This window comes from Nonomuraea sp. NBC_00507, assembly GCF_036013525.1.
GTDB lineage: Bacteria > Actinomycetota > Actinomycetes > Streptosporangiales > Streptosporangiaceae > Nonomuraea.
Window position 1 is genome coordinate 7641202 of sequence record NZ_CP107853.1, and the last position, 53468, is coordinate 7694669.

Consider the following 53468-nt stretch of genomic DNA (forward strand, 5'->3'; position numbering starts at 1 on the left):
GTCCAGTGCGGCGGCGAACGGTTCGGGATCGGAATCGAGCAGGTCGCCGATCTCGGCCAGCGGCACGCCGGCCTCGGCCAGCGTCCGGACCTGAATCAGCCGCAGCAGGTCGGCCGACCGATAACGCCGGTAGCCCGAACCGTCACGTTTCGGCTCGGCGACCAGGCCGAGCCGGTGATAGTGCCGCACGGTCTTGACCGTGACGCCGACGAACGCCGCCGCCTGACCGATGGTGAGCCCGTCTGCCATCGGCTCAGCGCACCTCCAGATCGCGGGTGGCTGCGGTCTCGCACACCGCATCGGCGACGGCCCGGAAGTCCTTGCGCGGGATCGAGCCGTGGTAGCCGGCGACCTTCGCATTCACCTTGGGGTACTGGTGGCGGGCGATCACAGGGCCAGGGTAGCGCGCATCTGTTCCAGTCCATCACCGCGCCGGACCGCGCGGACCGCTGCCCAATCTCTGGCCCAGGCCCCGGGGACGCGTGAGGTCGGCGCAGGTCAGCCCATGATCGCGACAGGTGTTGACCTTGACCTTAGGTCAGGGTGCACGCTCATCGTATGGCCGCCTCGAGGGGGCCGGTGGCCACCAGGGCCGCCGTGAGATCGAACACTGTGGACAAGGAGATTCATGATGGGACAAAGCAACAGCGGCTTCTCCGAGGTGGGGCTGCGCCGGCTGCGCGAGGTGCTGGCACGCCATGTCGAGTCCGGAAAGATTCCCGGGCTGGTCGCCCTGGTCAGCCGGGGAGGCCAAACGCACGTCGAAGCGATCGGGACGATGCGCGCCGAGGGTGGCGCGCCGATGCGCCGGGACACGATCTTCCGGATGGCGTCGGTGTCCAAGCCGGTCACGACGGCGGCGGCGATGGTCCTGCTCGATGAGTGCAGGCTGCGGCTGGACGAGCCGGTCGATCCGTGGCTGCCCGAACTCGCCGACAGGCGTGTGCTGACGCGGCCCGACGGCCCGCTAGAGGACACGGTCCCGGCGCGGCGGCCGATCACCGTACGGGACCTGCTGACCTCCACGTTCGGGCTCGGAGTCGATTTCGAGTTGATGGATTCCCCGATCAGGGCCGCGACCTTCAAGGCAACCGACTACAGCGTGGCATCCGGTCCGGTGCCCCACCCGGACGAGTGGATGCGCCGCCTCGGCGAGCTGCCGCTGTCGTACCAGCCCGGACAGCGGTGGCTGTACGACCTCAGCTACGAGGTGCTCGGCGTGCTGGTCGCCCGGGTCACCGGCCGGTCGTTGGAGACGTTCCTGCGCGAGCGGATCTTCGACCCGCTGGGCATGACCGACACCGGGTTCCACGTGCCCGCCGGAAAGATCGACCGGCTGCCGCCCCTGTACGGGCCCGACCCGCAGACCGGCGAGTTCACCGTGTGGGACGAGGCGGAAGGCGGACGGGCCAGCCAGCCTCCGGCGTTCCAGGGCGCCAGCGCGCTGGTCTCCAGCGTCGACGACTACCGCGCCTACTTCCAGATGCTGCTCAATGGCGGGATGCACGAAGGCCGGCGGATCTTGTCCCGAGCCGCAGTGGAGCTGATGACCACCAACCGCCTCACCCCCGAGCAAGAGGCTGCCCGGGACGCCATGTACCGGAACATCGCCCACCTGACATCTGGCCAGGCGTTGCACGGCGGCTGGGGCTTCGGGATGGGGGTGCGCACCTACCGCGGCGACTACGCCCCCATCGGCCAGTTCGGCTGGGATGGCGGCACCGGCACCACCGTCTACGCCGACCCGACCAACCGGCTCACCGGAATCCTCTTCACCCAGGTCGGGATGTCCACCCTGGATTCAATGCGGCTCATCAACGACTTCTGGACCACCACCTACCAGGCACTTGATGACTGACTCCGAGCGCGGACGCCGGGCCGAGCAGGCACAACCGGTCGACGATCCCGTCGGGGACGAGGTCGGCCAGGGCACTCTGCTCGGCGGTGGCCCGCATGGTCGGGTGTTCGTCTCACGAGCGTTAGACGAACGCAACCAAGGACACCCGGCCGCCGACAAGCAGAAGACCCAGCGGCAGCACGACGCCCCTTGATCCGATCTCCCTGAAGGTCATCGAGGCGAAGGCCAGCGGCAAGCTCGCCACCAGCGACCGGCCCGACCTCCTCACCGCGCTGTCCTGCATCCGCGAAGGCGACCTGCTGACCGTCCAGGAGGTCGACAGGCTCGGCCGCAACCTCCTGGAAGGACTCGTCACCAGCAGGACGGCACTCCGGACCGGGCACGTGGTCCGGTTACCGCTCATAGCAGTCGTCTTTGCACGACATCGGCGATGACGGCGTTCACGACCTTGCCGACTTCCTCAGGCTCCGGCGGGACCCCCTCCCGGCCGGCGAACAGCATGTGCCCGGCCCCGATCAGGGAAAGCGCCAGCGCATCCACATCGGCGTCCGCCGCGATGCGGCCCAGCTCGCACTCCTCGTTCAGATAGGCGGCGATCATGGCCGCGGCATCCGTCAGAACCGGGACACCGGGAGCCGGCCGGGCCTGACGCAGCCGGGCACGCAACTCGTCCCGGAAGATGACGAGACCGACGATCGCCACGGCGACCGCGTCGAACAGGTCACTAAGCGCCCCGGTCAGGTTGCCGGCGACGGTGCCGGTCCCGGCGGAGCCGCGAAGGGCGTCGGCCTGGCCCTCGAGCCGGGCGATGCGGTCCCGCACGAGCTCGGCGAGGAAGGCGTCGAAGTCCTCGAAGTGCCGGTGCAGGACACCCTTGGCGACGGCCGCCTCCGCCGTGACCGCCCGGCTGGTCAGGGCGTTCGCCCCGTCCCGGAGCAGGACGCGCTCGGCGGCGTCGAACAACTGCTGCCGCACATCCCGGAGGGCCACTCCAGTCGGCATCCCCGTTCCTCCTTCTTCGCCCACCGCGAACCGCTGCCCGGGTGGCAGAGTGGGCATCTGCCCACTATGGTGGGCGCATGCCCACTATAGTGCAGGAGCAACCAGAGCCTCCGCGGAACGAGCCCCACAAAGCCAGGCAGATGGCGGAGTCGTTCGGGGTCCACGCCGAACGCTACGACCGGGCCCGGCCCGACTATCCCGACGCCCTGGTACAGCAGATCATCACCGCCAGCCCCGGCCCCGACATCGTCGACGTCGGCTGCGGCACCGGCATAGAAGCCCGTCAGTTCCTGGCGGCCGGGTGCAAGGTTCTGGGTGTCGAGCCGGACGTCCGGATGGCCGAGTTCGCCCGCCGCACCGGGGTCGAGGTCGAGGTGGCGACGTTCGAGGACTGGGACGCCGCCGGTCGTACCTTCGACGCGGTCGTCGCCGGGCAGTCCTGGCACTGGGTGGACCCCGTCGCGGGCCCGGCCAAGGCGGCGCAGGTGCTGCGTCCCGGCGGCCTGCTGGCGGTGTTCGCGCACGCCTACGACCCGCCGCCCTTCGTCGCGGAGGCTTTCGCCACCGTCTTCCGGAAGGTGGCTCCCAACTCGCCGCTCAGCGCCGGACCGCCGAAGCCGGCCCAGGACATCTACCAGGCGATGTTCGCCACGTTCGCCGACGGCATCCGGAAGACGGCCGGGTTCGGCGAGCCGGAGCAGTGGCGATTCGACTGGGAGCAGTACTACAGCCGCGACGATTGGCTCGACCTGCTGCCCACCACCGGCGCGCTCACCCAACTCCCACCAGACAAACTGGCCGAGGTGCTGGAGAGCGTCGGGGCCGCCATCGATGCGATCGGAGGCGGCTTCACCATGGCCTACACCACGATGGCGATCGTCGCGTCACTGAACACCTGAGTCGCCCACCACTCCGAGGGCGCGGGTGCGCGCCCATTCGGGAGTAGAGGGGGCGAGCACGGCGTCTGTGGCGCGGTCGATGTCGGGGGTCTGGTTGCCCCGGGCCTGTTCCCGTTCGAGTATGGCTTCACGCTCTTGTTGGCGTTCCCCGCGGCATACGCCGGCGCCTTCTCCGCCTGTCCCGACAATGGCGCGTACCAGGGCGAGGGTGTCCGGGTCGCAGAGGTTCCCTGGCGAGGTCGGATGCGTAGCGTTCCAGGTCCTCGCGGAGACTTCCGGTGTCCGGCACCACGATGTCGCCGGAGAAGCGGCTGGTCGCGACGTCGGCGAGCAACTCAAGGGGGGAACCCCAACGGCGGTAGACCGTGGTGGCGTGCACGGCTGCGCGGGCGGCGACGACCAGGACCGTCAGCAGGTCGCCACCAACCAGGCCTAGACCGCCGCGACTTGGCGGCGGTACCGGCCGGGCGCCACGCCGAACTCCCGCTTGAAGGCGTTGCCGAAGGCGAACTCCGACCCGTATCCCACCCGCTCGGCCACCTCCGCCACCGACGCGTCGGACTCGCGCAGCATGCGGGCCCCGCTCATCAGCCGCCACCAGGTCAGGTAGGCCAGCGGCGGTTGCCCGACCAGCCCCGTGAAGCGGCGGGCGAAGCCGGCGCGTGACATGCCCGCGTGGGCGCCGAGCGACTCGACCGTCCAGCGGCGGGTCGGGTCGCGGTGGATGGCGTCGAGCGCGCGGCCGACACCGGGGTCGGCCAGCGCGGCGGCCCAGCCGGACAGGGTGCAGGGCTCGTCCTGGGTCTCGATGTAGGCCCGCAGGACGTACAGCTGCAACATCTCCAGGAGGGACGACACGACGGTGTCCGTGCCGGGGCGTGGGTTGTCGATCTCGGCGGCCAGCAGCTCGACCGCGGCCCGCAGCTCCGGATGGCTGCCGAGCGTCGAGGGAAGGTGGATCACGCCGGGCAGCGAGCCCAGGATCGGGTGCGTCCTGTCGAGGTCGAGCCGGTAGCCGCAGGAAAGGATCACCGTCTCGGCCCCGGCGCCGCCGAAAGCTGCCGAGGCGAACAGCTCGGAATGCGGATCGCAGTCCGACTCGGCCAGCGGCCGCGCGGGATCGTCGGCCAGCCCGAACGGCTCGCCGTGCGGCAGGAACACCACATCGCCCACGCTCAGCGGAACGGGCTCGCCATCCGGGCGAAGGAGCCAGCAGGACCCGCGCAGCACCACCTGGAAACCGGCGGACCCGGGCGCCGCGCGGAACGACACGCCCCACGGCGCCCGCCGGGAGATGCGGGCGGAGGTAGGGCGCCCGCACCGCATGAAGGCCACCACGTCGCTCAGCATGTCCATGGGTGGAGTCTAGCGCCTGAGACGCTGGCGTATAAATGTTGGACAGTAGCGCATTCAGTATCTCAGCAAGTCTCTCTACGGTGGTTCGAGTAACCGATTGAGGGAGCATTGACATGCTGAAGGTAGGCATCATCCTGGGCAGCACCCGTCCCGGCCGCAACGGCGAGGCGGTGGCGCACTGGGTCCGCGATCTGGCGGTCAAACGAGGCGACGCCGAGTACGAGCTCGTCGATCTGAAGGACTACAACTTGGGCAACCTGGACGAGCCCGAGCATCCCTCCACGGGCAACTACCAGCACGAGCACACCAAGCGCTGGGCGGCCAAGGTCTCGTCCCTGGACGCGTTCCTGATCGTGACTCCCGAATACAACAACTCGTACCCCGGCGCGCTCAAGAACGCCCTCGACTTCCTGTACACGGAATGGACCAACAAGGCGGCCGGGTTCGTCGGCTACGGCGTGGATGGTGCGCCCCGGGCGATCTCGCACCTGCGGCACGTCCTGGGCCTGCTCAGCGTGGCCACCGTCTCTAACCAGGTCGGGCTGTCGATCCACACCGACTTCGCGGACGGCTTCCGGCCCGCCGCCGCCCACGAGGACCGGCTGAACCTCGTCCTCGACCAAGTCCTCGCCTGGGGTTCCGCCCTGCGTCCGCTCAGGGGGTGAGCCCCTTCGACCGGGCCATGGTCCCATCGGTGTTGACTGCGGCGGCGCCTGATGTCGTTCCTGTCCGGGCAACGACAGCGACCGCGTGCGGGTCGTCACGCCTTCCGCTGAGCGAGACCGGTGGGAGATGTTCGAGCCGACTACGCGGGCGACAGTGTTGTCTTCGCGCTCGTCGCGGCAGAGGACGGCCATCAGTCCAACCTGCTGACGCCCCGGGTGCCGTCGCCGCCCCAGAGCTCAGGAAGGTGCCCGCCCGCGGGGTGTGACATACCCAGGGCGGCTACGAGGAGCGCTGATTCGGCTCGCCCCGGTCGTCCGGGGCGAGCCGCGCCCAGACGTCGGCGAGGCTGCGCAGGTGCTCGTCGTCGAGCCGGTCGAAGAAGAGCCTGCGCAGGTCGCCGTACTGCTGGCGCCAGGCCTTGCGCATGAGTGCCCTCCCGTCCTTGGTCAGGACCACCGTGAAGCCACGGCCGTCGTCGGCCGACCGATGCCTCTCGATCAGGCCGCGACGCTCGAGCCGGTCGGCGAGCCGGGTGAACCCACCGCTGGACATCAAGCGCTGCTGGGCGAGCTCTGACATCCGCAGGCCGTTGCGACCGGCCTCGCCCAGCAGTGCCAGCACGCTGTATTCGGCCATGCTCACGTTGAGCGGAGCGAGCCCGGCCTCGATCTCACGCCAGATCCGATCGTGAGTGAGCAGGAATCCCCGCCACGCCTGGTCTTCAAGCTCTCGCAGCTTGTCGGTCGCCATGAGCAGCACGGTATCGGCAGGTCAGCTCGAGAACCAACCGATGTGTCTGCCTGCACAGCAAACCTTGTTCGCGGCGAGGACATCGTGTTGGCAAGCCGGTGCGTGACCTGCTCGCCCCGACGTCGCGCGGCTTGCCGCTGTCCGGCACGCAGGCGGGACGGCTCCGCGTCAGGCCCGACCGAGGACGCAGAATTCGTTGCCCTCCGGGTCGGCGAGGACGATCCACGGGACGTCGCCCTGGCCGACGTCGGCGGGCGTCGCGCCGAGGGTCTGCAGCCGGGCCACCTCCGCCTCTTGATCGTCAATGGGGTGCGGCAGCAGGTCGAGATGGACGCGGTTCCACACGGTCTTCGCGCCGGGCGTTGTGCGGCGGAACTCAAGATACGGCCCGACACCCTTGGCCGAGCGCAGCAGCGCGTGATCGTCGGTCACCTCGTGCACGGTCCAGTCCACTGCCTCGCCCCAGAACCGGGCCATGGCCTGCGGGTCCGCGCAGTCGACCACCACCGCGGCGATCGGCCCGGCATCCCGGTAGATCTCCCGGGGCTCCAGCACGCAGAACACGTTGCCCTCCGGATCGGCCAGAACCGTCCATGGGACGTCGCCCTGGCCCACGTCGGCGGGCGTCGCACCGAGCTCCTTCAGACGCGCGACCAACTCGGCCTGATGGGCCGCAGAGGTGGTGGCGAGCTCGAGGTGCACGCGGTACTTCACCGTCTCGGGGTCCGGGACGGTGACGATATCGATGTAGAAAGCGGCGGGGTCCGGCCAGGCGAAGCCCTCGGGCTCGAGGTTGGTCACGCCGGGTCCCTCGCTGGAGACACCCCATCCGAGCACCTCCGCCCAGAACCGGCCGAGCGCCGAGTCATCCCGAGCTTTGAAATTCGCCTGAATAAGTCGCAGCGCCATGCCGCCCACCCTATGCCCAAGGGATCAACCGGGATGAACCACTTCGGCTGGTAGACGGCTTCCTTCCGGCGGGCACGGCTCGCCCTGGAAGTCTCACAGGGCCGCCGGGCCGCGAGCGAAGCACGTCGCGCAGGAGCCGGGCCGCATCCGGAATAATTGCTTGTGCAGACAGGTTGAGGGATGCGGATCAGCGGTCGGAGGCGCGCGGCGCCGCCGGCCGCAGAAAGGAAACGACATGCCATTCGAGATCGGCATCATGACGTTCGGGGAGCTCACGGAGGACCCGGCCACGGGGAGCCTGCCGTCCCCGCGGCAGCGCGTCCGCGAGACGATCGAGCAGGCGCAGGTCGCCGACCAGGCGGGCCTGGACGTTTTCGGCGTGGGGGAGCACCACCGCACCGACTTCGTCGGATCAGCGCCGACCATCCTGCTGGCCGCCGCCGCGGAGAAGACCGAGAACATCAAGCTGACGAGCTCGGTCACCGTGCTCAGCTCGGAGGACCCCGTACGCGTCTGGGAACAGTTCGCCACGATCGACCTGCTGTCCGCAGGCCGCGCCGAGATCATCGCCGGCCGCGGCTCCTACACCGAGTCCTTCCCGCTGTTCGGATACGACCTGAAGGACTATGCGGACCTGTTCCGCGAGAAGCTCGACCTGCTGCTCAAGATCCGCGACCAGAACCCGCTCACCTGGAGGGGTCGCTTCCGCGCGCCCCTGGTCGACGCCGACATCGCGCCCCGCGCCGACGGCGAGACCATCCCGATCTGGGTAGGGGTCGGCGGATCGCCCGCCTCGGCCATCAGCGTCGGCCGCCTCGGCCTGCCCATGGCACTGGCCCTGCTGCTCGGCCCGATGACCTTCCACGAGGAGACCGTCCAGCTCTACCGAGCGGCCGCAGCGAAGGCCGGGCACGACGCGGACGCTCTGCCGATCAGCATGAACTCGCACGGGTTCGTCGGGCGGACCAGCCAGGGCGCGCGGGACACCATGTATCCCTACTTCGCCAGAGGCATGATGGAGAACAATCACCAGCGCGGCGTCGGCCTCCGGCTTCCCCGGGCCGCATTCGACGCGCAGGCCTCGCCCGCGGCCGGACTGCTGGTCGGCAGCCCGCAGGAGCTCATCGACAAGCTGCTCACCTACCACGAGCTGTACGGCATCAACCGCGCCATCATGCAGATGGGCTTCGGCGGCATGCCGCAGAAGGAGCACCTCGAGGCGATCGAACTGCTCGGCACAGAGGTGGCACCCGTCGTGCGCCGCGAGGTCGCACTGCGCGAGAAGAGCGTGGCATGACTGTCGTCCCGCAAGCAGGCAACGCAGATCCGGTCACGTCCATGCGGGGCCCGACCCTGCGAGTCGTCGTCGTCAACGGAAGCCCCAGCGAGCCGTCCAAGACGATGGGACTCGTCGATGTCGTCCTCGACACCCTGAAGGACATGCTCCCCATCGAGGTGTCCCGGGTCGACGTGTACCGCTTGGGCGCGGGGTTCACCGGAGCGATCGAGCGCGACGGCGTCGCCCCCGAGGTCGAAGACTCGCTCCGGCTCGCCGAGGATGCCGATCTCCTCATCGCCGCCGCACCCGTGTTCCGAGGTACGTACCCCGGCATGTTCAAGCACTTCTTCGACCTCGTCGACCAGTACGCGCTCGCGAACAAGCCCGTCCTCCTTGCCGCGACGGGCGGAGGCGACCACCATGCGCTCGTCCTGGAGCACGCGATGCGGCCGCTGTTCGCCTTCTTCCAGGCGATGACGATCCCGGTCGCGTTCTTCGCATCCGCCGGAGACTTCGACGGCACGACACTGCTCAATCCCCGCATCTACGGACGCATCGAGGTCGGTCTCACTGACGTTGTGGACCTTCTCAGAGCTCGCGCGACGGGCCCTGGGGCAACACAGGACCACGGACCAGCGAACAGCCGGCCCACGCACAAGCCGCTTGCCCTCTCGCCGAGCGCATCCAGCAGGCAGAAGCCCGAATCCGCGGGCTCCCCGCGCGGCGACCTGCTCCTGCCACGTGGCGTCCTCCGGCAGCGGGTCGGCGCAGCCGGCGACCATCTCCTCGGCCATGGCGGCGAGCAGCCGGCCAGCTAGACCATGGCGTCAAGGAAGGAGTCGACGTCGCCGGGCCAGGTGGTGATGTCGAGCATCCAGTCGCGGGCCGATGATCGAATCGCTTCCATGGTCTGCGCTCACCGCTCGCTGGGCATTGTTGCGCTACTCTGTGATACTGTGTAGTGGTACTCGGTACTACAAAGTACCAGGAGAACCGAAGAGGACCACGATGGACGACCTGACGGAGATGCTGAAGGGCACGCTTGAGGGCTGCGTGCTGGAAATCATCGGCAGCGAGGAGACCTACGGGTACGCCATCACGCGTCGGCTGAACGAACTCGGCTTCGCCGACGTCGTCGAGGGGACGGTTTACACCATCCTGCTGCGGCTGGAGAAGAACGGGCTCGTCCAGGTGACGAAACGACCGTCCGGGCTGGGCCCGCCGCGCAAGTTCTACGCGCTAAACGACGCGGGGCGCGAAGAACTCGCGACGTTCTGGGCTAAATGGGCGTACATCACGTCTCGGATCGACAAGCTGAAGGAGGGCGGGAGATGAACTTCTGGGAGAGCATGACAGGCAGCGATCTCACCAGGGAATGGAAGGCGTTCGAAGCTCGGGCCGAGGCATTGCCGGCCGACTACCGGGCGGCGTGGGGAGAGATCAAGGGTCATCTTTTTCCCTATGGGGACTTCACCGGTCGAAACCTGATGCCGATTCTCGACGGTGCTCTGGGGCTGCTCGAAGAGACAGCGTCCGATGGGCAGAGCATTCACGAGGTGCTGGGTGACGACATCAAGGGCTTCTGCGCGGCGCTGGCCGGCGGAGAAGGGGCTCGGAGCTATCGCGACCGGTGGCGCGAGCAGTTGAACAGGAACGTCGCAAGGAAATTGGGCCGGCTAGGAGGCTGACGTGGGCATCCAAGACATCATCGAGGGCAAGAAGCAGTGGCGGGCGCACATGGCGCGGGTCAAGGCGCTCCCGCCGGACTATCGGATCGTCTACAAGGAGATTCAGAGGTACTACTTCAAGGTCGGGCCGGTCGGACTGGCTGACGGCTCCCTGCTCACGGGGATCCTCGAGTTCTTCGAGGAGGGCGTGGCGGCCGGCAAGGGGGTCCTGGAGCTGATCGGCAACGATGTGGCTGCCTTCTGCGACGACCTGATCAAGGACTCGCGCACCTACGCGGACATTTATCAGGAGTCCATCAGCGGGAAACCCGGCACGGCCGATAAGTAACACCCGTCGACCGGTCGGCTCGCGCGTGGCCATCGACCGGTTGATTGCCCGCGGGGAGGTGCATCTTCGGGAGAAGACCCTGCGGCGCATGCTCGAGAGGTACGAGAACGCCGGGCGGTCGGAAGAGATTTTGGGCGTGAATATCGAGGATCTGGACTTCGCGGGGCGCAGATGTCCGGTCAAGGCCAAAAGCGCGGGAACCAAGGCCGCTGGCGGGCCAGGTGCGTGGGACGCGGGGCCGCGCTTGTGAAACCCAGGGGGTCGAGAAGACATCTAGAAGTCGCCCAGGTTGCGGCTGAAGCGGCGGTCCGGGTCGTAGGCCTGCTTGACCGCCGTCAGTCGCTCGCGTACGTCGGCCGGGTAGACGGCCGCGATGTCCTCGGCTGAGGGGGCGCTGAGGAAGTTCACGTAGGCGCCGCTGGTGTGGGGCTGCAGCGAGCGCCACATGGCCTCGTAGGCGGGCAGCCGTATCGATCGCCCGCACCTCGCGGAACATCATCGGGACGTCCACAGAGGTGAAACCAGACGCCGTACCTGGACCGACACCACCACCCGCCGCCCATCGACCGGAACATCCGTGACCGTCCGGTCCCTCTATGACCAGGGCAGACAGCCCCGCAGACACCACACCCACAAGATCGCCGATCTTCCAGCACGGCCCAGCCTGGCAGGGATCACTCAGTGCCACCACCGATTACGGGCCAGAGCCGTTTCTGGACAGGCCCCTCCAGCTTGGCCGGCTTGAGAGTGGTGTGGTGGATGACGGCCATGCCGAGGTTTCTCTGCCGTTGAGAGCCACAACTTTTGGAGGAACGGGAGTTGATGAGCACCAATGAGGCGCGCCAGCCGAGCGCCTGGGCGTGCTCAGGACGGGGGACCCGGAGAGCAGCCGCCGACATTTCACTCCTCAGCCGGATGCTTGCTTGATGTGCCGCCAAGTTCGTGATCGTGCGAGGTGGACGGGGCGGCTGGCCTGACGGGTGGTGTTCAGGGCGGTGGACAGGCTGTCCGGCGCTTGACCTCAACTGTGGTTGAGGTCACAGAATCGCTGACGGCGGGCGGCTCGGCCGGATGGGGCTGGTCGGAACGCGCCCGCATGTCCTGGCTATTTCCCATCCCAACCATGGAGATGTTTGTCATGACCAAAGTCGTCGTCATTGGCGCCACCGGCAAGCAGGGCGGCGCGGTTGCCGACCTGCTTCTGGAGCGCGGTCACGAGGTGGTGGCGTACGTGCGCTCGGGGGAGTCGCCGGCCGCGAAGGCGCTGTCGGCTCAGGGGGCGCGGCTTGCCACCGGCGACCTCGCCGATCCCGGCGCGCTCCAGCAGGCCTGCGCGGGCGCCGATGCGATTTTCGGCCTGTCGGTGCCGTTCGGCGAAGGCGGTAAGAACGAAGAGGTCGCGCAGGGACGCCTGCTCGTCGACACCGCCACTCGCTTCGACGTCCACCTGGTGTACTCCTCTGTGCGGGGCGGCGACCGGCTGGTGGCCACCAGCGTCGGTCACGCCGACAGCAAACAGCTCGTCGAGGCGTATGTGCGTGAGCGGCCGGTGCGCGCGACCGTGCTCGGCCCGGTGTACTTCATGGAGAATGTGCTCAACCTCGGCTTCAGCCGGCTCGGTGACGGCCTGCTCGCCAATCCGCTGACTCCCGGCAAGCCGCTCGACCAGGTGAGCGTCCTGGACATTGCAGGCATGGCCGTACATGCCATGGAGAACCCCGGCGAGCTCATCGGCGAGCGGATCGATATCGCGTCCGATCGTGTCACCGGGCAGGAGGCGGCCCGGATTCTGAGCGAGGTGCTCGGCAGGGAGATCCCCTACCAGCAGTTGCCGCTGGACATGGTGCGACAGTGGGCCGGCGAGGAGGTGGCCACGATGTTCGAGAGCTTTGAGAACAACACCGACTTCCTTGACATCGAGACTCTGCACGCCAGATACCCCGCCGTGCGCTGGCACAGCTACGCCGAATGGGCCAAGACGGTGGACTGGGACAGAATCCTCACGGGACAGAACGGCTAGATCAGCCCACGCCAGGCGCTGCCCGGGGCCGGCGCCCCGGACAGCCAGGCCGGGAAGGACACTTGGACGATCCAGCGGCCCGCAGATCGTGGTGTGGTCATAGGTCCCACGGGATGGCCTCGATGCGCTCGATGTGCTCCTCACCCCACTCCCCGAGCGGCGCCATCGCGGTGTTGAGCGAATGACCGAACTCGGTGAGCGAGTACTCCACCTTCGGCGGAACCTGGTGATACACCTCGCGATGCAGCAGCCCGGTGGCCTCCATCTCCCGCAGCTGCAGAATCAGCACCCGCTCGCTGACGCCGGGGACCGCGCGCCGCAACTCCCCGAAGCGCAAGGGGCCATCCTCGAGCGCGAATAGGATCAGTCCCTTCCACTTGCCTCCCATGACGGCGATGGCAGCGTCGAGACCGCAGGTGAATGTCCGTTTCCTTGCCTTCGTCATCGGTACATACTCACATTTTTGTCAGTACATGGCGAAAATGTCGGTACTTGAGAGAATGTCGGTGTTCCAGCCAGCATGGATCAGGCGCCGCGCCAAGACCAGGACGGTTCTGCGAGGCAGCACGCTCACCTCCTTATCTCTGTGGCTGGAGTATGCATATGACTGGGAAGAACGCGACACCGGTGACCGTCATCGGGCTGGGTTCGATGGGGAGGGCACTGGCCGAGGCCTTCACCAAGGCCGGACACCCGACCACTGTCTGGAACAGGACCGCCGCCAAAGCCGCGCCCCTCATCGCCATGGGAGCCGAGCATGCGGAGGCCATCGAGGACGCGGTGGCGGCAAGTCCGCTGGTCATCACCTGCCTGACCACCTTCGATGACACCCGGCTGGCGCTGCGGCCGGCCGTCGCGTCGCTGCGTGGACAGGCCCTCGTCACCCTCAACAGCGGTTCCCCCGCCGACGCACGTGAGACGGCCGCCTGGGCCATCGGCCATGGCGCTCGATTCCTGGCCGGGGCGGTCAAGAACGTGCCTTCGGCCGTCGGGGCGCCGGACACCCTTCTGTACTACAGCGGCGACAAGACGGTCTTCGAGGAGTTCGAGACGACCCTGAAGGTGCTGGGCGGCGACACCGTCCATCTCGGCGACGAGAGCGACCTCGCCGCCCTGTACGAGATGGCGGTGGGCGCCATGCTGCTGCCCGCGCTCGTCGGATTCTTCCAGGGCGCCGCCGCCCTCCAGGCGCGCGGGCTCGAGGCAGCCTCCATGGTGCGGTTCGCCGGCAAGTGGCTGGACATGATCAAGTCCCTGCTGCCGATCTATGCCAAGGAGATCGACAGCGGTGACTACACCAACGCCGCCTCCTCCGTGAACCTCTTCCTGGCCGGGACAGCCCACGACGCGGACCTGGCCAAGGAGACGAACGTCGACACGACCTGGCTCGCGCCCCTGCACGACCTGGTGAGGCGGGCGGCCGAGGCAGGCCACGGCGAGCACAACATCTCGGCCCTCACCGAGGTGCTCAGAAAACCGGCGTGACAGCCATATTCGGACGGGTCCGAGCCCGAACGAAGCGTCGGCCACACCTGACAGGCTGGCCTGGATCCGGCCGTGGACCGGCTCAACTCATCGGTAGGAGTCGATAAGCCGTGCGAGGTGCCTGCCGGCGATCTCCAGGGGCGCCTCGCTCTGGGACACCTGCGCCGACAACTCCGCGCCCTCCAACAGGTTGATCACGCTGTGGGCGAGGTCGTGTGCCAGGTCGTCGGCGAATCCGGCACGGCTGAGCTTGTCGCGGACCAGCGCGCGCCAGTTTTCGTAGGCGTCCTCTGCGGCCTGCTGGATCTCGGGCACCCGGCCCGCGCTCTCCAACGCCGTGGTGGTGACGGGACAGCCGTCCAGCCAGCTGGACTCGCGCAGCCCCTTCGCCAGGTCTCGAGTGCAGGTGACGATCGCCGCGGCCGGATCGTCCTCCCGGTCGAACGCCGCGCGCAGGAATTCCGCGAACTCTCGGTCCCCATGGCGGACCGCCTCGACCGCCAGCTCCCGCTTCCCGCCCGGGAAGAAGTGGTAGACCGAGCCCAGCGTGGCCTGGGCCTCCTGGGAGATCTGCTTGAGGCCCGTCGCCTCGTACCCCTGCCGCTGCATCAGACGAGAGGTCGTCCGGACGATCCGCTCTCTGGTGCCGATCTCGTGCTGGGTTCGCATGGCTCCATCGTACTAGGTAGAGCGTTCGTTCTAGTTGTGTGCTACGGTGCCGTCTAAATAGAGCGTTCGTTCTACTCGTGAGGAGATCGTGGATGAAGGCTGTGACGGTGATCGGGTTGGGCCCCATGGGGCAGGCCATGGCCGGCGCTTACCTCGACAGCGGCTACGAAGTGACCGTGTGGAACCGTACTTCTGCCAGGGCAGACGTACTGGTGGCGCGGGGCGCGAGGAGGGCGGAATCCGTCGAGGCGGCGCTCACCGCCAACGAACTGGTGGTGTTGAGCCTGACCGACTATGACGCGATGGATGCCATCCTGGCGCAGGCCCCGCGTACCGCCCTGGGCGGACGTACCCTGGTCAACCTCACCTCCGACACCCCGGACAGGGCACGTCAGGCGGCCGCGTGGCTAGCCGAGCGCGAGGCCGTGCAGATCACCGGTGGCGTGCAGGTGCCGCCTCCAGGCATCGGCACGCCGGACGCCATGACCTACTACAGCGGCCCCAAGGACGCCGTCGAGGCGCACAGACCTGCCCTCGAGGTGCTGACCGGGATCGAATATCTCGGCGAGGACCAGGGGCTGGCGGCGCTGTACTACCAGATCGGGATCGACATGTTCTGGACAGCGCTGGCAGGCTACCTGCACGGCCAGGCGGTGGCGGAGGCCAATGGCATCTCCGCGGAGGATTTCCTGCCGCACGCGGTCAAGACCATGGACCTTCGCTATTTCCTGGAGTTCTACGCGCCACGCATCACCGCGGGCAACCACGAGGGGAACGTCGACCGAATCTCCATGGGCGTGGCGAGCCTGGAACACGTGCTGCGCACCACACAAGCGTCCGGCGTGGATGGCTCACTTCCGGCCGCTGTCCTGAAGATCTTTCGCCAGGGCGTCACCGCCGGCCAAGGCCAGAACAGTCTCACGAGCTTGGTCGGCGTGCTGAAGCGACGCTGACGTATGACCGCATGTGCCGGTTTCGGGGCTGTTACCGACCCAGCTGTGGTTGGGCTGTGGGACGCACGTCACCATCGGCGTCCAGGCCGGACAGGAGGCGCAGGGCATCCGCGGAGGGGCTGCCGGGGGCCGCCGAGAGCACCAGCAGCTCCATGCCCGATTCATCCGGCAGCGCGAAGTTCTCCTGATGCAGGTCCAGTTCCCCGACCAGGGGGTGCCGGTAAGCCTTGCGCCCGTAGGTCCGCGCCCGCACGTCCGCGCGGGCCCACAGGCGCCGGAAGCGCTCGCTGCCCATCGCCAGCTCCCCTATCAACGAGGCCAGGCGCGGATCCTCGGGATATTTGCCGGCCGCCAGGCGCAGGTGCCCGACCACGTCGCGGGTGCACTGATCCCAGTCGGCGTACAGGCCGCGCTCGGTCTCCTCCAGGAAGATGTGCCGGGCCGTGTTCAGGCCTTTCACGGGGCGGCCGTACAGCAGCTCGGCGAGGCGGTTACCGGCGGCGGCGTCGAGGCGGTGGTCGACGATGAGCGCGGGCGCGTCGGTGATCAGGTCCAGGACCCGCGGCAGTTCCGGGCGCAGCCGCCCGGTGGGCGACTTCGCCTTCCGGCGCCGCTGCCGGGCCAGCCGGTAGAGGTGCCCGCGTTCGGTGTCGTCGAGCCCGAGGACCCGCGCGAGTGCGTCGAGCACCTGCTCCGAGGGCTGTGTGGCGCGGCCCTGCTCGAGGCGCACGTAGTAGTCGACGCTGACCCCGGACAGGTGCGCGACCTCTTCGCGGCGCAGCCCTTGGACCCGGCGGCGGCTGTCGACCGGGATGCCCGCCCCGGCCGGGTCGACCCGGGAGCGGCGAGTGCGCAGGAAGCCCGCGAGATCGTCCATCGGCCAAGTATCTCGCGGGCGCCGGTGGTGAAGGTGGCCCTGCCGTTACCAGGAAGCCGGGTCCGACGGAAGTGGCGCCCCTGAACGGCGGCCGCCCGGGTGTGAAGGATCGAAGGCACCTGATCCAAAGGAGTTCGCATGAAGACGCTGATCGTCTATGCCCACCCGGAGCCGAGGTCGCTCAACGGCTCGCTGAAGGACCTGGCGGTGGCCACGCTGGAGAAGGCGGGGCACGAGGTGCGGGTCAGTGACCTGTACGCGATGCGCTGGAAGGCGGTCGTGGACGCCGGGGACTTCGGCCCGTCCGCTTCGAGCCCGCTGAAGGTCGCCGCGGACTCGGGGCGGGCCTTCGACACCGGGACCCTCATCTCGGACGTCCGCGCCGAGCAGGAGAAGCTGCTGTGGGCGGACGTGATCATCTTTCAGTTCCCGTTGTGGTGGTACACGATGCCGGCGATCCTCAAAGGCTGGGTTGACCGGGTCTTCACGTACAACTTCGCGTACGGTGTCGGCGAGCACAGCGACGTCAAGTACGGGGAGCGTTTCGGTGAGGGGACCCTCGTGGGCAGGCGGGCGCTGCTGTCGGTGACCGCGGGCGGTCCGGAGTCGCACTACGCCGAGCGCGGGATCAACGGCCCGATCGACGACCTGCTGTTCCCGATCCACCACGGGATCCTTTACTACCCGGGGATCGAGGTGCTGCCGCCGTTCGTGCTGTACGGCACGGACCGGACCACCGACGAGGACTTCCCGGACATCGCCAAGGCCTGGGAGCAGCGGCTGCTGACCTTGGAGTCGACCGAGCCGATCGCGTTCCGGCGGCAGAACTTCGGCGACTACGAGATCCCGTCGCTGCACCTGAAGGAGGGGCTGGAGCCCGCGGGCCGCTCGGGATTCGGGCTGCACGTGCGGCCTTAGGGCCGGAGGTCGTTGGAGAGGTTGATCCGGATCTCCGTGTTGCGGTATCCGGCGCGCCCGAACGCGGCCGCCATCGGCGCGTTGCCCACGTCGGTGGTGGCGGTGACGCGCGACTCTCCGTTGGCCGCGTGGATGCGGGTGATCTCGGCGAGCACCTCGTCCACGTAGCCGCGCCCCCGGAACTCCGGGACCACCCCGAGATACCCGACGTTCACGTTGTACGGCGTCGCCGAGGGGATCGCCATACCCGCCACCTCACCCTCGTGCGTATAGGCGATCCGCCACCACTCCCGCTTGCCCGGCGCCCTGAGATAGAAGTCCATCTCGTCGCGCGCGGTCGCGTCCACGCCCTTGGCCGCCAGGTTCGCCCGGGTCTGGGCGTCCAGGCTGCCCTCGGCGATTCTCGTGAACACCGTCAGGAACTCCTCGTCGGAGGCCTCGGCGAACCGCAGCACACCAGTCGCCGGGGGAACCCCGTCGGCGGGTGCCCACTCGTACTGCAGCCGCTCCACTTCCCGGGTGAGGCCCGCCGCGTGTGCTGCCGCCCGCCGCCATTCCACGGCCACCGAGATGGCCGGATCGTCGCGCCAGCCGCCGGCCGCCTTGATCGCGTACTGCACCGGCTGCGGGAATCCGGCCAGCGCGGCCCTGATCAGCTCGGCGGCGACGGCGGCACGGTCACCCACTGCGGGATCCACGTCGAGGCAGTCGAGCGCGACCGGGTGCATGCTGTCCCTCGGCCCCCACCACAGCGCCCGTCCCACGACGCGGTCGTCAACCTCGGCGATCCAGGTCCATTCCGGCCGGTACATGTCCTCGGCCAGATCTGCGAGGTAACGGTCGGCGGGGATCCAGCCGACGGGCTCGGTCACGATCCACGCGGTCACGCGGTCGAGGTCGGCGGGGACGGTAGGGCGACAGGAGATCACCCGCATAAGCTAGCGAACCTTTGTCATCATCTGAGCCAAGTGTCCGGTCATTCCTTGAAGCCCGCCCTCGCGCGGCCGGAAGTCCTTCCGCACGGTTGGGAGCTGCCGTGGCCACGGGAGGGCTCCGTGCATCCAGGGCCGTCTCGTCGGCGCCGGGTCGCCGCACTGGGCTGGTGATCGGGCTGGAGTCGCCGTTGGGTCTGATGCCCTGATGGCGGCTAACCGCCCGTGAGGTGGGTTTGGGCGGCCTTGAGGAAGGGTGTGAGCAGGCGGTTGTCATCGCCTGCGCGAGTGGCGAGGGCGACCTGGCTCGGCTCCACTCCCTCCAAGGGGATGCCGATGATGTCGGGGTGGAGGGTCTCGGCGCGCAGGCCGGCCGAGACGATGGCCACGGCCTGTCCGGCCGCGATCAGTTCGAACTTCTCCTCAGGAGCCTCGATGAACGGGCCGTCCGGCGCGGGACTGCCGCCTGGCCGCGGGTCGATCCGCCAGTAGGCGTTCCAGGTCGCGTCGGGCAGACGGGGGAGGGCTTCGTCGCCGATGTCGTCGAGAGTGACGTGCTCCTTGCCGGCCAAGCGATGATCGCGGGCGAGGTTCCCTCGACAGGGCTTACCACTGCGATCGGCAACGCCGTCTACCACGCCCTAGGGGAACGGATCCGCGACCTGCCCATCACTCTGGACAAGATCATCGGAGCACTCTCGTGACCAGACAATCTGCGGCCCCGTCGCTGACGGGCCGGGCGTGGCTGCCGACCGCATCGGCGAGCTGGAAAGGCGTGTGGTGTTGCGTACCGGCATCCCGTTCGCGGTGCGGCAGCCACAGCAGTGGGCGAAGGGCGTCCGGTTCCCGCCGCTTTGACGGCTACCTGGAGTTCCAGCGGCGCCCCAGCCGATGCTGCAGTGGTTCGAGTCCCACAGGGAGTCCTGATGACACCACGCGTCGACCTATCGCTGGTCATCTGACAGCCCCAACGATCGCTTCGCGGTCCAGGACCTGGCGCGCGTAGCCGGCGGGGATCATGTGCTGCTGGAAGTCGATGTATCCGGTCATGCGGGTGCCGGCCCTTCTTCCTGTTGATGGGGCACGTCGGGGAGCCGCAACAGCCGGTCAGCCTGCTGGAGCACGGCCTCCAGGTACTGGCGTGTGGCGGCGGGGTCGGCCGATGCGTCCGGGTCGATGAGCATGCGGTACATCGCCGCGCCCACGACCATGTCGATCACGGTGTCGAGGTCGGCGTCGGTGGCCGGCCGGTCACCGACGCGGGTGCGCTCCAGCGCGGCGTGGATCAGCCGGCGGCGGGGCTGGATGTACTGTTCGCGGTAGGCGGCCAGCAGCGACGGCTGGGTGACGCTGGAGCCGATGAGCTGGGCGAGGATCGCCCGGAAGCGGCCGTCGCCGAGGGTGTGCGCCCAGGAGTCCACGAGTCGTTCGTCGACCGGCGGTGCCACGGTGTCGGTGGTGGCCCAGATGTCGTTCTCGGGGACGAGGGTGCGGGCCCGCTCGATCGCCTGGATGAGCAGTTCCTCCTTCGACGACCAGCGCCGGTAGACGGTCACCTTGGCCACACCGGCGCGCTTGGCGATCTGCTCGATGTTGGCGCCCTCCAGACCGCGCTCCACGAACAGCTCCAGCGCCGCCCTCATGATCGCGTCGTCGGCCTCGGGGTCGCGCGGCCTGCCCCGGGTACGCCGGCCGTTGGTCATCGGAACTCCACCCGCCCCAGTCTCGTGCCGGACGACGGCGGAACGAAGCGGGGCGTGTGCCCGGGCCGCAGCCGCCAGTCGGGGGTGAGGACGGCCTCCATATGCGCGCGGAGCTCCCGCAGTCCCTCCTTGCCGGGTCTCCCGGTAGCGAACGCGGAGGAGACCGAGCCGGACTGGTAGCGGGTGTTGTCGTGGGCGAACAGCGGCACCGTCCGGGGGTCGGAGGCCAGCAGGTGCTGGATACGCCGGGCAGCCTCGATTTGGTGGATCGTGTCGGCGCCGCCGATGGTCATCTGGCGGACCTGGCCTGTGGCCAGGTGGGGCAGCGTGTAGAGGGTGTCGCCCATGAACAGCACGCTGCCCGTGCCCAGGCGCAGCAGCACGCACATGTGTCCGGGCGAGTGGCCGGGCGTGGGCAGGAGGATCAGGCTGCCGTCGCCGAAGTAGTCCTGGCTGCCGGGGAAGGCGCCGAAGGCGCCGGAGTCGAAGGCGGGAAAGGAGAGGTGGTCCTTGACCAGGTCGAAGGAGTACGGGTAGAGCGTGCCGTGCTCCCAGTCGCGGCGGTCCATCACCACCGTCGCCTGGGCCAGGTGGCGCAGCCCTCCCGCGTGGTCGTCGTGGACGTGGGTGAGGACCACGGTGGTGATCTCCTTGGCGTCGTAGCCGAGCCGGGCCAGGCGGACCCGCAGGTCCTGCTCGGGGTTCATCCGGTATTCGTCGCGCTGGGTCAGCAGGCGCGAGACCATGTAATTGTGATCGTAGTAGCCGTCGTGATCGTGGGCTTGTTCCCAGTTGACGCCGGTGTCGACCAGCATGAGGCCGTGCCGGGGGTGGTCGATGAGGTAGGCGTAGACGGGCACCGCGATCTGCGCCTTGTCCAGCAGGGTGCGCAGGTAGCCGTTCGGCCCCTCCCAGCCGTCCAGACCGCCGTAGAACTGGCCGTAGGTGACGATAGTGTCGCCGGTGTGGATCGGGAACACCCGAACGGCGCCGTCGGCGATCCGCCGCCGCGCGCCCGGGGCGCGCAGGGCCGCCTGCCGCTCCTGCTCGCCCCGCACCAGCACCTCGCGGCGCCGCCGTTCCGCCCAGCCGACCGACAGCCCGCTCAGCACTCCCAGCAGTAGCCCGGCGCCGCTCGCCAGGAGGGCGCGCCTGGTCTGCCGGGCTCCCCGGCCGCCCGCTGCCCGGCGTCCGCGCAGGAGGGCGGCCGCCGCCCATGCCAGGCATGCGGTAGCGGCCAGGGCGAGCAGCACCGGCAGGTCCGTGACGTAGTAGACCACCGCCAGGTAGAGCCCCAGCGTGGCCAGGCCGGCCGAAATCCCGAGGACCACCAGCACCCGGCGCCGCGTGGACAGCCGGCCGAGCACGTCCGGCCACAGCAGCCCGGCCACCAGTGCGGCCAGCAGCAGCCCGTAGGCCGCCAGCAGCGGCGTCGACACGTCCTTCAACCGCAGGACGACCAGCCAGACGGCGCCGATCGCGAGGGCGGTGACGAGTAACCCGAGTTTGCCCAGGATCTTCAGCATCCGGCCACCTCATTTCGTAAACGCATACGGATGCGTTTACATAATAGGCAAGTCGCGATCATCTCGCGCCGCAGTCCTGGAACACCAGGGGGCGCACCGTCGTGTTCAGCGCCGAGACCATGGCGGCACGCCTACGGCGCGCTCCAGCTCTCCGTCCTGATCTCCTCGCTCGATGTGCGAACAGATCCAGAAACTATGGCTCACAGGTTATCTTGACTAAGATTAATATCGCTGTAGTGCTATATATCTGGAGGCGTGATGGAGTTGAATTCGCTCAGGCAGTTCCTGGTGGTGGCGCGGCTGGAACACCTCAGCGGCGCGGCCGAGGAGCTTCGCGTCGCCCAGCCGTCGCTGAGCCGTACCATCGCCCGGCTGGAGAGCGAGCTGCGCACACCGCTGTTCGACCGGAGCGGCCGGCTGCGGCTGAATGACGCGGGCAAGCTGTTCCGCGATTACGTCGAACGCTCCCTGGGTGAGCTGGATGCGGGGCGGCGAGCCGTCGCCGAGGCCGTCAGCGAGGGTGTGGGCACCGTACGACTTGCGTCGGAGACCTTCCTCACGCTCACCGGGCCGCTGGCGGCCTTCAAACGAGCTCACCCGACCATCGAGATCGAACTCCGCTGGATGGCGGCCGAGGACATGAGCCGTCACCTGCGGGCGCAGGACGTCGACCTGTGCGTCGCCTCCCAGCCGATCCCCGCTGAGGGCCTGGAGGCGGTCCAACTGCTCGATGAGGCGGTCGGTGTAGCCACGCCGCTCGACCATCCGCTGGCGAGCCGTACGTCGGTGAGCATCGACGAGCTCACCGGCCAGCCCTTCGTCAGCGCCCGCAAAGGGCACTGGCAACGCCGCCTCCTGGATCGGCTCTTCGCCGCACGCGACCATACCCCGAAGATCGTCTGCGAGGTCGACGAGCCCAGCGCCATCGCGGCCCTGATCAGCGCGGGGCTCGGCATCGGTCTCGTCCCCGCCTTCGCCCGGAGCAGCTCCACGCGGGTCCCCGGCGCCTGGGTCCCCGTCGACAGCTCTGACTGCCGACGCGCGGTCACCCTGTACTGGGGCGCCGGCAGCCACCTATCCACTGCCGCCCGCCTGATGCGCACCACGATCGCCAACTGGAACTGGATCACCGGCGAACCACAGGAGAAGCGCTGAGGACGCGCTTCATGCGCCATCGGTAGCCGCTCACGGGCTCGCTCCTCCCAAGCTCGACGAGGCGCTGGACCAGAGTGGCGGTGTCCCGATCCCGCTCGGTCAAATCACGGAATGGGGACACCACGCGATCGGTGGATGGGGGCCTTGCGGGCCGCCCTGCCGGGTCGGGTCACTTCTGGAGAACGGCCTGGATCTCGAGGCTGATCGACACCTTGTCACCGACCACGACGCCACCGGCCTCCATCGGGGTACTGATGTCAATGCCGAAGTCGCGCCGGTTGATCTCCGCGGTCGCGGAAAAGCCGGCCCGCTGTGCACCCCACTGGTCCGAGCCGAACCCGTTCACCTCGACGGCCAGCGGAACCTGCCGCGTGACGCCGTGCAACGTCAGCTCACCGTCGATGACCCAACCGTCGCCGGTCTGGCGGATGCCGGTCGAGCGGTAGCTCATCGTCGGGTACTTGTCGGCCTCGAGGTAGTCGGCGGTGCGAAGGTGGTTGTCACGTATTTCGCTGCCGGTGTTGATGGACGCGAGGTCGATCGTCGCGGCCACCGACGAGCCCAGCAGGTCCTCCCTCGTGACGATCGTGACGTCGTAGCCGGTGAACCGGCCACGCGTCTTGCTGATCATGAGATGACGGACAGTGAAGGCGATCTCGGAGTGCACCGGGTCGGCTTTCCAGGTGCCGGCCAGATAGCCCGGGATCTCGACGGTCGCGGGGACGGGGGTCATGGCTTCCTCCATGGATGTAGTGCGGCGGCGCAGGCGGGAGTGGGGTGGCGGGATCAGGGCTCGAGGTCGACAACGCCTTTGCCGCTGGAGATGTCGAGCGGCACCGAGACCTGGTCGTGCACGATCAACCATGTGCCGTCGATCTTCTGGAGGCAGTACGTGACCCTGACCCACATACCGCTCGTCGCCGTCCCGTTCTTCAGCGTGCCGCTGAGACGAGCGAAGGCGTGCCCGAACGCCACGTCATCGCCCACGGTGAGCGTCAGGTCGCGAACCTCATAAGTCACACGCTCGAAGAACGTGAACACGGGCGCCCAGTTCTTGAGCTTCGCCTCGATCCCCACATGCTGGAGCGGCGGCTCGACGTCGAAGGACACAATGTCCGTTGCGTAAAGCCGCTTCAGACCCTCGAGATCCTTGTCTTGGAGCCCTTCGACGATCTTGTCGACCAGCTGGCGGATCTTGGCTTCATCTGCCTCGCGTTGCGTGGGCATCGCTATCCCAACCCTTCCCCATGCGGTGGAATCTTGGCTTTTCACACCTCCGAAGCTATGGCTCTGCAGTTATCTTGTCTAAGATTAATATTGCTATGGCGTTATGCTCTGGGCGACATGATGGCGCCCTCAGTGAGGGACTATGCCTTGCGGGTTATCTGTTCATGGCAAAACCGGTCTTGGAAGGCATAAGCGCCTGTCCTCTACGGTCGCAAAGGTCCCTACACCACACCACTGCACCAGGCAGGTCGCACCATGAGCGCTGCGGATCTGGCCCGACTCCAGTTCGCGGCCACCACCGGCATCCACTGGCTGTTCGTGATCCTCACGATGGGCCTCGTCCCCATCGTGGCGATCATGCACACCAGGGCCGCGTTCACCCGAGATCCCGCCAAAGCGGCCGTATGGGAGCGCATGACGCGCTTCTGGGGCCAGCTCTACCTCATCAACTACGCCGTCGGCATCGCCACCGGCATCGTCATGGAGTTCCAGTTCGGGCTCAGCTGGAGCGGGCTGAGCAAGTTCGCCGGCAACGTGTTCGGCGCCCCGCTAGCCCTGGAAACCCTCATCGCCTTCTTCGCCGAATCCACCTTCCTCGGCATGTGGATCTTCGGATGGGGGCGCCTGCGCCGCGGCGTGCACGTCACGCTGATCTGGCTGGTGGCCCTGACCGCCTACGCCTCCGCCTACTGGATCCTCGTCGCCAACGGCTTCATGCAACACCCGGTCGGCTACCAAGTACGCGACGGAGCCGCCTACCTCACCGACTTCACCGCGCTGCTGACCAACCCGAGCGCGCTGATCGCACTGGCCCACGTCACCCTGGCCGCGCTGACGACCGGCGGGGTGTTCGTCGCCGGCGTCAGCGCCTGCCACTTCGCCCGCGGCACCAAGGAGACCGACCTGTTTCGCGGCTCGCTCCGCCTGGGGGTATGGGTGGCCATGCTGGCCTCCTTCTTCGTCATCATCGTCGGCGACATGCAGTTCCCCCTGCTGCGCCGTACCCAGCCGATGAAAATCGCCGCCATGGACGACAGCGGCGTCGCCCAGGTTCAGGCCCAACTCCTCCGGCAGTACGGACCGGGCGACTACACGCTGCCGGGCGAATGGCTCCGGGTCTCGATGGACGCCATGACGATCATCGGCAACACCATCTCCACCATCACCCTGATCGCCGTCATCCTGCTGTGGAAGGACTGGCTGGTGCGCTGGCGCCCCCTGGCCTGGCTGATGACCGCGATGATCCCCTTCCCGTTCATCGCCTCAGTGGGCGGCTGGGTCTTCCGCGAGGTGGGCCGCCAGCCGTGGCTGGTCTACGGCGAGCTGAAGGTCGCCGACGCCCTGTCCCATGTCAGTACGGCTGCGCTGGCCATCTCGTGCGCGACCTTCATCGCCATCTTCGTGGCGCTGGCGGTGACGAACTGGACGCTCATCACCCGCCTGGCCAGACGCGGCCCGGACGCCACCCAGCTCGGCGCGCCACTGCCGCTGGCCGAAGACAAGCAAACGGTTCCGGCCTTCTGAGAGCGAGACGACCATGCAGACGTTCTGGCTGGCCCTGCTCGGGCTGCTGCTGTCCGGGTACTTCGTGCTGGGCGGCTACGACCTCGGCGTGCAGCTGCTGCACCCGTTCATGAAAGACCGCGACGCGGCTCTAGGTGCGATGGCACCGTTCTTCCTGGGCAACGAGGTGTGGCTGGTGGCCTTCACCGGCGTGCTGTTCGGCGCCTTCCCGCACCTGGAGGGCAGCCTGCTGTCCGGGCTGTACCCGCTGGTGGTGACGATCTTGGTCGGGCTGGTGGTCGGCAACACCGCGGTCCAGCTGCGCCGCCGTACCCGCCGCGGCCGCCGGTGGTGGCAGGCGCTCATCGTGGCGGGCGGCGCGTTGCCGGCCGTGTGCTGGGGGCTGGTGGTGGGGGTGTTGCTGCATGGGGTGCCGCGCCGCGCCGACGGCAGCTTCCACCTCGGGGCCGGCCAGGTCCTCACGCCGTTCGTGCTGGTGTGCGGGGCGGGCATGGCGTTGCTGTTCGCCGTGCACGGGGCGACCTTCCTGGCGCTGCGCTCGGTCCCTGACCTGGCCGCCAGGGCCCGCAGGGCGGGCACCACCCTGGTGGGCGCGGCCGGCGCCGCCGCCGTCCTGGCGCTGGTGTTGACGCTGCTGGGCGTGGGCGCTTCGATGACCAACCCCCTCACCTCGGCGCTCCTGACCGGGATGCTGGTGACGGCACTGGTGGCCGCCTGGTGGTCGCTGTCGCGCGGGCACCGCATCCGCGCCTTCGCCGCCACCTGCTGTGCAACGGTCGCGCCGGTGCTGCTGGTGGGGGCAGGGCAGTACCCGTACGTGCTGGCCACCAAAGCCGGCGCCGGCCTGAGCGTCGCCGAGGCTGCGGCCGACGGCACCACGCTGCAGATCCTGACCGCGTTCGGAGTGGTGCTGATCCCGGTGATCCTCGCCTACCAGGCGTGGAGCTGGTGGGCCTTCCGCACACGCACCACCGGCAGCTACTTCTGAGCGACGGGCTTCTGAGCAGCCGCTGCGCCTTGTCCGGGGTGGCGCCTTGAATGCGACTCGACACGCGACACGATCCAGTCCCGGGGGCGGGGAACCCAGGAACAACCGTTGGCGCTGAGAATGATCTTGCGTGAACTGTGATGTTCAGCCTCGGCATGCGACCGCTCTACCTGGAGGTTTCTGGTCCGTGGATGATGCGGTGGATGGTGGAGCGCCCGACGCTGTACTCGGTGGCCAGGTCGGCCAGAGACACCTCGCCCTCGGCGTATCGGTGGCGGATGGAGCGCCGGGCGGGTTCGGGCAGTTTAGGCTGCTTGCCCTTGAGCTTGCCGTTCTTCTTGGCCAGGGCCATGCCTTCGCGGGTGCGCATGTGCCCGAGGTTGGTCTCGAACTCGGCGACCATGGCGAGGGTCTGCAGGAACAGCCGCCCGAACGGGTCGTTCCAGTCGTAGACCGAGCCGCCGAGTTCGAACAGGACGCCGCGTCCGGACAGGTCGGTGAGGATCTCGTTGGCCTCAGCCATGTTGCGGGCGAAGCGGTCGAACGTGGTCACGATGAAGACGCTGCCGTCCCATACGGCGGCGAACACCTCCACCTGGGGCTCTGTCTCGGCTGACTGGTGTTCCGGTGGGGGATCGGATTCGGCAGGGCCTAAGGTGTCCTGGTCAGGGCGCCGGGACGCGGGCCTGTCACCGGTGCTGTGCAGTGCCCAACTCGTCGCTATACCGGGCGAGGACGTCCTCGGCCGTGGGGACGGGGCCGAACAGCTGCTCCTGGCGGCGGGGGTCGGCGACGTAGCGGCCGGTGTCGAACCAGCCGAACATCGCGGCCATGTCCTTGATCAGGGGCATGAAGCGGCCGGTGACGGCTCCTGCGGCGCGGGCGACGGCGGACGGGACGGCCCACACCTTGATCTTCTTTCCGGCCCTGCGGCCCATCAGGTCGGCTACCTCGCGCATGCTGACCGGGCGGTCCCAGCCGATGTCGATGCGCTCGCCGTCGTCAGCCTCGGCGTCGACTGCGGCTGCCAGGTACGCCGCGAGATCGGAGGTGTGGACGAAGGTCAGCGGGATGGTGGTCTTGCCGATCCATATCAGGCGGCCCTTGTCGATCGGATCGCCCGCCATGCTCGCGATCTGGTCGAGGAACGCCCCCGGGCGCAGTGCGAGGAACGGGACGCCGAGCTGTTCGAGTTTGTCCTCGGCGAGCTTCTTGTGCCAGAAGTGTGGGATATCGGGCGTCCGGTCGCTGGTGAGGATGCTGGTCAGGACGAACCGTCGGATGCCGGCGCGGTGGGCGGCCTCGGCGAGGTTGGCGTTGCCGACGGTGTCGATGTCGTGCGCGTTCTTGCCGCCGCGGGTGTAGCCGGCGGCGGTGGTGATGACGGCATCGGCGCCGTTCATGGCGGCGACGAGCGAGTCGAGGTCGAGCATGTCGCCGCGGGCGATCTCCACGCCCCGGCTTTCGAGTCTGTCAGCGTCGCTGGCCGGCCGGACCAGGGCACGGACGTTCTTGCCGCGCTTGAGTAGTTCGTCGACGACCTTGCCCCCGAGAGAGCCGGTCGCCCCGACGACGAGGACCGGGAGGGTGGTGGAGTCGGTGGCAGTCATGGGGTTTTCACTTTCCATCAGGTCAGGAGCGAGGGGCTTGGTTGCCGAGGCCGAAGGCGGATGGGACATGGTGATGCGGCCGTTCTTGATGTGCAGACGGCCAGCCGCACCGGCGAGTTATTCGGATTCTTCTTGCGGAAGCGCGCGGCTGCTGAGCGCCTCGGCGATGGCGTAGGCGGTGTCGACGAAGGACTCCGCCTGCTGCTCCGACAGGTTCCGCGCGGAGGTCTCCTCCAGGGCCTGCCACAGGGCCGCGATGGGTTCGCGCATGGAACGGCCCTTGTCGGTGAGGTGGACCACCATGACGCGCCGGTCATGTGCGGCCGGCTCGCGGACGAGCAGGCCGGCATCCTGCATGCGGCGCAGGGACTTGGAGACGGTGGAGTGGTCCAGGCCGACGCTTTCGAGCAGCTCGGACTGGGTCTGGCCGTCCCGGTCAAAGAGCTGCATCAGCAGCAGTTCCTGTCCGGGATGCAGGTCCATCGCGCGAAGCAGGGCGGCGGCGTGGGCGCGGTGGGCGCGGGCGAGCTGGAAGATCGCGTAGCTCATCGGCCCTTTGGCGGCCGTCGTGGGGATGTGGGGCATGGTTCGGCGCCTCAATCCGTGTAGGTGGGGTAGTCGGTGTAGCCGGCCGCTCCGCCGCCGTAGAAGGTGGCCGGGTCGGGGGCGTTCAGCTCCGCGCCGGCGCGGAGCCGCTCGACCAGGTCCGGGTTGGCCAGCGCGAGGGCGCCGACGGAGACCAGGTCGGCCGTGCCGTTGTCGATGTCCTTGGCGCGGGTGGGCAGGTCGGTGCCGCCCCGGTTGAGGATCAGCGTGGCCGGCCACTGCGCGCGCAGGGTTTCCAGTAGAGCCTCCTCGCCCACGTGCATCACGTGGAGGTAGCCCAGGCCCAGCGGGCGCAACGCGTCCAGGAGCGCCGGATACAGCGCGGCGGTGTCGGACTCGGCGATGTCGTTGTAGAGGTTGCCGGGGGAGATGCGCAGACCGGTGCGCTCCGCGCCGATCTCGTCGGCCACGGCGGCGGCTACCTCGACGGCGAAGCGGATGCGGTTGTCAAGGGAGCCGCCGTAGTGGTCGCTGCGCTGGTTGGTGTTGTCGGACAGGAACTGGTGCACCAGGTAGCCGTTGGCGCCGTGGATCTCCACGCCGTCCGCGCCCGCCGTGACGGCGGCCGCCGCGGCGCGACGGAAGTCGTCGACCGTCGCCGCCACCTCCTGCGTCGACAGCGCGCGGGGCTCCGGTATCTCCTGGGGCCCGGACGCGGTGAACATCACGCCCGCGGGGCGGATCGCCGATGGGGCGACCGGCTGGCGCCCGTGGGGCGTGTTGTCGGGGTGGGAGATGCGTCCGACGTGCATCAGCTGGATGACGATCCGGCCGCCGGCCGCGTGTACGGCGTCAATGACCTTGCGCCACCCTGCGATCTGCTCGTCATTGTGAATGCCGGGAGTGAGGAGGTAGCCCTGGCCGTCCGCGGAGGGCTGCGTTCCCTCAGTGATGATCAGCGCGTGCGAGGCCCGCTGGGCGTAGTACTCGGCGTTCAGCTCGGTCGGGACGCCTTCCGGCGTGGAGCGGTCCCGAGTCATGGGGGCCATGACCAGGCGGTGCGGCGAGGATATGCCGCCGACAGTGATCGGCGTCCACAGAGAGTCCAGCATGCATGGTCCTTCGGTGCGGCGAGGCCCGGGTGGGCATCGGGAAACGGCGGGTGGAGTGGACGAAGAGGCGAGCGTGTTCAGCCGACGGTGAGAACGAGCTTGCCCCGGACATGCCCGGCGTCGCTGACCCGCTGGGCCGTGGCGGCCTGGTCGAGCGGATAGGTGGTGACGGTGGTGACGACCTTGCCGATCGCGGCGTCCTGGGCCAGGGCGGCGAGGCGGTCGGACGAGGTCTCCGCAGGACCGCTGGAGAAGGTGATGCCGAGCTGCTGCGCGCGGAAGTCGGCGATGGTGACGATGCGATCGGTGCCGCCCCGCAGGGTGATGGAGTCCTCAAGAGCGCCCTTCCCGGCCAGGTCGAACACCGCGTCCACGCCGTCAGGGGCGAGCGCCCGGACCCGCTCGACCAGGCCCTCGCCGTACACGGTCGCGGTGGCGCCGAGCGAGGCGAGGTAGTCCTGGTTGCCGGGGCCGGCGGTGCCGATGACACGTGCTCCGCGGGCCGTGGCGAGCTGAACCGCCAGGGTTCCGACCCCTCCGGATGCGCCGTGCATCAGCACGGTCTCCCCGGCGGCGACGCCCATCAGGTTCAGGACCCGCTCGGCGGTCTCACCTGCCACCGGGAGCGCGGCCGCGTGCGGCCAGTCGAGGGCGGCGGGCTTGGGGGCCACGATGGTGGCCAGCGCGTACTCGGCGTACGAGCCGGTGTCCGACCAGCCCAGCACGTCGTCGCCGACCTGCACGCCCTGCACGCCCTCACCCAGGGCGTCCACCACGCCGGCGAGCTCGCCACCGGGAACGGCGGGGAAGGTCGTTGGGTACACGGCCTCCAGCATCCCGGAGCGGATCTTGCCGTCTAGCGCGTTCAGCCCGGCAGCCTTCACGCGGACACGGACCTGCCCGGGGCCGGGCTGCGGGACCTCGATGTCTGCCTCGTGCAATACTTCCGGGCCGCCGAAACGGTCGAAAACGATGTCTTTCATGACAGCTCCTAACGTTGCGCCACAAATTAGGTGGCTAGACACATAATCACAGTAGCAGTGAATATGTGGCTAGCCAACTATTTGCTGCCGCCCGGACCGCGCGAGGTCGACTGCGGCCGACAGTGTCGCCCGGTGCCGCCCCGGGAGTGTCCCGGCCGCCGCAGCAGCCATGCGCGGTCGGAACCCGGCGAGTTGCTGATCGAGCAGGGCTGTCAGCCGACGCCCAGCACCCTCCGGCTGGCGGCCCGTGCCTGCGGTCTACACCCCCTCCTCATCCACCCCACCGCCGTCGAAGAGTTCGGGGATCTCGCCGAGTTGCCGCAGGCCACCAGGCGCTCCAGCACCGTCACCTCTGGCAGCGGCATCCGATGCCGGCGCAGCCAGGCCACCGACTGATCGAACAACACCGTCAGCCCTTCGGCTTGCGTCCACGCCCGTCCACGCCCGTCCACGCAAGAACGTCAAGAACCGCTTCGACAGCACCCGGCTCTCCCACGACTCCCGAGCGCCGAATGTGCGCCGGTGTGGATGATGTATCCGGCGCACCCAGGCGTCCGCTGACTTTGATCACGCGTCTGTCAGGAAGGCCAGTGCGTCGGAGGTGAAGCGCTTATCGGTGAATGTGCCGCTGTGGCTGCGGCCTGGGTAGACGACGAGTTGGGCGTCGGGGATGCCCTCGACCGTGTACCGGGCCAGTTCCAGCGGGTAGACGAGGTCCTTACCACCCTGGATCAGCAGCGTGGCCGCCTTGATGTTGTGCAGCCGGCCGCGCAGGTCGAAGCCGTCTTCGGCGTTGAGCACGGTGACGGCGTCGCTGTGGTCCTTGTGGCCGCTGTCCGACAGCCACAGCAGACATCGGAGCAGTCTCTGGCCGATCGCTGATTCGGTAACGATCTCGGCCAGGGCGGGGCTGGGCCGCCTGCCTTGGCGTGCGCGTTCGATGTAGTTACGTTGGGCTCGCTTGCCGACGGGGCCGAGAGTGCAGGCCGTGCCCGCCAGGACCAGGCGGTTGACCAGGCCGGGATGGTCGGCGGCAAGTTGCAGGGCGATGGAGCCGCCGGTGGAGATGGCCAGGATGTTCACCGGGCCCTCGAAGGTGGTTTTGATCGCTTGCGCGTAGACGGCGGCGAGGTCGGCCATCGTCGTGGTTGACGGCAGCCCGGGTGGCCGGTTGACGACATAGACGGTGAAGTGTTTGGTGAACGGTCGCACCATCCGCATGGTGGACCAGCGTGCCAATCCCGTCGGGTTGGCCGCTTGCGGGGTGTAGAGCAGGACGACCAAGGGTGCTCCCGCGCCGGCCGACAGGTACGGCAGGCCGTTCATCATGGGGTGATCCCTTCTGTGACCGCGTCGATCAGACGGTTCATCACGGCCGGGTAGATCTCGGTGCCTAGGTGTTCGGCGTGCAGCGGGGTCAGCAGGACCGCGCGCAGCACGCCGAGCAGGACCTGCGGATCGTCTTTCAGATGGGTGCTGAGGAACTGGAGCACATCGGCCATCGGGCCGTCCGTCGCTGCGGCCATGCGCTCGGGGGTGAGCTTGGCGGCGACCGCGGCCATTTCCTGGGGGTGGGACATCAGCCGCCGGTAGAGCGGATTGCTGTCGAGTTCGGCGATCGTGGCGCGCAGGAAGCGGCGCAGCGCGTCGCGGGTGTCGGCGCCGCGGTTGAGGCCCTCGTCGATCACCCGGCGCCGGACCTGCTCGCTCTGGCGCAGCATCGCCTCGAAGTACAGGTCCTCCTTGGAGTCGAAGAAGGCGTACAGCGAGGACTTGGCGATGCCCGCGGGAGCGGTCAACTCTTCCAGGGACGTCTTGCGCAGCCCCTGGGTCGAGAAGAGATGGGTTGCGGTGTCGAGCAACTGCTCGATGATCCGCAACCGCTCTTCCTCGGAGAACGCCGACGGCATGTTGTCTCCATTTGAACAGATTGGTTTATTGTTCACAGCATAGCTCTCGGTAGGCAGGCGATGTCGTCCGCCCCCGGTGCGGGCGCAAGATCCGCGGCAGCGAGGAAGTCCAGCAGGCCGCCGCCCTCGACGGTCAACGCGTCACGGTCGGGCGCGGACAGCGGTGCGAACGGGTGCACGGTCAGTGTCGCCGTGCCGTCTGCGGTGGCGAACGTCCAGGTCGCCGCCGTGAAGCCGTCGAGGAGCTCCCGGCCCTGGGAACGCGCAGGCCGGATGCCCCTCAGCAAGAATGGAGCCTTACGCTTCAGCCCGAAGCCGCCTGTCGCGAGGAGCCCTGCACGCCGTACCGACTCCACAGACGCTCCAGGCTCTGCGGCGGCCACCAGGCCCATCGGCCCGGAACAGGCCCGCAAACCAGACACTGAGAGTGGCTCCGCTCTTAGAGCGATACCCCCGCTACGGTGCGGGTTGGGAGCGGGCGACGGCTTGGGTGAGAGCGGTGACGTGCTCGGCGAGCGCCGTGACCAGCGCGGGCGGATTGCGGACGGTGAAGGGCCAGGGCAGGCCGGTGAGGATGCGCGCCATGGCTGGCAGGTCTTCTGCTCCGCTGACCAGGAGCACGCCGCCGTCGGGGCAGGGATGTAGGTCGCCGAAGGTGGCTGACAGGTGGTCGCGGGCGGTCTCCAGGTCGGTGTCGAGCCACACCTCGATGCGGTGGGTCCAGGCGCCGAGAGTCAACATGTGCAGGACGTGTGTCACGGGATCGAACCCCTCGGGCGGGGTGAACCGGCTGGGCAGTCCGACGGCGCCGCTGATCCTGTCCAGGCGGTACATGCGGATGGCGTCGCGGAGGTGGTCGTGTCCGACCAGGTACCAGCGTCGTGCGTGCACGACGAGTCCGTAAGGGTCCACCTCGCGTGCGCCGCGGGTGTGCTCGATCCGGACCGTGTGGCGTGAATGGACGGCGGCGGCCAGCGTCAGCGCCAGCTGCGGTTCGGGGGTCAGCGGGCCTGTCGTCGCCGAGGTGGCGGCGATCAATGCGGTGACGCGTCGGCGCAGCGGTGCGGGCAGGACGCGGTTGAGTTTGACCAGCGCCCGGTGGGCCGGGCCGGGCTCGCCCGCTCGCTGATCCTTGCTGTTGGCCAGCGCGACTGCGACAGCGACTGCTTCGTCGTCGGCGAGCATCAGGGGTGGCAGGCGTACGCCGCGGGCCAGCCGGTAGCCGCCGTAGCGTCCGCGGACGGACTCGACGGGGATGTCCATGTCGCGCAGGGCGGTGATGTAGCGGCGGACGGCGCGGGCGTCGACGTCCAGCCGCCGGGCCAGTTCGTCGGCAGGCACCAGACCGCGGTCTTGGAGGATCTCCAGCAGTGCCAGGACACGGGTTGCCGGACGGGACACGATCGCGATTCTAATGAGGGCAGAAAACGTCCACAATCCTCCCTAGCGTGGCGCCGCAAGAGATCGACGAAAGGAGTCGGCCGATGTCGGCCATCGTTCTTGTCGGCGGTTCGTTCCTTGGCGCGTGGGCATGGGAGCGGGTCACGCCCCTGCTGACCGCGTACGGCCACCAGGTGCATCCGCTGACGCTCACCGGTTTCGGTGACCGCGCGCATCTGGGCTCGTCGGCCACGACGCTCACCACGCATGCCCGTGACATCACGGCCGCGATCGAGTACGCCGGACTGCGTGAGGTGGTGCTCGTGGCGCACTCCTACGGCGGAGCCCCGGCCACGATCGCCGCCAACACGCTTCCCGAACGGATCGCCCGCGTGGTCTACCTCGCCGCGCTCCTGCCCGAGCCGGGCAAGAGCCTGTTCGACATCACGCCCGCGCCCGTCGTCGAGGCCATCACGGAAACCGTCCAGGACGGGCGGATCCCGGTGATGAGCGATGAGGTCATCGACGCCAACTTCGGCAAGCACGGGCTCACCCCCCAGGACCGTGCTTGGCTGCGGGCCCGTGGCGTCGGCCAGCCGATCGGCACCTACCGAGATCCGGCACCGGCCGACCTCGGCGCGGTGCAGAGCCTGCCCCGCACCTACATCGCCTGCGCGGGTGACCCGGGTGGCCCGCCGCACCTGCCGGGCCTCGACGTGATCACGTTGGAGGCCGGGCACTGGCCGATGATCACCGAACCGGTGGCGCTGGCCCGGGTGCTGGATGAGGTGGCCCGGTCATGATGCGGCCGTACCGCGTAGATATCCCGCAGGAGAGCCTGGACGACCTGACCACCCGGCTGGCCAGGACCCGCTTCACCCGCCGGCTGCCCGGCCGGGGGCTCGGCGTGCCCGCCGACCGCGTCCAGCACCTGGTCGAGTACTGGCGCGACGGATACGACTGGCGCGCCTGGGAACGGCGGATCAACGCCCACCCGCAGTTCACAACCCAGATCGACGGACTTGACGTGCACTTCCTGCACATCCGTTCGACCCAGCCGGACGCCTTGCCGCTCATCCTCACGCACGGCTGGCCCATGTCGGTCGTGGAGTATCTGCCGCTGATCGAGCGACTGACCGACGCCTTCCACCTCGTCATCCCCTCGGTGCCCGGCTTCGGATTCTCCGGCGCGCCGCGAGAGCCGGATTGGAACCGCCGCCGCGTCGCCGCGGCGTGGGCGGAGCTGATGCGCCGGCTCGGGTACGAGCGCTACGGCGCGCACGGCAACGACGTCGGCTCCCTGATCTCCATCGAACTCGGACGCCTTGATCCGCACCGCGTCGCCGGGGTGCACGTCACCCAGGTCTTCGCGCTGCCCTCCGGCGATCCGGCGGAGCGCGCCACGCTGGGACCGGACGACCAGGCGAAACTGGCCGCGCTAGAACGCTTCATGGCCGACAGGAGCGCCTACCTCAGGCTCCAGTCCACCCAGCCGCAGACCCTCGCGCACGCGCTCGCCGACTCCCCAGCCGGCCAACTGGCCTGGAACCTGCAGCTGTTCGGCGATTCGGTGAGCGACGACTACATCCTCACCAACGCCGCCATTTACTGGCTGACCGACACCGCCGGCAGCTCGGCCCTGATCGGCTATCACGGCAACCGGCCGCCTGCCGGGCCGTCATCGGTCCCCCTGGGCCTGGCCTGTTTCGCCGACGACTTCTTCCCCTCCATCCGCCCCCTCGCCGAACGCGACCACAGCGCCATCGTGCACTGGAACACCTACGACAAAGGCGGGCACCACGCCGCGCAGGAGGAACCCCAACTCCTCTCCGACGACATTCGCACGTTCTTCGACGCCCGCCGATGACGTCCGGCCTGCCACACCATCTGGAGCACTTTGCGCATGTCGACAGCCTTCGTCGTCTTCTACCGGAACATGAACCTTGGCCACCCGAACAGCCCCAGCCGCGCCATACTCGAGAACGCACTGCGCGAGGCGGGAGCGTCGGCACGGTCGTTCCAAACGAACGGGACGGTCCTGATCGAGGCCGGCGACGCCGCGCCCCGCGAGCTCGTGCACCGGGCGGCACCGCGCCTGCTGACGGTCAGCGGCTACGACGACGCCGCCTTCGTACGTCCCCTCGACCAGCTCACGGCGATCCTCGATCGCGATCCCTTCGCCGGCGCCGGCGACGAACGCACCTACCGCGAGACGTTCACCTTCTTCGACGGCGGCCAGGAGTTCGGCGCCCCGATTCCCTGGACGAATGACCGAGGCGATGTCGACATCATCGAGATCGCCGATGGCGTGGCACTGAGCGTTATCAGGAAGACCGGAACGCGGGCCGGCAGTCCCACCGCGGAGGTGGAGGCGAGACTCGACGTCCCCGCCACAACGCGTACCGCGGGGACGATCAGGCGCTTGGTCCAAGCGTTTCGCTGATCGTGGAGAGACCCCGGCTGCGGGCCTGGTCGGCGACCGCGATGGCTTTGACCGAACTCGTCGATGCGGGTGAGCAGATGAACCAGATCGGTGAGGAGCTCGTCACAGTTTCGCATGCTGCTCAACCCCCGAATCTCCGCTGTGCGGCGCCCCGGGTTCGGCCCGTGCGAGTCAGGGCGCGGTGCGGAACCGTTCAGCGTGTTCCCGCGCCCACTGTGCGAAGGTTCGCGCGGGCGTGCCGGTGACGTCCTCGACGGTGGGCAGGACCACACCGCTGGCCTCGGGCGGGTTCGTGGCCAGGTGGATCCCGAACTCCACGTAGTCCTCGTCGTATCCGTAGCCGCGCAGCCGGGCGCGCTCCGCGTCCTCGCTCAGGTGCACGAAGGCGATGTCCTGCCCGGTGGCCTCGGCGATGATCCGGGTGCGTTCCGCCGGGATAAGGGCTTCGGGCCCGGTGATCGGGTAGCACCGACCCTCGTGGCCCTCGTGGGTGAGCGCGGTGGCGGCCACGGCGGCGATGTCGGCCTCATGCACCATCGCGCTGGGGAAGGTGGCGAGCATGGACACGGTGCCCTGGGAGCGGATCTCTTCGGCCCATTCGAGGGCGTTGCACATGAACTCCACCGGCTGCAGCAGGGTCCAGCGGATCGCACTGGACTCCAGGGCGCTTTCGATGCTGGTGGGCGACCAGCCGCCGAGGACTGTGGCCCGAGTGATGCCGTGGCGTGCGGCGAGGTCGATGATCTCGGGGCCGTTGGTCAGGTCGCCGTCACCGCCGAAGGTGATCAGGTGGATCGCGTCGATCCCTTCGAAGGCTGCTCCGAGCGTGGCGGCATCGGTGAGGTCGCCCGCCACCACCTCGACACCGGTCGGGAGGTCGGCTTTGGCGGGGGTGCGGGAGAGTGCGCGGACGTCGTGTCCGGCTTCGTGGAGTTGCGCGACGAGGTGCCGCCCGACCTGGCCGGTCGCTCCGGTGACGAGGATGCGCATGTTCGTGGGTCCTTTCGTGCGGGTGTTGTCAGTCGGTGCTGGCGTGCAGGGCGCGAAGCCCGAGGACGAAGCCGAGGACGGCGGTCGTGCCGGCGGCGAGGAATCCGTAGCCGACGTCGGGGGTCGCGATCTGTCCGGCGAAGAGGTCGCGTTCGGCCTCGACGACGTGGGGGAGGGGGTTGAACTGCGCGAGGACGCGGATCCACTGCTCGGGAACGGCGACCGTTCCCCGTGCGCCACGGAGAGGTCGATGCCCCGGACAGCGCGGACCTCATCGCCGTCGGGAGCCCGAAAACTCCGGGACAGATTGGCAGTGCTGATCATGTGTCGGCGTACGCTCCATTCCCGCTTCGGTGGCGGTTCCCATCATCACGGGGCTTGTGGCCGCTATATGTCCACAAGTTGGGCCTAGAGTGGGCTCATGTCGACCGGCACCCGCGTCCTCGAACTCCTCGGACTGCTGCAGAACCGGCGTCATTGGCCCAGCCACGAGCTCGCGCGCCGCCTCGGCGTCAGCCAGCGCACGCTCCGCCGCGACATCGACAGCCTCCAGGAGCTCGGGTATCCGATTACCGCCACACGGGGCACCGGCGGCGGCTACCAACTCAGCCCCGGCGCCTCGCTCCCGCCCCTGGTACTCAGCGAGGACGAGGCCGCCGCCATCGTCATGGGGCTCCAAGAGATCACCTCCGGCCCTTTCCCGACGTCAGCCGACGCCGCCCTGAGCGCCATGGCCAAGATCGTCCAGGTGCTTCCCGTACGGATCCGACGCCGCATCGACAGCCTCCGCGCCGTCGCCGTCCCGGCGCGAAACCCCGAGGCACGCGTGGACATCACCGATGTCGCCTCGTTGACGACCCTCGCCCTGGCCTGCCGCGACACCGAGACGGTGGAGTTCGCTTACCGCACCCGCACCGGTCATACCGCGGCCAGGACAGTCCACCCGCACCACATCGTCCGCGTCGAGAACCGCCTGTACCTCATCGCCTGGGACCTCGACCGGGCCGACTGGCGCACCTTCCGCGTCGACCGCATCGGTGATGCGAGCGGCACCGGCACGACGTTCGCTCCCCGCCCCCTGCCCGCCGATGATCCCGTCGAGTACGTGCGCGCCCGGATCAGGGCGATGCCCGCCAGGTATCCCGTCCGCGCCACGGTCGGGGCCCCCGCCGAAAGGGTGCGGGAGGAGATCGCGCACTACGGGACGGTGGAACCCATCGACGACACCTCATGCCGGGTGGTGATCGCCACCGACTCCCTGGACTGGGCCACCTTCTGTATTGGAGCGCTCGAGGCCCCCGTTGTGGTCCACGGCCCACCGGAAGCCATCGCCTACATGCGCGCCTGGGGACGACGCCTCACCGCCGGTACCCAAGAGCCCCCGTGACCCGCGCAACGGTCTTCAGGGGCGCAGAACCGGGCGGTGCCGACCCGGAGCAGCGGAGACGGAGGAAACACGCACCGCCCCAGGCCCCCGGCCCACCCGCGGCCCTTTTGCGTCAACGCCCGGCGCCGGGCTGCATAGCCGGTGAGGGGTAGACGGTGAACACCCGCTGGCCGTCGAGCCACGCGCTGAGCCGCCGCGCTTCGGCCGCCAACGCCTCGCGGGCCTGCGAGGAGACATCGTCATCAAGCAGGCGCAGCTCGACCACACCGCCGGGATCCTGCACCCATGCGCCGACGACGCGTCCGTCGACCCAGGCGGTGGTCCCGGCGTTGCCCGCACTGTCGAACAACTGAGGTGCGTGCGCACCGAGGTAGAAGGCGCGTGTCTTCCAGCCCATCACGGTCGGATCGAGCAACGGCAGGAGCGCGACCCACGGCTCGGCGGCGACGACGGGGGCGAGATCGTCCGCGCGCAGCCACCCGACCGAGCCGTCGTCCAGGGACACCCGCTGCGCGCCGATGTCGTCCAACGCGGTGCGGACTGCGGACTTGGTGGCGCCGAGCCACCAAGCGAGGTCGTCGACGGTGCTGGGGCCGTAGGACCACAGCCACCGGGACACCAACTCGGCATAGCCCTGCCGCGCCGCAAGCGCCTCGGGCACCTCGTCCCCCCACCACGCCTGTGTCGTCGTCCATGTCGGGCGGCTCGTGTACCAGGCTCCAGCGTTGGCCGCGCGCGCCACCGCGCCGTCCAGGCTCAGCTGGGTGAGCACTCGCGGAGCGATCGCGATCCGTCCTCCCCAGGACTTGTCCGGAGCCTGCTCGATGAAACCGGCGGCCTCGGGCACTTCCTCGCGTACCCGCTTCGACGACCGCGGCACGCCGTCGGCCAGGCGTGCCAGCACCGCCTCTTCCGCAGTCGCGAGCCATGCGGCTCCCTGCCCCTCAGCGGCCGGCCCCCAGCGTTGGAGGTCCCTGACCAGTCGTTTGCGATGGGCCGCGGCCACCCGGGCCGAGGCACTTCCCCACACCGCCGGCACAAGATCGCGGGGGAACACGAACAGGGTCTCGCGCATCGACTGTTGTCGAATGAGGGAGCGTGTGTCGTAGAGCGCCCGTTCGACGTCGTCGACGTCGAGCGCGTCGACCCGTGCCCAGCAGGACAGGTGCACGCTCGGCGGGTCGGTGGCGTGTAGACACACCACCGCACGCGCGGCCTCCTCGGCGGAGACCGCCTTGGCCGTGGATGCGAGAGCGTGCCGCACGCCCAACCGGGCACGGCGCTCCTCATCGGTTACCAAGCGCATGGGGCCATCCTGGCGCAGAGGGCCGACAGATCGAGGCGCACGCGGCAACGCATCGACGATTGGGCCTCAGGTCATGGTGCCGCCGCCGAACGCGGTGCTCGCCCGCTTCGTGGGATAGCACACCCATTCGGCCTCCACGGGCTGGCCCAGGCTGGTGCGAGTGACGCCCCTGGCGATGAGCGCGTCGAGGTCCAGGCCCGCGGAAGCCGCCGGGGGCGGTTCGTGGCCGCCGTGGAGCATGCGGGCCACGGACGTCGCCGCCGTCAGTGAGCCTCCGCTGACAGATCCTCCCATTTGGCCCAGCTCTTGAGCCGGTCGGCGTAGGCCAGCTGGGTCATCCGTAGGCCCTCGGTGCCGAAGAACACCCGCAGCGGTGGATCGTTGGAGTCGGCGAGCTTGAGCAGCGCTCGGCCCGCGGCGGCCGGGTCTCCGACGTCGAGGGTCTTGGCGAACGCGACGAAGCTCTCGCGGACGCCGTCGTAGAGGGGGTCGGCCGCTGAGTTGACGGCGCCGGCGGCACCGTCGGTGGCGTAGAAGCTGGGCTCGACCACCGTCACCTTGATGCCGAAGCCCGCGACCTCCTGGGCCAGGGAGTCGCTCAGGCCCTCCAGCGCGAACTTGGAGGCGTGGTACCCGCCGCCGAGCGGCAACGAGACCTGGCCGCCTGTGGAGGAGATCTGGATGATGTGCCCGCCACCCTGCTCGCGCATGATCGGCAGCGCCGCTTGGACGACCCACAGCGGCCCGAACAGGTTGGTCTCCAGCTGGTCGCGCAGATCCTTGTCGCTCAGCTCCTCCACCGCTCCGAACAGGCCGTAACCAGCGTTGTTCACGATGACGTCGAGGCGGCCGAAGTGCTGCCTGGCCTGCCGTACGGCATCGAAGACGGCGGCTTTGTCGGTTACGTCGAGCTTGAGGGGAAGCACCGCGTCGCCGTAGGCGGTCAGCGCGTCGAGGCTCGCGACGTCGCGCGCGGTCGCGGCGACCTTGTCGCCGCGCGCCAGGGCGGCCTCGGCGAAGCTGCGGCCAAGGCCACGGGACGAGCCGGTGATGAACCAGATCTTGCTCATCAGTTGGAACCCTTCACGTTGTGGTTGGCGGCGAACAGGTTGGCGGGGTCGTACTCGCTCTTGACCGCCGCGAGCCGCTGGTAGGTGGCGGACGGGTAGACCGCGGCGACGTCCGTGTCGGTGGCGGTGGTCAGGAAGTTGGCGTAGGCGCCGGTGACGTGCGGGGCGAGCTTGCCCCAGACCGCGTCGAACGCGGGCCGGCCGGCGGCGATGACAGGCTCAGGGCCGACGGTCGTGGTGATAACCATCAGCTCCGCCTGGCGGTGGGCGTAGGCGGTGGCGTCGTCGGGGACGCGGGAGACGGCGCCGCCGACGCTGCGGATGGCGATGACCGGCGAGCCCTGCGCCGTCGCGATCTCGGTCAGGGTCCGCAGGGCGCCGGGCACCGAGGTAGGTCCGACGAAGGCGCTGCGGGTGACGAGCTGGATGCCGGGCGGCGGGGTCGCGCCGTCCACGAGCACGTCGCCGTAAGGCATGAGCGTGACATCGTCAGAGAGCACCGTGCCCAGCGCCCGGATCGGGTCGATGACCTGGGCCGCGAGCTCGGGGTCGTCGCCGTCGAAGGCGACCTGGATCTCCACCGGCGCCTCCGGGCCGCCGGCGAACGGGTTGGCCAGGGTGACGACGGAGGTGAGCTCCTCCGGCGCGGTACGCAGGTAGTCCGCCCAGCCCTGCAGCACCGCGGCCCCCTCGGTGGCCGGGAAGGTGATCTTGCCGAAGATGACGTCGGTGGTCGGGTGGGCGGCGAACTCGAAGGCGGTCACGACACCGAAGTTGCCGCCACCACCGCGCAGCCCCCAGAACAGCTCCGGGTACTCGGTCGCGCTGGCGCGCACGAGCTGCCCGCCGGCCGTGACCACATCCGCCGCGACCAGGTTGTCCAGCGCCAGGCCGTACTTCCTGACCTTCCAGCCGATGCCGCCGCTCAACGTCAGCCCGCCGACACCGACGCTCCTGGTGTCACCGGAGGAGATCGCCAGCCCGTGCGGAGCCAGCGCGGCCACGACCTGACCCCAAGTGGCGCCGCCTCCGATCCGCACCAGGTGCCGGTCCTTGTCGATGACCTCCACGTTCGACAGCCCGCTGAGATCGATCACCACACCGCCGTCATTGGTGCCGAAGCCGGCGAAGGCGTGGCCGCCGCCACGCACCGACAGCACAAGTTGCGCGTCGGCGGCGAATCGGACAGCGGCTTGCACGTCGGCGGCGCTCTTGGGACGCAGCACGTAGGCCGGGTTGCCGGAGGCCAGTATGGAGCGACTGGCCGCGGCGTAGTCGGCCGACCCCGGTTCGATGATGTCGCCGCTGAAGTCACGTCGAAGGGTTTCAGGTGCTGAGTTCATGACATGTTCCTTTGCATTAGCTGAGCTGGTCGGACATGAGATCCCGGTGGCCCACTCCCTGTGACACGTGCAGTCAGTGACGTGCGCCACATGCCGGCTGCCTCAGAGGTGCTTGGGGCGGGGCGAGAGCGGTATGGGCGGCGCGTCCCTCGGCCTCGGATGGCAGCGCCGTCGGCTGCGCAGCATCGCGTTGCGGTCTTCGATCTGCTGCCAGGTGCGCAGGGCGACCACGCCGCCGCCCTCCGTGCAGAGCTCGAACTCCTTGGAAAGGATCAGGCGGACAGGCGGCGGGCGATGGCCGGAACCACGATCGCGGCGGCGACCACGTGCGCCAGCATCAACAGCACCCTCGTGGCCGCGGACGCGTCCACGAGCACATCCGGCACCAGCGACAACACAGTGAGCACAACCGTGGTACGAACGAACACCGCGCGCGGACGGCGAACCGAGCGAGCCAGCACCAGCGCCAGCACCAACCCCACTACGGAGAAGACAACGGTCAGCACGGCGAACCCGAGCACCGGGATCGGCATGCCGCCGACAACCAGGCTGATCCCGGCGAACTCACCCACCGCGGCAACGGCCGCGGTCGCCGCGCCGGCGACCACCGCGGTGATCAAGCCACCGATGACCAGCGGCTGCGCGGGAGAGGTAGCGGTGGGGGTGACGTCGTTGTGGATGTTTTGCGCCATTTGGTGCCTCTCGGAGGAGGACTGTTCGGAGGAGAACAGGCGGTCTGCAGATGCTTGGAGCGTTCAGCGTCCTCTGCGCATGTACGCGCGGAGCGACAACGGGATGAAGATCACCAGCAGCGCGGCCGACCAGAGCAGGACGGCTGTCACCGGATGCGCGAGTGGCCAGGCCACGTTTCCGGACGGGGCGCCCGGGTTGCCGAACAGCTGCCGTGCGGCGGCGGTGAGCGCGCTCACCGGGTTCCAGTCGGCCAGGAAGCGCAGCCAGCCCGGCATGCCGCCGGTCGGGACGAACGCGTTCGACAGCATCGTGAACGGCAGGCCCAGCGGCACCATCGCGTCGGCGACCTGGTCGTTCTTCACCGCCAGGCCCACATAGCCGCCCACCCAACTCAGCGCGTACCGCAGCACGATCATCAGCAGGCCGGTCAGCAGATCGGCGCCGGTCTGCCCGACCGGCACCGCCAACCGCGCCATCGGCATGGAGCGGAACCGGTCCATCACACCGCGGGAGGCGTTGGCGGCCACCCGCGTCATGACCCCCAACCACGCGGAGAAGGTCACCATCGCGAACAGGCCGGGCATGAGGTACTCGTGGTAGTCGCCGCCGTCCGGCACCGCATCAGCGCGTACACCAGGAGCAGCAGGAGGACCTGCGTGTACGTCTCGGCGCCCACCCCTGACGTCGCCACCAGGGCCAGGCTCGACGGGACGAACGCAATCGCCAGCATCCGCAGCGGCCGCGTGCGCCGCCACAGCAGCGTGGGCACCAGCGCCACGCTGCAAGTCCAGGGTGGGCCGGCGTCCGGCCCCGCGTCGAAAGGAGGCTCGACGTGGAATCCATCACCGTCTTGTTCGTTGGTCTCGGCGTCTTGTCGGTCATCGCCACCGCCAGCGGCCGCCAGGGCAGGTCCGCGCGTAACGCGCCCTCGAGCAGCGCGGCCGGCACGAGGATCGCCACGAGCAGCCAGTCACGCCACACGCGCCGCGGCGCGTCGGGAGGCCGGGGCTCATCCCACACGGAGCGAAGAGGGCCGCGCACCCCCTATCGTAGGGCCGCGCGAGCGGGTCAGCCGGTCCGCACGCCGTTGATCCAGACGTTGCGCAGGCGCAGCCCCTCCACGTCGCGGACGATGTCGGCCTCGGCCATCTCGGTGAAGACGCTGTTGCTCACCCGGACGTTGCGGATCGGGTTGCCGGGGTTGCCGATCAGGTAGAACGCCCGCGGCGCCCGCTGGGCGCGCAGGTTCCTGACGTCGATGTCGCGGACGTCGGGGAAGTACGGCCCGCTGTTCTTGCCCTCGTAGTCCAGGGCTATCTCGATGACGGAGTCGGCGGCCTGGCCCACGGTGACGTCGCGGACGTAGAAGTCCCTGACGTACCCGCCGCGGTCGGGGTTGGTCTTGATGCGGATCGCGCGCTCCAGGTTCGGGCTGCTCATCGTGCAGTTCCAGGCGAAGACCCAGCGCACGCCGCCGGTGGTCTCGCTGCCCGCGGTCACGCCGCCGTTGCCGTCGCGCATCTGGCAGGAGTCGACCAGGATGTTGAGGCTGGGCGCGTTGACCCGGCGGCCGTCGGCGTTCTTGCCCGCCTTGATCGCCACGCAGTCGTCGCCGGTGTCGAAGACGCACCGCTGGATGAGCACGTCCACGCAGGACTCGGGGTTGCAGCCGTCGTTGTTGTGGCCGCGCGGGCTGTCCACGGTGACCTCGCGGACGGTCACGTTGGTGCACAGCACGGGGTGGATGTTCCACATGGGGGAGTCGCGGACGGTCACCCCCTCGATGAGGACGTTGCGGCAGCGGTAGAACTGGATCAGGTTCGGCCGCAGCTGGTGACCGGCGCCGAAGACCCGCTCGGCGACCGGCACGCCCTGGTCGGCCAGGGCGGCCAGGAGCTTCTTGTCCGTGCTCTCCGACCAGTTCCACCAGTGGGCGGTGTCGGCGCGGCCGTCCAGGACGCCACCGCCGGTGATCGCGACGTTCGTCCGGCCGTAGGCATAGACGAACGGGGAGTAGTTCATCAGCTCGATGCCCTCGTAGCGGGTGGCCACGACCGGCAGGTAGTCGGCGGGGTCCTGGCTGAAGGCGATCGTGGCGCCGGTCTGGACGTGCAGCTCGACGTTGTCGGCCAGGTGGATCGCGCCGGTGAGGTAGGTGCCCGGCGGCACCAGGACGCGCCCGCCCCCGGCGGCGGCGCAGGCCGCGACGGCTTTTCCGAACGCCTCGGTACAGGGGGTCGTCCCGTCGCCGGCCGCGCCGAAGTCGGTGACCGGGAAGACACGGCCGGGAAAGCGGGGCGGCCGGATGCGCCGCCTGATCTCCGGGACCCGCGACCAGGCCGACTCCTCCTCCCCGAACTCCCCGGAGGAAGAGGAGGCCGCCCCGATCACGAGCGGCACGGCCAGTAAGCCCCTACGCGAGATGTCCATCGTGTCCTCCGTATGCCAGGGAGATGCCGCGGCGCTCGGTCATGGTGTGCTCGCCCACCGGGAACGGGTCGCACCGCCGTACCGCGGTGTAGAAGTGGTAGGGCAGCCCGCCGCGGGAGATCACCGCGGGCTTGTGCGCGTAGGTGTCGTCGGCCGACCCGGGCGGCCCGACGTCCACCAGGATCTCCCCGCTCTTGCGCCAGGTGCGCAGGTCGCGGGAGACGGCGTAGCTCTCCCGGGCGTGGCCGTCGAAGGACAGCCCGAAGTAGAACATCACCCACCAGTCGCCGTCGCGCAGCACGCACGGGTCGGAGGCGAAGCGCTCGTCGAAGGCGCCGGGGCCGCCGTGCGGCACGACGAGCCCGCCGCGCTCCCAGCGCTCCAGATCGGGCGAGACGGCGTAGCCGATCTGCTCGCGCCACCCGTCGTAGGTGCGGTTCTTGGCGTTGTAGAAGCAGTAGTAGAGGCCGTCGTGCCGGAGCAGCCACGACTTGTAGAGCCCGCCGCGCTCCCAGTCGCCGCCGTCCTGCGGCCGCAGCACCGACCCGGTGTCCTTCCAGGTACGGAGATCGTCGCTGACGCAGAACCCGATCACCGCGGCGCCCGCCTCCATGCCGGGCTCGGGGTAGGCGTGGTAGGTGCCGACCGCCAGGCCGTTCTCCCAGATCACCTGGCCGGCCGAGCCGAGGCGGTTGTCCCGCGCGATCGAGGTCAGCGCGGCGTTGTAGCTGCGGTAGGGGTGATCGGGGTCGCGCGGCAGGATGACCTCGCCCGGGCTCCACGTCACCAGGTCGGCCGAGCAGCTCAGCGCGGTCTGGTAGCCGATCCCGTCGAATCCCACATATGTCATCAGATACTCGCCGCCGTCGGAGCAGACGAACGGGCAGTCCACGAAGAGGCTGTCGAACCGTCCCGCCTGCCACGACGGCTCGACCAGCAGCCGCCCGGCCTTGTGCGGCGTCCTGATGCCCGTGGCGTCGTAGCTCATCCGAACCTCCAGTGGCCCGCCGGCACCTCGAACGCCCGCGGCCCCAGCGCCACGGTCCCGGCGGGCGCGCACGCCGGGACGGGCAGGCGCACCTCGGCCGTGGACCCGGGCGGCACGTCCACCTCCAGGTGGAACCCGTCCTCGTCCCGCTGCCACGCCACCGCGACCCGCCCGTACGGCGTGGCCGTGGCCGCCCGCACCTCGGCCAGCTCTCCCGGTACGGCGGGCTCGACCAGCAGCCGCCGGAACCCGGCCGAACCGGGCGCCTGGCCGATGCCGGCCAGGTGCCGGTAGAACCACGCGTCGATCGCGCCGAGCATGTAGTGGTTCTGCGACAGGCCTCGCGTCGGGCCGTCCCAGGCCTCGGTGAGCGCGGTGGCGCCGTGGCGTACCTGGTAGCCGTAGCTCGGGTGGTCCGTACGGCGGGCGAACTCCCACAGCTCCTCGTGCCGGCCCGCGCGGCCGAGCACGCGGAACAGCGCGGGCAGCACGACCTCGCCGACGGTGACGCCGTCCTTGAGCGAGGCGCAGACGCGGTCAAGCTCGGCTTCCGGGGCCACGCCCAGGTCGAGCGCGAGCACGCCGGACGCCTGGCTGCCCGGCGCGTACTCCCGGGCGAAGGCGGCGGCGACGTGGTCGGCCAGGGCATGGTAGGGCTTGGCGTCGCGGCCGAGGACCTCGGCGGCGCGGGCCATGGTGCGGACGGCCCGCCAGTAGCCCCACGTCGACACCAGTTCGACGGGCGTGGTCGGGTCGGGGGCGAGCCAGTCGCCCAGACCGTGGCGCAGCAGGCCGCCGTCGGCGCGGCCGGTGAGGTAGCCGACGTACCGCGCCATGGCGTCGAAGTGCGTCTCCAAGGCGGTGGTGTCGCCGTACCAGCGGTAGAGCTGCCACGGCACGTGCACCAGCGCGCTGCCCCAGTTCGGGTCGTCGCGGAAGGCGCCCTCGAACACGACGTACTCGGGCGCGATGTCCGGCACCAGCCCCTCGGGCGTCTGCGCCTCGGCGATCGTGACCAGCAGCTCGCGGCAGTAGGCGGCCACGTCGTAGTTGTAGGCGACCACGTCGAAGAGCAGGTGGACCTGCTCCAGCCAGCCCAGCTTCTCCCGGTGCGGGCAGTCGGTCAGGACGCTGTACATGTTGCCCTGGATCGCCCGGTCGATGATGGTGTGGATGCCGTTGATCAGCTCGTCGGAGGTGCCGAACTCGCCGGTCCTGGCATTGCCCGCGCGCAGCACCAGCCCGGTGAGCGCGCCCTTGCCCGCGGGGAGGCCCTGGACCTCGACGTAGCGGAACCCGTCGTAGCGAAAGCGCGGATGCCAGGTCTGGGCGCCGTCGCGGGTGATGTAGGTGTTGAAGATCGGCGCGCCGGTCGTGGGCTTGGACTGCACCACCCGCCCGTAGGCGTCGAGCTGGTCGCCGGGGACGACGCGCAGGTGGTGCCCGGCGGGCAGGTCCAGCTCCAGCTCCGGCCAGCCGGCGATCACCGTGCCGACGTCGAACACCGGCGTGCCGTCCGCCGCCGCCAGCCGTACGCCCGGCAGCCGGTCCACGACCGTGATCGGCGGGCGGAGGCTGGAGCGCAGGGCGGTGGCAGGGGCGTCCACCACGGCCGCCGGCCGCCGGCCGGACGGCTCTCTGCGCGCGTCGTGGTCCTCCCCGCCGTACCAGTGCGAGCGGATCGTCGCGCTCCCGGCCGCCCGCCACGACGCGTCGGTGCAGATGCGCGTGGAGCCCGCCTCCAGCTGGGCGATCGCGCGCGGCGCGGCCTGGGAGCCGAAGAACTTCATGTACCGGTCCTGGTGCGGGTAGACGTGCGTGATCCCGGGCCCGAGCTCGATGACGAGCTCGTTCGTCCCGGGCCGCAGCAGGTCGGTGACGTCGTGCGTGGCGTAGACGACGCGCTTGCGGGCATCCGTGTACGGCGGCGCCAGCGCGTCGCTCACCACGGCGTCGTTCAGCGTGGCGACGTAGATCCCCAGGCCGGCGATGTGCAGGCGGGCGCTGTCCACGGGCTCGTCCAGGGTGAACTCCCTGGCCAGCAGCGGCAGCGGATGGCCCTCACCCCCGCGCGGGTCGTCGACCGGCCAGTCCGGGTGGGTGATCCAGGAGGCCGTCCAGTCCTCCTCGTGAAGCAGGCCCATCTCGAATCGGGCACTCTCGCTCCAACCCGACCAGCGGCCCTGGGGGTCGCGCACCCGCACCCGCCAGGTCGCCCTTTCGCGGCTGCCCAGCGGCGTCCCGTCATAGGCGACGCGCTGATCGGGGCTGACGACCTCGCCGGAGTCCCACAGCCCGTCGACCACCACGTGGTAGGCGGTCTGCGCGCCCTCGGTGAGCTGCCAGCTCAGGACCGGCCGGGCCGTCTCCACGCCCAGCGGGTCGGTCATGTCGCACGTGCGCGGGTTCGTCGCGTCCATCGCCATCCTTCACGTGATCTTGAGCATGTACGCGGCCGTCGTAGGCGGCTCGGGCGGGAGGTCGGCGTGCAGCGCTTCGGGGGCCAGCCGCCAGCCGACCGGGCCGTGGCCGAGCAGCTCCACCCGCCGCGGCCTGCGCCGCAGGAGGCCGGTGGTGGTGCCCAGGCTGGTGATCGAGGCCGTTCCGCGTGGCCAGCCGAGCAGGGTGGCGTAGAGCGTCTCGCCGCGGCGGGTGAAGCGGACGTCGCCCGGGCCGTAGGCGTGGTCGGCCTCGTTGTAGCCCTCGTAGCCGCGGGTGCCGCCCAGCCCGGTGGCGCCCTCGCCGGCGCGCAGCCAGGGGGTCGTGCCGTACACGCCCTCGCCGCACACCTCCAGCCACGCGCCCACCTCGGCCAGGAGGGTGCGCGCGCGGTCGTCGACCGTGCCGTCCGCGCGCTGCGGGATGTTGAGGAGCAGGCAGCCGTTCTTGCTGACCACGTCGATGAGCGTGTGGATGATCTGGCGCGACGTCTTGCGCGGGTGGAACAGATCGCTGTCGTCTTCGCAGTCGAACCACTCACCGTCGCTGGTGTCGAACTGCCACGGGTGCGGCTGGATGTCGTCGAGCTGGCGGCGCTCGCAGTCGAGGACCACGGCGGTGCGGTCCTCGTCGGGGACCTGCTTGATCGTGACGATGCCCTCGGGGTTCTTGTCGTAGTAGTCGCGCAGCAGCTCCAGCCCGAGCGGGCTGGGCGGGTCGCACTCGACCACGCTGCCCTCGTCGAACGGCATGCGGGTGTCGTCGAGGTAGACGAGGTCGGGCCGGTAGCGGCCGAGGGCCTCGCGGACCCGGGCGTAAAAGTGCTCGGCGACGTGCTGGGGCGGCTTGGCGCCCGGCGGGTGCTCCTCCGGGTAGAGGTCGGCCGGGTCGAGGCCGGTGCCGTCCCACGCCCGGTCGGTGGCCACGTCCAGCCAGCGCCACGTCCAGTTCTGGTGGAAGCTCAGCCCGAAAGGGAGCCCGGCCTCGCGGGCCGCCCGCCGCCACGCGCCGACGATGTCGCGGCGCGGGCCGACGCGGACGGAGTTCCACGGGTGCAGGCGGGAGTCCCACAGGTCGAAGTTGTCGCAGTGGGTGGCCAGGGCGACGAAGTAGCGCGCTCCGGCGGCAGTGTAGAGGTCCATGAGCTCGCCGGGGTCGAAACGCTCGGCGCGCCAGCGGGAGAACAGGTCCTTCGCGCCGCCCCGGCCGAAGTGCTTCTCGTGGTGGGCCTGCTGGCGTTCGGCGCGGCGCCGCTCCCACGGCTCCGATCCGGGGCGCATGCCGTACAGGTGGCGGGCGTACCAGTCGCCCGAGCGGCCCACCGACTGCGGGCCCCAGTGCGACCAAATGCCGAACTTGGCCGCGGCGAACCACTCCGGCACGCGCGCCCGCCGTAAGGAAGCCCAGTCGCTCATGCCCGGATCACCCGCACGTCGCAGGGGCCCAGCCGGAGGGGGCCGGCGGCGACGGGCTCACGGGAACCCGTCACTTCGATACCCGGCGCGGCGAGGGTCACCGCGGTCTCCCGATCGGACCAGTTGTGCGCGAACCACAGCCGTTCGCCGCGCCTGTTGACCGCCGATCGGAGGGTCACGCGCGGGTCGTCCGAGGCGAGTCGAGGCTGGGCAATCTCACGGAACAGTTGCCTGAGCGTGTCCCTGTCCGGCAGCGTGCCGACGTAGGTGACGGTGCCGTTCCGGGTGATGGCGGGCCAGCGGCCGAAGTGCGGGTGGTCGTACCAGTCCAGCGGCTCGGCGTCGTCGGTTTCCAGGCCGTCCGCCCAGCGGGTCGCCTGCCCGCCGCCGCGCAGCGGGACCGGCCGGAGCAGGGTCGAGTACTCCAGGTAGCGCACGCCCGCCAGCTCCCGCAGCGGCCCGGGGGCGACCTCGGCGCGGGCTCGCGCCTCGGCGTCGGCGTACCCGGACAGGAACGTGAGCACCAGGTGCCCGCCCCCTTCCACATAAGCCTTGAGCGCCTCGGCCAGCTCCGGCGTCAGGCAGTACAACGCAGGCGCCACCAGGACGGGCAGGGCCGGGTCCGGCTCGGACAGGAACCGCGCCTGCAGCCCGGCGTCGGCGGCACCTCGGTACAAGGCGGCCACCACGCTCTCGTAGGCGTCGTCGAAGGGCGGCTGGAAACCCAGCGCCCACTTGCTGTCGTGCGAGTAGAGGAAACCCACCTCAGCGTCCGGGACGAGCCCGCTCACGTCGTCACCAGCCGTTTCGAGTTCGGCGCCCAGTGTCGCGATCTCCTTGTAGACCCGCCCCGGCTCCAGGCTGTGACCGAGGATCCCGCCCCAGTACGTCTCCGCCCCGAAGTGCAGCGTGTGCCAGTGCCAGTAGGAGACCATCTCGGCGCCGCGCGCGATCAGCGCCCACGCCGCCTGGCGGAGCTGGCCGTCGTACGGCGGCAGGTTCAGCCCGGGACCGGCGATGGAGGTCGCGTTCGTCTCGGTCACCCAGAACCGCCCCTGCTTGGAGGCGTACATCCGGTCGGCCGACTGGAACAGCGCGGTCGGGCTCGAGGTGTACCAGGTGTGCTCGCCCGGCTCGTCGGCGGTCAGCGCGTCCTGGGTGAGGTAGTAGGCGTTGCCGCTGGTGATCGTCAGGTGCCGCGACAGCTCCATGTCGTGCAGGGCGGGCCGCTGGTAGGCCAGGCACGTCGTCAGGACGCGGTCCGCCGGGACCAGCTCGCGCACGATCTCCGCCTGCCACCCGATGAACTCGGTGGTCAGCTCGGCCTGGAAACGCCGCCAGGCCAGATCGTAGGACGGCGTCGTGTTGCCCTCCGGCCGCCACAGCTCGGCCCAGTCGCCGATCCGGTGCGACCAGTACGTCAGGCCCCACTCCTCGTTGAGCCGGTCCACGTCGTCGTACCGCTTGGCCAGCCAGTCGGTGAAGCGCTCGAAGACGGTCTCGTTGTGCATGAGGTGCAGGCCCGGCTCGTTGTCGAGCTGGACGCCGATCACGGCCGGGTGGCCGCCGTGCCGCCGGATGACGGTCCTGATGACCCGCTCGGCGTAGTGCAGGAAGAGCGGCGAGGTGAAGTCGGCCTCCTGCCGCGCGCCCCACGGGATGCGGCCGCCGCCGGGCCGGACGATCGCCAGCTCCGGGTGCTTGCGCTGCAGCCACGGCGGGATCGCGTAGGTCGGCGTGCCCAGCAGAACGCCGATGCCGCGCTCGTGCGCGCCGTCCAGGACGGGCGTCATCCAGTCCAGGTGGAACTCGCCGTCGCGCGGCTCCCACGTCGACCAGACCGACTCGCCGACCCGGATCGTGTTGATGCCCGCCTCGGCCATGAGATCGAGGTCACGGTCGAGGCGGGGGTCCGGCATGTACTCCAGGTAGTACGAGGTGCCGAAGCGGATCATGCCGTGATGGTATATTTATTCAATGGCGCATGTCAATGCACATGATCTTCATGAGGACCCGTCGCCGGGCTCGGGACGGCGGGCTCCACGGGCCGACTTCCTCTCCGACGCCCCGCGGCTCTCCCTCAACGGCACCTGGCGCTTCCGGCTGTCTCCCACCGCCGCGGGGAGCGACGCCCCGCTGTCGGATCCCGGGTGGGGCACGATCCGCGTCCCGTCGCACTGGGTGCTGGAAGGGTACGACCGGCCGCTCTACACCAACACGGCCTACCCGTTCCCGATCGACCCGCCGTACCTGCCGGACGACAACCCCACCGGCGACTACCGGCTGGTCTTCGACCTGCCCTCCGGGTGGCCGCCTGGAAGGAGCGTGCTGCGTTTCCAGGGGGTGGATTCCTGCGGTACGGCATGGCTGAACGGTCACCTGCTCGGGCACTCGAAGGGGAGCCGGTTACCGTTTGAGTTCGACGTCACCGGGATCGTGCGGCCGCGGGGGAACGTGCTGGCGGTCCGGGTACAGCGGTGGTCGTCGGGGTCGTATCTCGAGGACCAAGACATGTGGTGGTTGCCCGGGATTTTTCGGGATGTGGAGCTTTTATCCCGTCCGGTGGGCGGTATCGACGACTTCACGGTTGTGGCGTCCTTCTCCGGCGGCACAGGTCGGCTCCTGGTCACCTCGTCCTCCCCTGGGCTCGTCGAGATCCCCTTGCTCGGCCTCGCCGTACCGACCGGACAGGAGGTCACGATCCCGCACGT

62 protein-coding genes (2 of these 62 only partly in view) are annotated in these 53468 nt (G+C 69.3%); 24 read left to right on the forward strand and 38 right to left on the reverse strand.

Features of this window, described 5'->3' with window-relative positions:
- Positions 1–249, reverse strand: partial view of a MerR family transcriptional regulator gene (locus tag OHA25_RS36685; protein ID WP_327581500.1) — the beginning only. The gene continues 528 nt to the left of window position 1, outside the view; 249 of the gene's 777 nt are visible here — the first part of the coding sequence; its start codon is at positions 247–249; its stop codon lies beyond the left edge, outside the window.
- A 4-nt stretch (positions 250–253) separates the two neighbouring features.
- Complete coding sequence (locus OHA25_RS36690; protein WP_327581501.1) at positions 254–391, reverse strand: hypothetical protein; 138 nt, start codon at positions 389–391, stop codon at positions 254–256.
- A gap of 240 nt (positions 392–631) precedes the next feature.
- On the opposite strand from OHA25_RS36690, the gene OHA25_RS36695 reads away from it, so the two are divergent.
- Genes OHA25_RS36695 through OHA25_RS36705 form a run of 3 tightly spaced genes read left to right on the forward strand, consistent with a single transcriptional unit; the run spans position 632 to position 2292 of the window.
- Complete coding sequence (locus OHA25_RS36695; protein WP_442942221.1) at positions 632–1858, forward strand: serine hydrolase domain-containing protein; 1227 nt, start codon at positions 632–634, stop codon at positions 1856–1858.
- The gene (locus tag OHA25_RS36700; RefSeq protein ID WP_327581503.1) at positions 1851–2051 is read left to right on the forward strand and encodes a hypothetical protein; all 201 of its coding nucleotides are present in this window, start codon (positions 1851–1853) and stop codon (positions 2049–2051) included. The genes OHA25_RS36695 and OHA25_RS36700 overlap by 8 nt, the downstream gene beginning before the upstream one ends.
- 19 nt (positions 2052–2070) lie before the next feature.
- On the forward strand, positions 2071–2292 hold the full coding sequence (locus OHA25_RS36705; RefSeq protein ID WP_327591090.1) for a recombinase family protein: 222 nt from the start codon (positions 2071–2073) through the stop codon (positions 2290–2292).
- Here the strand turns inward: OHA25_RS36705 and OHA25_RS36710 are convergent.
- Positions 2258–2860, reverse strand: coding sequence for a TetR/AcrR family transcriptional regulator (locus tag OHA25_RS36710; protein WP_327581504.1), 603 nt, complete (start codon positions 2858–2860; stop codon positions 2258–2260). The two genes, OHA25_RS36705 and OHA25_RS36710, sit on opposite strands and share 35 nt — an antisense overlap.
- Before the next feature lie 77 nt (positions 2861–2937).
- Here OHA25_RS36710 and OHA25_RS36715 point away from each other — a divergent pair, with 77 nt between their 5' ends.
- The gene (locus OHA25_RS36715) at positions 2938–3759 is read left to right on the forward strand and encodes a class I SAM-dependent methyltransferase (protein ID WP_327581505.1); all 822 of its coding nucleotides are present in this window, start codon (positions 2938–2940) and stop codon (positions 3757–3759) included.
- Positions 3760–4191: 432 nt separating this feature from the next.
- On the opposite strand, the gene OHA25_RS36720 is transcribed toward OHA25_RS36715, so the two are convergent.
- Positions 4192–5115: an AraC family transcriptional regulator gene (locus tag OHA25_RS36720; protein ID WP_327581506.1), complete on the reverse strand. Its 924-nt coding sequence runs from the start codon at positions 5113–5115 to the stop codon at positions 4192–4194.
- 113 nt (positions 5116–5228) lie between these two features.
- Here OHA25_RS36720 and OHA25_RS36725 point away from each other — a divergent pair, with 113 nt between their 5' ends.
- A complete protein-coding gene (locus OHA25_RS36725) occupies positions 5229–5780 on the forward strand; it encodes an NADPH-dependent FMN reductase (RefSeq protein WP_327581507.1) in 552 nt (183 codons plus the stop codon).
- A gap of 280 nt (positions 5781–6060) precedes the next feature.
- On the opposite strand, the gene OHA25_RS36730 is transcribed toward OHA25_RS36725, so the two are convergent.
- The gene (locus OHA25_RS36730; RefSeq protein WP_327581508.1) at positions 6061–6531 is read right to left on the reverse strand and encodes a MarR family winged helix-turn-helix transcriptional regulator; all 471 of its coding nucleotides are present in this window, start codon (positions 6529–6531) and stop codon (positions 6061–6063) included.
- Positions 6532–6699: 168 nt separating this feature from the next.
- Positions 6700–7440: a VOC family protein gene (locus OHA25_RS36735; protein ID WP_327591091.1), complete on the reverse strand. Its 741-nt coding sequence runs from the start codon at positions 7438–7440 to the stop codon at positions 6700–6702.
- A 235-nt stretch (positions 7441–7675) separates the two neighbouring features.
- Here OHA25_RS36735 and OHA25_RS36740 point away from each other — a divergent pair, with 235 nt between their 5' ends.
- From OHA25_RS36740 to OHA25_RS36765, 6 genes are all read left to right on the forward strand, one after another.
- Entirely contained in the window at positions 7676–8737 is a 1062-nt protein-coding gene (locus OHA25_RS36740; RefSeq protein WP_327581509.1) for an LLM class flavin-dependent oxidoreductase, read from the forward strand.
- A 41-nt stretch (positions 8738–8778) separates the two neighbouring features.
- A complete protein-coding gene (locus OHA25_RS36745) occupies positions 8779–9537 on the forward strand; it encodes an NAD(P)H-dependent oxidoreductase (RefSeq protein WP_327581510.1) in 759 nt (252 codons plus the stop codon).
- Between the two features lie 190 nt (positions 9538–9727).
- Positions 9728–10054, forward strand: a complete 327-nt coding sequence (locus tag OHA25_RS36750; RefSeq protein WP_327581511.1) for a PadR family transcriptional regulator — start codon at positions 9728–9730, stop codon at positions 10052–10054.
- Entirely contained in the window at positions 10051–10407 is a 357-nt protein-coding gene (locus tag OHA25_RS36755; RefSeq protein ID WP_327581512.1) for a DUF1048 domain-containing protein, read from the forward strand. The genes OHA25_RS36750 and OHA25_RS36755 overlap by 4 nt, the downstream gene beginning before the upstream one ends.
- A 1-nt stretch (position 10408) precedes the next feature.
- On the forward strand, positions 10409–10735 hold the full coding sequence (locus tag OHA25_RS36760; protein ID WP_327581513.1) for a DUF1048 domain-containing protein: 327 nt from the start codon (positions 10409–10411) through the stop codon (positions 10733–10735).
- Between the two features lie 25 nt (positions 10736–10760).
- Positions 10761–10985, forward strand: a complete 225-nt coding sequence (locus tag OHA25_RS36765; protein WP_327581514.1) for a hypothetical protein — start codon at positions 10761–10763, stop codon at positions 10983–10985.
- Positions 10986–11008: 23 nt separating this feature from the next.
- Here OHA25_RS36765 and OHA25_RS36770 read toward each other — a convergent pair whose 3' ends face one another.
- Positions 11009–11182, reverse strand: a complete 174-nt coding sequence (locus tag OHA25_RS36770; RefSeq protein ID WP_327581515.1) for a hypothetical protein — start codon at positions 11180–11182, stop codon at positions 11009–11011.
- 508 nt (positions 11183–11690) lie between these two features.
- On the opposite strand from OHA25_RS36770, the gene OHA25_RS36775 reads away from it, so the two are divergent.
- A complete protein-coding gene (locus OHA25_RS36775) occupies positions 11691–12755 on the forward strand; it encodes an NmrA/HSCARG family protein (RefSeq protein ID WP_327581516.1) in 1065 nt (354 codons plus the stop codon).
- 97 nt (positions 12756–12852) lie between these two features.
- Here OHA25_RS36775 and OHA25_RS36780 read toward each other — a convergent pair whose 3' ends face one another.
- Complete coding sequence (locus tag OHA25_RS36780; protein ID WP_327581517.1) at positions 12853–13200, reverse strand: winged helix-turn-helix transcriptional regulator; 348 nt, start codon at positions 13198–13200, stop codon at positions 12853–12855.
- Between the two features lie 158 nt (positions 13201–13358).
- Between OHA25_RS36780 and OHA25_RS36785 the strand changes: the two genes are divergently transcribed.
- Positions 13359–14240, forward strand: coding sequence for an NAD(P)-dependent oxidoreductase (locus tag OHA25_RS36785; RefSeq protein WP_327581518.1), 882 nt, complete (start codon positions 13359–13361; stop codon positions 14238–14240).
- Positions 14241–14327: 87 nt separating this feature from the next.
- Here the strand turns inward: OHA25_RS36785 and OHA25_RS36790 are convergent, their stop codons facing one another.
- Positions 14328–14909 (reverse strand): TetR/AcrR family transcriptional regulator, encoded by a 582-nt coding sequence (locus tag OHA25_RS36790; protein ID WP_327581519.1) that lies wholly within the window; start codon positions 14907–14909, stop codon positions 14328–14330.
- A gap of 92 nt (positions 14910–15001) precedes the next feature.
- Between OHA25_RS36790 and OHA25_RS36795 the strand changes: the two genes are divergently transcribed.
- Positions 15002–15862, forward strand: a complete 861-nt coding sequence (locus tag OHA25_RS36795) for an NAD(P)-dependent oxidoreductase (protein ID WP_327581520.1) — start codon at positions 15002–15004, stop codon at positions 15860–15862.
- Positions 15863–15893: 31 nt separating this feature from the next.
- Here the strand turns inward: OHA25_RS36795 and OHA25_RS36800 are convergent, their stop codons facing one another.
- Entirely contained in the window at positions 15894–16739 is an 846-nt protein-coding gene (locus OHA25_RS36800) for a helix-turn-helix transcriptional regulator (RefSeq protein ID WP_327581521.1), read from the reverse strand.
- A 138-nt stretch (positions 16740–16877) separates the two neighbouring features.
- Here OHA25_RS36800 and OHA25_RS36805 point away from each other — a divergent pair, with 138 nt between their 5' ends.
- Positions 16878–17657, forward strand: coding sequence for an NAD(P)H-dependent oxidoreductase (locus OHA25_RS36805; protein ID WP_327581522.1), 780 nt, complete (start codon positions 16878–16880; stop codon positions 17655–17657).
- Here OHA25_RS36805 and OHA25_RS36810 read toward each other — a convergent pair.
- The 4 genes from OHA25_RS36810 to OHA25_RS36825 form a co-directional block, all read right to left on the reverse strand.
- The gene (locus OHA25_RS36810; protein ID WP_327581523.1) at positions 17654–18586 is read right to left on the reverse strand and encodes a GNAT family N-acetyltransferase; all 933 of its coding nucleotides are present in this window, start codon (positions 18584–18586) and stop codon (positions 17654–17656) included. The genes OHA25_RS36805 and OHA25_RS36810 overlap by 4 nt on opposite strands.
- Positions 18587–18804: 218 nt before the next feature.
- On the reverse strand, positions 18805–19227 hold the full coding sequence (locus tag OHA25_RS36815) for a LysR substrate-binding domain-containing protein (protein WP_327581524.1): 423 nt from the start codon (positions 19225–19227) through the stop codon (positions 18805–18807).
- Positions 19228–19635: 408 nt separating this feature from the next.
- Entirely contained in the window at positions 19636–20292 is a 657-nt protein-coding gene (locus tag OHA25_RS36820; RefSeq protein WP_327581525.1) for a TetR/AcrR family transcriptional regulator, read from the reverse strand.
- A complete protein-coding gene (locus tag OHA25_RS36825) occupies positions 20289–21818 on the reverse strand; it encodes an N-acyl homoserine lactonase family protein (protein ID WP_327581526.1) in 1530 nt (509 codons plus the stop codon). Before OHA25_RS36825 ends, OHA25_RS36820 begins: the two co-directional genes overlap by 4 nt.
- Positions 21819–22076: 258 nt before the next feature.
- On the opposite strand from OHA25_RS36825, the gene OHA25_RS36830 reads away from it, so the two are divergent.
- On the forward strand, positions 22077–22973 hold the full coding sequence (locus OHA25_RS36830) for a LysR family transcriptional regulator (RefSeq protein ID WP_327581527.1): 897 nt from the start codon (positions 22077–22079) through the stop codon (positions 22971–22973).
- Positions 22974–23142: 169 nt separating this feature from the next.
- Here the strand turns inward: OHA25_RS36830 and OHA25_RS36835 are convergent, their stop codons facing one another.
- Positions 23143–23706, reverse strand: coding sequence for a YceI family protein (locus OHA25_RS36835; protein ID WP_327581528.1), 564 nt, complete (start codon positions 23704–23706; stop codon positions 23143–23145).
- A 53-nt stretch (positions 23707–23759) separates the two neighbouring features.
- Positions 23760–24200, reverse strand: a complete 441-nt coding sequence (locus tag OHA25_RS36840) for a YybH family protein (RefSeq protein ID WP_327581529.1) — start codon at positions 24198–24200, stop codon at positions 23760–23762.
- A gap of 255 nt (positions 24201–24455) precedes the next feature.
- On the opposite strand from OHA25_RS36840, the gene OHA25_RS36845 reads away from it, so the two are divergent.
- Complete coding sequence (locus tag OHA25_RS36845) at positions 24456–25724, forward strand: cytochrome ubiquinol oxidase subunit I (protein WP_327581530.1); 1269 nt, start codon at positions 24456–24458, stop codon at positions 25722–25724.
- Positions 25725–25737: 13 nt separating this feature from the next.
- A complete protein-coding gene (locus OHA25_RS36850) occupies positions 25738–26712 on the forward strand; it encodes a cytochrome d ubiquinol oxidase subunit II (protein ID WP_327581531.1) in 975 nt (324 codons plus the stop codon).
- Between the two features lie 166 nt (positions 26713–26878).
- On the opposite strand, the gene OHA25_RS36855 is transcribed toward OHA25_RS36850, so the two are convergent.
- The 5 genes from OHA25_RS36855 to OHA25_RS36875 form a co-directional block, all read right to left on the reverse strand.
- The gene (locus tag OHA25_RS36855) at positions 26879–27307 is read right to left on the reverse strand and encodes a recombinase family protein (RefSeq protein WP_327581532.1); all 429 of its coding nucleotides are present in this window, start codon (positions 27305–27307) and stop codon (positions 26879–26881) included.
- Between the two features lie 94 nt (positions 27308–27401).
- Complete coding sequence (locus OHA25_RS36860; protein ID WP_327581533.1) at positions 27402–28322, reverse strand: SDR family oxidoreductase; 921 nt, start codon at positions 28320–28322, stop codon at positions 27402–27404.
- A gap of 117 nt (positions 28323–28439) precedes the next feature.
- Entirely contained in the window at positions 28440–28907 is a 468-nt protein-coding gene (locus OHA25_RS36865) for a MarR family winged helix-turn-helix transcriptional regulator (RefSeq protein WP_327581534.1), read from the reverse strand.
- A gap of 11 nt (positions 28908–28918) precedes the next feature.
- Entirely contained in the window at positions 28919–29980 is a 1062-nt protein-coding gene (locus OHA25_RS36870; RefSeq protein WP_327581535.1) for an alkene reductase, read from the reverse strand.
- A gap of 77 nt (positions 29981–30057) precedes the next feature.
- Positions 30058–30963 carry an NADP-dependent oxidoreductase gene (locus OHA25_RS36875; protein WP_327581536.1) on the reverse strand — a complete coding sequence of 302 codons (906 nt, stop codon included), beginning with the start codon at positions 30961–30963 and terminating at the stop codon, positions 30058–30060.
- A gap of 132 nt (positions 30964–31095) precedes the next feature.
- On the opposite strand from OHA25_RS36875, the gene OHA25_RS36880 reads away from it, so the two are divergent.
- On the forward strand, positions 31096–31359 hold the full coding sequence (locus tag OHA25_RS36880) for a hypothetical protein (protein ID WP_327581537.1): 264 nt from the start codon (positions 31096–31098) through the stop codon (positions 31357–31359).
- A 171-nt stretch (positions 31360–31530) separates the two neighbouring features.
- Here the strand turns inward: OHA25_RS36880 and OHA25_RS36885 are convergent, their stop codons facing one another.
- The 4 genes from OHA25_RS36885 to OHA25_RS36900 form a co-directional block, all read right to left on the reverse strand.
- The gene (locus OHA25_RS36885; RefSeq protein ID WP_327581538.1) at positions 31531–32292 is read right to left on the reverse strand and encodes an alpha/beta fold hydrolase; all 762 of its coding nucleotides are present in this window, start codon (positions 32290–32292) and stop codon (positions 31531–31533) included.
- Complete coding sequence (locus tag OHA25_RS36890) at positions 32289–32873, reverse strand: TetR/AcrR family transcriptional regulator (RefSeq protein WP_327581539.1); 585 nt, start codon at positions 32871–32873, stop codon at positions 32289–32291. The genes OHA25_RS36885 and OHA25_RS36890 overlap by 4 nt, the downstream gene beginning before the upstream one ends.
- A 32-nt stretch (positions 32874–32905) precedes the next feature.
- Positions 32906–33160, reverse strand: a complete 255-nt coding sequence (locus OHA25_RS36895) for a DNA glycosylase AlkZ-like family protein (protein ID WP_327581540.1) — start codon at positions 33158–33160, stop codon at positions 32906–32908.
- A gap of 169 nt (positions 33161–33329) precedes the next feature.
- Positions 33330–34274, reverse strand: a complete 945-nt coding sequence (locus tag OHA25_RS36900) for a helix-turn-helix transcriptional regulator (RefSeq protein ID WP_327581541.1) — start codon at positions 34272–34274, stop codon at positions 33330–33332.
- A gap of 83 nt (positions 34275–34357) precedes the next feature.
- On the opposite strand from OHA25_RS36900, the gene OHA25_RS36905 reads away from it, so the two are divergent.
- The 3 genes from OHA25_RS36905 to OHA25_RS36915 are packed head-to-tail and all read left to right on the forward strand — an operon-like array spanning position 34358 to position 36696.
- The gene (locus OHA25_RS36905; RefSeq protein ID WP_327581542.1) at positions 34358–35056 is read left to right on the forward strand and encodes an alpha/beta fold hydrolase; all 699 of its coding nucleotides are present in this window, start codon (positions 34358–34360) and stop codon (positions 35054–35056) included.
- Positions 35053–36120, forward strand: coding sequence for an epoxide hydrolase family protein (locus OHA25_RS36910; protein WP_327581543.1), 1068 nt, complete (start codon positions 35053–35055; stop codon positions 36118–36120). Before OHA25_RS36905 ends, OHA25_RS36910 begins: the two co-directional genes overlap by 4 nt.
- 36 nt (positions 36121–36156) lie before the next feature.
- Positions 36157–36696, forward strand: a complete 540-nt coding sequence (locus tag OHA25_RS36915) for a DUF1697 domain-containing protein (RefSeq protein WP_327581544.1) — start codon at positions 36157–36159, stop codon at positions 36694–36696.
- A 171-nt stretch (positions 36697–36867) separates the two neighbouring features.
- Here OHA25_RS36915 and OHA25_RS36920 read toward each other — a convergent pair whose 3' ends face one another.
- The gene (locus tag OHA25_RS36920) at positions 36868–37686 is read right to left on the reverse strand and encodes an NAD(P)H-binding protein (RefSeq protein ID WP_327581545.1); all 819 of its coding nucleotides are present in this window, start codon (positions 37684–37686) and stop codon (positions 36868–36870) included.
- 421 nt (positions 37687–38107) lie between these two features.
- Here OHA25_RS36920 and OHA25_RS36925 point away from each other — a divergent pair, with 421 nt between their 5' ends.
- Positions 38108–39073 carry a helix-turn-helix transcriptional regulator gene (locus OHA25_RS36925; RefSeq protein ID WP_327581546.1) on the forward strand — a complete coding sequence of 322 codons (966 nt, stop codon included), beginning with the start codon at positions 38108–38110 and terminating at the stop codon, positions 39071–39073.
- 112 nt (positions 39074–39185) lie between these two features.
- Here OHA25_RS36925 and OHA25_RS36930 read toward each other — a convergent pair whose 3' ends face one another.
- The 12 genes from OHA25_RS36930 to OHA25_RS36985 form a co-directional block, all read right to left on the reverse strand.
- Positions 39186–40379 carry a winged helix DNA-binding domain-containing protein gene (locus OHA25_RS36930; protein ID WP_327581547.1) on the reverse strand — a complete coding sequence of 398 codons (1194 nt, stop codon included), beginning with the start codon at positions 40377–40379 and terminating at the stop codon, positions 39186–39188.
- A gap of 66 nt (positions 40380–40445) precedes the next feature.
- Positions 40446–40628 (reverse strand): hypothetical protein, encoded by a 183-nt coding sequence (locus tag OHA25_RS36935; RefSeq protein ID WP_327581548.1) that lies wholly within the window; start codon positions 40626–40628, stop codon positions 40446–40448.
- A gap of 14 nt (positions 40629–40642) precedes the next feature.
- The gene (locus OHA25_RS36940; RefSeq protein ID WP_327581549.1) at positions 40643–41449 is read right to left on the reverse strand and encodes an SDR family NAD(P)-dependent oxidoreductase; all 807 of its coding nucleotides are present in this window, start codon (positions 41447–41449) and stop codon (positions 40643–40645) included.
- Complete coding sequence (locus OHA25_RS36945) at positions 41449–42792, reverse strand: FAD-binding oxidoreductase (RefSeq protein WP_327581550.1); 1344 nt, start codon at positions 42790–42792, stop codon at positions 41449–41451. The genes OHA25_RS36940 and OHA25_RS36945 overlap by 1 nt, the downstream gene beginning before the upstream one ends.
- A 272-nt stretch (positions 42793–43064) precedes the next feature.
- The gene (locus OHA25_RS36950; RefSeq protein ID WP_327581551.1) at positions 43065–43484 is read right to left on the reverse strand and encodes a DUF6069 family protein; all 420 of its coding nucleotides are present in this window, start codon (positions 43482–43484) and stop codon (positions 43065–43067) included.
- Positions 43485–43547: 63 nt separating this feature from the next.
- Positions 43548–44069 carry an ABC transporter permease gene (locus tag OHA25_RS36955; RefSeq protein ID WP_327581552.1) on the reverse strand — a complete coding sequence of 174 codons (522 nt, stop codon included), beginning with the start codon at positions 44067–44069 and terminating at the stop codon, positions 43548–43550.
- Entirely contained in the window at positions 44045–44254 is a 210-nt protein-coding gene (locus OHA25_RS36960) for a hypothetical protein (RefSeq protein ID WP_327581553.1), read from the reverse strand. The genes OHA25_RS36955 and OHA25_RS36960 overlap by 25 nt, the downstream gene beginning before the upstream one ends.
- 299 nt (positions 44255–44553) lie before the next feature.
- A complete protein-coding gene (locus OHA25_RS36965; protein ID WP_327581554.1) occupies positions 44554–45915 on the reverse strand; it encodes a glycoside hydrolase family 28 protein in 1362 nt (453 codons plus the stop codon).
- The gene (locus tag OHA25_RS36970) at positions 45899–46903 is read right to left on the reverse strand and encodes a hypothetical protein (RefSeq protein WP_327581555.1); all 1005 of its coding nucleotides are present in this window, start codon (positions 46901–46903) and stop codon (positions 45899–45901) included. The genes OHA25_RS36965 and OHA25_RS36970 overlap by 17 nt, the downstream gene beginning before the upstream one ends.
- Positions 46900–49323, reverse strand: coding sequence for a family 78 glycoside hydrolase catalytic domain (locus OHA25_RS36975; protein ID WP_327581556.1), 2424 nt, complete (start codon positions 49321–49323; stop codon positions 46900–46902). Before OHA25_RS36975 ends, OHA25_RS36970 begins: the two co-directional genes overlap by 4 nt.
- Positions 49324–49332: 9 nt before the next feature.
- Positions 49333–50757 (reverse strand): alpha-L-fucosidase, encoded by a 1425-nt coding sequence (locus tag OHA25_RS36980; RefSeq protein WP_327581557.1) that lies wholly within the window; start codon positions 50755–50757, stop codon positions 49333–49335.
- Positions 50754–52712: a beta-galactosidase gene (locus OHA25_RS36985; RefSeq protein WP_327581558.1), complete on the reverse strand. Its 1959-nt coding sequence runs from the start codon at positions 52710–52712 to the stop codon at positions 50754–50756. Before OHA25_RS36985 ends, OHA25_RS36980 begins: the two co-directional genes overlap by 4 nt.
- Before the next feature lie 22 nt (positions 52713–52734).
- Between OHA25_RS36985 and OHA25_RS36990 the strand changes: the two genes are divergently transcribed.
- On the forward strand, positions 52735–53468 hold the 5' end (the start) of the coding sequence (locus OHA25_RS36990) for a glycoside hydrolase family 2 TIM barrel-domain containing protein (protein WP_327581559.1). It continues 2227 nt past the right edge of the window; only the first 734 of its 2961 coding nucleotides appear in the window; its start codon is at positions 52735–52737; the stop codon falls past the right edge of the window.

What these genes read in the sequence shown, in the direction of transcription:
- OHA25_RS36695 (WP_442942221.1), top strand. Translation starts at nt 632, where the DNA reads ATGGGACAAAGCAACAGCGGCTTCTCCGAGGTGGGGCTGCGCCGGCTG.
- OHA25_RS36700 (WP_327581503.1), top strand. Translation starts at nt 1,851, where the DNA reads ATGACTGACTCCGAGCGCGGACGCCGGGCCGAGCAGGCACAACCGGTC.
- OHA25_RS36710 (WP_327581504.1), bottom strand. Translation starts at nt 2,860, where the DNA reads ATGCCGACTGGAGTGGCCCTCCGGGATGTGCGGCAGCAGTTGTTCGAC.
- OHA25_RS36715 (WP_327581505.1), top strand. Translation starts at nt 2,938, where the DNA reads ATGCCCACTATAGTGCAGGAGCAACCAGAGCCTCCGCGGAACGAGCCC.
- OHA25_RS36720 (WP_327581506.1), bottom strand. Translation starts at nt 5,115, where the DNA reads ATGGACATGCTGAGCGACGTGGTGGCCTTCATGCGGTGCGGGCGCCCT.
- OHA25_RS36725 (WP_327581507.1), top strand. Translation starts at nt 5,229, where the DNA reads ATGCTGAAGGTAGGCATCATCCTGGGCAGCACCCGTCCCGGCCGCAAC.
- OHA25_RS36730 (WP_327581508.1), bottom strand. Translation starts at nt 6,531, where the DNA reads ATGGCGACCGACAAGCTGCGAGAGCTTGAAGACCAGGCGTGGCGGGGA.
- OHA25_RS36735 (WP_327591091.1), bottom strand. Translation starts at nt 7,440, where the DNA reads ATGGCGCTGCGACTTATTCAGGCGAATTTCAAAGCTCGGGATGACTCG.
- OHA25_RS36740 (WP_327581509.1), top strand. Translation starts at nt 7,676, where the DNA reads ATGCCATTCGAGATCGGCATCATGACGTTCGGGGAGCTCACGGAGGAC.
- OHA25_RS36745 (WP_327581510.1), top strand. Translation starts at nt 8,779, where the DNA reads ATGCGGGGCCCGACCCTGCGAGTCGTCGTCGTCAACGGAAGCCCCAGC.
- OHA25_RS36750 (WP_327581511.1), top strand. Translation starts at nt 9,728, where the DNA reads ATGGACGACCTGACGGAGATGCTGAAGGGCACGCTTGAGGGCTGCGTG.
- OHA25_RS36755 (WP_327581512.1), top strand. Translation starts at nt 10,051, where the DNA reads ATGAACTTCTGGGAGAGCATGACAGGCAGCGATCTCACCAGGGAATGG.
- OHA25_RS36770 (WP_327581515.1), bottom strand. Translation starts at nt 11,182, where the DNA reads ATGTGGCGCTCGCTGCAGCCCCACACCAGCGGCGCCTACGTGAACTTC.
- OHA25_RS36780 (WP_327581517.1), bottom strand. Translation starts at nt 13,200, where the DNA reads ATGACGAAGGCAAGGAAACGGACATTCACCTGCGGTCTCGACGCTGCC.
- OHA25_RS36785 (WP_327581518.1), top strand. Translation starts at nt 13,359, where the DNA reads ATGACTGGGAAGAACGCGACACCGGTGACCGTCATCGGGCTGGGTTCG.
- OHA25_RS36790 (WP_327581519.1), bottom strand. Translation starts at nt 14,909, where the DNA reads ATGCGAACCCAGCACGAGATCGGCACCAGAGAGCGGATCGTCCGGACG.
- OHA25_RS36795 (WP_327581520.1), top strand. Translation starts at nt 15,002, where the DNA reads ATGAAGGCTGTGACGGTGATCGGGTTGGGCCCCATGGGGCAGGCCATG.
- OHA25_RS36800 (WP_327581521.1), bottom strand. Translation starts at nt 16,739, where the DNA reads ATGGACGATCTCGCGGGCTTCCTGCGCACTCGCCGCTCCCGGGTCGAC.
- OHA25_RS36805 (WP_327581522.1), top strand. Translation starts at nt 16,878, where the DNA reads ATGAAGACGCTGATCGTCTATGCCCACCCGGAGCCGAGGTCGCTCAAC.
- OHA25_RS36820 (WP_327581525.1), bottom strand. Translation starts at nt 20,292, where the DNA reads ATGACCAACGGCCGGCGTACCCGGGGCAGGCCGCGCGACCCCGAGGCC.
- OHA25_RS36825 (WP_327581526.1), bottom strand. Translation starts at nt 21,818, where the DNA reads ATGCTGAAGATCCTGGGCAAACTCGGGTTACTCGTCACCGCCCTCGCG.
- OHA25_RS36830 (WP_327581527.1), top strand. Translation starts at nt 22,077, where the DNA reads ATGGAGTTGAATTCGCTCAGGCAGTTCCTGGTGGTGGCGCGGCTGGAA.
- OHA25_RS36835 (WP_327581528.1), bottom strand. Translation starts at nt 23,706, where the DNA reads ATGACCCCCGTCCCCGCGACCGTCGAGATCCCGGGCTATCTGGCCGGC.
- OHA25_RS36840 (WP_327581529.1), bottom strand. Translation starts at nt 24,200, where the DNA reads ATGCCCACGCAACGCGAGGCAGATGAAGCCAAGATCCGCCAGCTGGTC.
- OHA25_RS36845 (WP_327581530.1), top strand. Translation starts at nt 24,456, where the DNA reads ATGAGCGCTGCGGATCTGGCCCGACTCCAGTTCGCGGCCACCACCGGC.
- OHA25_RS36850 (WP_327581531.1), top strand. Translation starts at nt 25,738, where the DNA reads ATGCAGACGTTCTGGCTGGCCCTGCTCGGGCTGCTGCTGTCCGGGTAC.
- OHA25_RS36860 (WP_327581533.1), bottom strand. Translation starts at nt 28,322, where the DNA reads ATGACTGCCACCGACTCCACCACCCTCCCGGTCCTCGTCGTCGGGGCG.
- OHA25_RS36865 (WP_327581534.1), bottom strand. Translation starts at nt 28,907, where the DNA reads ATGCCCCACATCCCCACGACGGCCGCCAAAGGGCCGATGAGCTACGCG.
- OHA25_RS36870 (WP_327581535.1), bottom strand. Translation starts at nt 29,980, where the DNA reads ATGCTGGACTCTCTGTGGACGCCGATCACTGTCGGCGGCATATCCTCG.
- OHA25_RS36875 (WP_327581536.1), bottom strand. Translation starts at nt 30,963, where the DNA reads ATGAAAGACATCGTTTTCGACCGTTTCGGCGGCCCGGAAGTATTGCAC.
- OHA25_RS36885 (WP_327581538.1), bottom strand. Translation starts at nt 32,292, where the DNA reads ATGATGAACGGCCTGCCGTACCTGTCGGCCGGCGCGGGAGCACCCTTG.
- OHA25_RS36890 (WP_327581539.1), bottom strand. Translation starts at nt 32,873, where the DNA reads ATGCCGTCGGCGTTCTCCGAGGAAGAGCGGTTGCGGATCATCGAGCAG.
- OHA25_RS36905 (WP_327581542.1), top strand. Translation starts at nt 34,358, where the DNA reads ATGTCGGCCATCGTTCTTGTCGGCGGTTCGTTCCTTGGCGCGTGGGCA.
- OHA25_RS36910 (WP_327581543.1), top strand. Translation starts at nt 35,053, where the DNA reads ATGATGCGGCCGTACCGCGTAGATATCCCGCAGGAGAGCCTGGACGAC.
- OHA25_RS36915 (WP_327581544.1), top strand. Translation starts at nt 36,157, where the DNA reads ATGTCGACAGCCTTCGTCGTCTTCTACCGGAACATGAACCTTGGCCAC.
- OHA25_RS36920 (WP_327581545.1), bottom strand. Translation starts at nt 37,686, where the DNA reads ATGCGCATCCTCGTCACCGGAGCGACCGGCCAGGTCGGGCGGCACCTC.
- OHA25_RS36925 (WP_327581546.1), top strand. Translation starts at nt 38,108, where the DNA reads ATGTCGACCGGCACCCGCGTCCTCGAACTCCTCGGACTGCTGCAGAAC.
- OHA25_RS36930 (WP_327581547.1), bottom strand. Translation starts at nt 40,379, where the DNA reads ATGCGCTTGGTAACCGATGAGGAGCGCCGTGCCCGGTTGGGCGTGCGG.
- OHA25_RS36940 (WP_327581549.1), bottom strand. Translation starts at nt 41,449, where the DNA reads ATGAGCAAGATCTGGTTCATCACCGGCTCGTCCCGTGGCCTTGGCCGC.
- OHA25_RS36945 (WP_327581550.1), bottom strand. Translation starts at nt 42,792, where the DNA reads ATGAACTCAGCACCTGAAACCCTTCGACGTGACTTCAGCGGCGACATC.
- OHA25_RS36950 (WP_327581551.1), bottom strand. Translation starts at nt 43,484, where the DNA reads ATGGCGCAAAACATCCACAACGACGTCACCCCCACCGCTACCTCTCCC.
- OHA25_RS36955 (WP_327581552.1), bottom strand. Translation starts at nt 44,069, where the DNA reads ATGCCCGGCCTGTTCGCGATGGTGACCTTCTCCGCGTGGTTGGGGGTC.
- OHA25_RS36965 (WP_327581554.1), bottom strand. Translation starts at nt 45,915, where the DNA reads ATGGACATCTCGCGTAGGGGCTTACTGGCCGTGCCGCTCGTGATCGGG.
- OHA25_RS36970 (WP_327581555.1), bottom strand. Translation starts at nt 46,903, where the DNA reads ATGAGCTACGACGCCACGGGCATCAGGACGCCGCACAAGGCCGGGCGG.
- OHA25_RS36975 (WP_327581556.1), bottom strand. Translation starts at nt 49,323, where the DNA reads ATGGACGCGACGAACCCGCGCACGTGCGACATGACCGACCCGCTGGGC.
- OHA25_RS36980 (WP_327581557.1), bottom strand. Translation starts at nt 50,757, where the DNA reads ATGAGCGACTGGGCTTCCTTACGGCGGGCGCGCGTGCCGGAGTGGTTC.
- OHA25_RS36985 (WP_327581558.1), bottom strand. Translation starts at nt 52,712, where the DNA reads ATGATCCGCTTCGGCACCTCGTACTACCTGGAGTACATGCCGGACCCC.